Source organism: Methanoregula sp. UBA64 (genome assembly GCF_002502735.1).
Lineage (GTDB): Archaea > Halobacteriota > Methanomicrobia > Methanomicrobiales > Methanospirillaceae > Methanoregula.
Genome location: NZ_DAQC01000001.1, coordinates 449,157 through 506,827 on the forward strand (window position 1 = coordinate 449,157; position 57,671 = coordinate 506,827).

The 57,671-nt window shown below is 57.0% G+C and carries 49 protein-coding genes and 1 other RNA gene (1 of these 50 only partly in view); 23 read left to right on the plus strand and 27 right to left on the minus strand.

Annotated elements, in window-relative coordinates:
• The 3 genes in view from BP758_RS02240 to BP758_RS02250 are tightly spaced (at most 10 nt apart) and all read left to right on the plus strand, a layout consistent with a single transcriptional unit that may run on beyond the window.
• Positions 1-994: the 3' portion of a hypothetical protein gene (locus BP758_RS02240; RefSeq protein ID WP_292368295.1), read on the plus strand. The gene continues 380 nt to the left of window position 1, outside the view; 994 of the gene's 1,374 nt are visible here — the last part of the coding sequence; the start codon falls outside the window, past its left edge; the stop codon is at positions 992-994.
• A 10-nt stretch (positions 995-1,004) separates the two neighbouring features.
• On the plus strand, positions 1,005-1,688 hold the full coding sequence (locus tag BP758_RS02245; RefSeq protein WP_292368296.1) for an ABC transporter ATP-binding protein: 684 nt from the start codon (positions 1,005-1,007) through the stop codon (positions 1,686-1,688).
• Positions 1,685-2,908: an ABC transporter permease gene (locus tag BP758_RS02250; protein ID WP_292368298.1), complete on the plus strand. Its 1,224-nt coding sequence runs from the start codon at positions 1,685-1,687 to the stop codon at positions 2,906-2,908. Before BP758_RS02245 ends, BP758_RS02250 begins: the two co-directional genes overlap by 4 nt.
• Positions 2,909-3,227: 319 nt before the next feature.
• On the opposite strand, the gene BP758_RS02255 is transcribed toward BP758_RS02250, so the two are convergent.
• From BP758_RS02255 to BP758_RS02265, 3 genes are read right to left on the minus strand one after another with little or no spacing between them, the layout of a single operon-like run.
• Positions 3,228-4,031: an energy-coupling factor transporter transmembrane component T family protein gene (locus BP758_RS02255; protein WP_292368300.1), complete on the minus strand. Its 804-nt coding sequence runs from the start codon at positions 4,029-4,031 to the stop codon at positions 3,228-3,230.
• Position 4,032: 1 nt separating this feature from the next.
• Positions 4,033-5,466 carry an ABC transporter ATP-binding protein gene (locus BP758_RS02260; RefSeq protein ID WP_292368302.1) on the minus strand — a complete coding sequence of 478 codons (1,434 nt, stop codon included), beginning with the start codon at positions 5,464-5,466 and terminating at the stop codon, positions 4,033-4,035.
• The gene (locus tag BP758_RS02265; RefSeq protein WP_292368304.1) at positions 5,463-5,990 is read right to left on the minus strand and encodes a tryptophan transporter; all 528 of its coding nucleotides are present in this window, start codon (positions 5,988-5,990) and stop codon (positions 5,463-5,465) included. The genes BP758_RS02260 and BP758_RS02265 overlap by 4 nt, the downstream gene beginning before the upstream one ends.
• A gap of 193 nt (positions 5,991-6,183) precedes the next feature.
• Between BP758_RS02265 and BP758_RS02270 the strand changes: the two genes are divergently transcribed.
• The 9 genes from BP758_RS02270 (at position 6,184) to BP758_RS02310 (ending at position 16,654) form a co-directional block, all read left to right on the plus strand.
• Positions 6,184-7,380, plus strand: a complete 1,197-nt coding sequence (locus tag BP758_RS02270; RefSeq protein ID WP_292368306.1) for an NAD(P)-dependent malic enzyme — start codon at positions 6,184-6,186, stop codon at positions 7,378-7,380.
• Between the two features lie 208 nt (positions 7,381-7,588).
• Positions 7,589-7,852 (plus strand): 4Fe-4S binding protein, encoded by a 264-nt coding sequence (locus BP758_RS02275; protein WP_292368308.1) that lies wholly within the window; start codon positions 7,589-7,591, stop codon positions 7,850-7,852.
• Positions 7,853-7,865: 13 nt separating this feature from the next.
• Positions 7,866-8,276: a molybdopterin dinucleotide binding domain-containing protein gene (locus BP758_RS02280; protein ID WP_292368310.1), complete on the plus strand. Its 411-nt coding sequence runs from the start codon at positions 7,866-7,868 to the stop codon at positions 8,274-8,276.
• 3 nt (positions 8,277-8,279) lie between these two features.
• Positions 8,280-9,665 carry a formylmethanofuran dehydrogenase subunit B gene (locus tag BP758_RS02285; protein WP_292368313.1) on the plus strand — a complete coding sequence of 462 codons (1,386 nt, stop codon included), beginning with the start codon at positions 8,280-8,282 and terminating at the stop codon, positions 9,663-9,665.
• Positions 9,662-11,380, plus strand: coding sequence for a formylmethanofuran dehydrogenase subunit A (locus tag BP758_RS02290; protein WP_292368315.1), 1,719 nt, complete (start codon positions 9,662-9,664; stop codon positions 11,378-11,380). Before BP758_RS02285 ends, BP758_RS02290 begins: the two co-directional genes overlap by 4 nt.
• 18 nt (positions 11,381-11,398) lie before the next feature.
• On the plus strand, positions 11,399-12,199 hold the full coding sequence (locus BP758_RS02295; RefSeq protein WP_292368317.1) for a formylmethanofuran dehydrogenase subunit C: 801 nt from the start codon (positions 11,399-11,401) through the stop codon (positions 12,197-12,199).
• Positions 12,200-12,298: 99 nt separating this feature from the next.
• Complete coding sequence (locus BP758_RS02300; protein WP_292368319.1) at positions 12,299-13,048, plus strand: SagB/ThcOx family dehydrogenase; 750 nt, start codon at positions 12,299-12,301, stop codon at positions 13,046-13,048.
• Positions 13,049-13,224: 176 nt separating this feature from the next.
• Positions 13,225-15,123 carry a molybdopterin biosynthesis protein gene (locus BP758_RS02305; protein ID WP_292368321.1) on the plus strand — a complete coding sequence of 633 codons (1,899 nt, stop codon included), beginning with the start codon at positions 13,225-13,227 and terminating at the stop codon, positions 15,121-15,123.
• Positions 15,124-15,223: 100 nt separating this feature from the next.
• Entirely contained in the window at positions 15,224-16,654 is a 1,431-nt protein-coding gene (locus BP758_RS02310; RefSeq protein WP_292368323.1) for an aldehyde dehydrogenase family protein, read from the plus strand.
• Positions 16,655-17,074: 420 nt separating this feature from the next.
• Here the strand turns inward: BP758_RS02310 and BP758_RS02315 are convergent, their stop codons facing one another.
• The 3 genes from BP758_RS02315 to fdhF all read right to left on the minus strand — a co-directional run bounded on the left by BP758_RS02315 (position 17,075) and on the right by fdhF (position 21,561).
• Positions 17,075-18,139: a hypothetical protein gene (locus BP758_RS02315; protein ID WP_292368326.1), complete on the minus strand. Its 1,065-nt coding sequence runs from the start codon at positions 18,137-18,139 to the stop codon at positions 17,075-17,077.
• 101 nt (positions 18,140-18,240) lie between these two features.
• Complete coding sequence (locus BP758_RS02320) at positions 18,241-19,491, minus strand: Coenzyme F420 hydrogenase/dehydrogenase, beta subunit C-terminal domain (protein ID WP_292368328.1); 1,251 nt, start codon at positions 19,489-19,491, stop codon at positions 18,241-18,243.
• A 3-nt stretch (positions 19,492-19,494) separates the two neighbouring features.
• Positions 19,495-21,561: a formate dehydrogenase subunit alpha gene (gene fdhF, locus BP758_RS02325; protein ID WP_292368330.1), complete on the minus strand. Its 2,067-nt coding sequence runs from the start codon at positions 21,559-21,561 to the stop codon at positions 19,495-19,497.
• A gap of 385 nt (positions 21,562-21,946) precedes the next feature.
• Between fdhF and BP758_RS02330 the strand changes: the two genes are divergently transcribed.
• Positions 21,947-22,594 (plus strand): NAD(P)/FAD-dependent oxidoreductase, encoded by a 648-nt coding sequence (locus BP758_RS02330; RefSeq protein ID WP_292368332.1) that lies wholly within the window; start codon positions 21,947-21,949, stop codon positions 22,592-22,594.
• Between the two features lie 95 nt (positions 22,595-22,689).
• Entirely contained in the window at positions 22,690-23,328 is a 639-nt protein-coding gene (locus BP758_RS02335; RefSeq protein WP_292368334.1) for a formylmethanofuran dehydrogenase subunit E family protein, read from the plus strand.
• 91 nt (positions 23,329-23,419) lie between these two features.
• On the opposite strand, the gene BP758_RS02340 is transcribed toward BP758_RS02335, so the two are convergent.
• From BP758_RS02340 to ercA, 5 genes are all read right to left on the minus strand, one after another.
• The gene (locus BP758_RS02340) at positions 23,420-23,839 is read right to left on the minus strand and encodes a secondary thiamine-phosphate synthase enzyme YjbQ (RefSeq protein WP_292368336.1); all 420 of its coding nucleotides are present in this window, start codon (positions 23,837-23,839) and stop codon (positions 23,420-23,422) included.
• Positions 23,840-24,001: 162 nt separating this feature from the next.
• A complete protein-coding gene (gyrA, locus tag BP758_RS02345) occupies positions 24,002-26,512 on the minus strand; it encodes a DNA gyrase subunit A (protein ID WP_292368338.1) in 2,511 nt (836 codons plus the stop codon).
• Complete coding sequence (locus BP758_RS02350; RefSeq protein ID WP_292368340.1) at positions 26,502-28,565, minus strand: DNA topoisomerase subunit B; 2,064 nt, start codon at positions 28,563-28,565, stop codon at positions 26,502-26,504. The genes gyrA and BP758_RS02350 overlap by 11 nt, the downstream gene beginning before the upstream one ends.
• A 144-nt stretch (positions 28,566-28,709) precedes the next feature.
• Positions 28,710-29,837 (minus strand): PAS domain S-box protein, encoded by a 1,128-nt coding sequence (locus BP758_RS02355; RefSeq protein ID WP_292368342.1) that lies wholly within the window; start codon positions 29,835-29,837, stop codon positions 28,710-28,712.
• The gene (gene ercA, locus BP758_RS02360) at positions 29,821-30,978 is read right to left on the minus strand and encodes an alcohol dehydrogenase-like regulatory protein ErcA (RefSeq protein ID WP_292368344.1); all 1,158 of its coding nucleotides are present in this window, start codon (positions 30,976-30,978) and stop codon (positions 29,821-29,823) included. Before ercA ends, BP758_RS02355 begins: the two co-directional genes overlap by 17 nt.
• Before the next feature lie 445 nt (positions 30,979-31,423).
• On the opposite strand from ercA, the gene cbiM reads away from it, so the two are divergent.
• From cbiM to BP758_RS02380, 4 genes are all read left to right on the plus strand, one after another.
• Complete coding sequence (cbiM, locus tag BP758_RS02365) at positions 31,424-32,149, plus strand: cobalt transporter CbiM (protein WP_292368346.1); 726 nt, start codon at positions 31,424-31,426, stop codon at positions 32,147-32,149.
• 16 nt (positions 32,150-32,165) lie between these two features.
• Positions 32,166-32,489, plus strand: coding sequence for a PDGLE domain-containing protein (locus BP758_RS02370; RefSeq protein ID WP_292368348.1), 324 nt, complete (start codon positions 32,166-32,168; stop codon positions 32,487-32,489).
• 116 nt (positions 32,490-32,605) lie between these two features.
• The gene (locus tag BP758_RS02375) at positions 32,606-32,788 is read left to right on the plus strand and encodes a hypothetical protein (protein WP_292368350.1); all 183 of its coding nucleotides are present in this window, start codon (positions 32,606-32,608) and stop codon (positions 32,786-32,788) included.
• A 959-nt stretch (positions 32,789-33,747) separates the two neighbouring features.
• Complete coding sequence (locus tag BP758_RS02380) at positions 33,748-34,107, plus strand: hypothetical protein (RefSeq protein ID WP_292368352.1); 360 nt, start codon at positions 33,748-33,750, stop codon at positions 34,105-34,107.
• 735 nt (positions 34,108-34,842) lie between these two features.
• Here BP758_RS02380 and BP758_RS02385 read toward each other — a convergent pair.
• From BP758_RS02385 to BP758_RS02430, 10 genes are all read right to left on the minus strand, one after another.
• Positions 34,843-35,613, minus strand: coding sequence for an energy-coupling factor ABC transporter ATP-binding protein (locus tag BP758_RS02385; protein ID WP_292368354.1), 771 nt, complete (start codon positions 35,611-35,613; stop codon positions 34,843-34,845).
• Between the two features lie 94 nt (positions 35,614-35,707).
• Positions 35,708-36,649 carry a cobalt ECF transporter T component CbiQ gene (gene cbiQ, locus BP758_RS02390; RefSeq protein WP_292368357.1) on the minus strand — a complete coding sequence of 314 codons (942 nt, stop codon included), beginning with the start codon at positions 36,647-36,649 and terminating at the stop codon, positions 35,708-35,710.
• 304 nt (positions 36,650-36,953) lie between these two features.
• Complete coding sequence (locus tag BP758_RS02395; protein ID WP_292368359.1) at positions 36,954-38,813, minus strand: type II secretion system F family protein; 1,860 nt, start codon at positions 38,811-38,813, stop codon at positions 36,954-36,956.
• Between the two features lie 2 nt (positions 38,814-38,815).
• Positions 38,816-40,561: a type II/IV secretion system ATPase subunit gene (locus tag BP758_RS02400; protein WP_292368361.1), complete on the minus strand. Its 1,746-nt coding sequence runs from the start codon at positions 40,559-40,561 to the stop codon at positions 38,816-38,818.
• Positions 40,562-41,297: 736 nt separating this feature from the next.
• The gene (locus BP758_RS02405) at positions 41,298-42,683 is read right to left on the minus strand and encodes an NAD(P)(+) transhydrogenase (Re/Si-specific) subunit beta (RefSeq protein WP_292368363.1); all 1,386 of its coding nucleotides are present in this window, start codon (positions 42,681-42,683) and stop codon (positions 41,298-41,300) included.
• Complete coding sequence (locus tag BP758_RS02410; RefSeq protein WP_292368365.1) at positions 42,680-42,997, minus strand: NAD(P) transhydrogenase subunit alpha; 318 nt, start codon at positions 42,995-42,997, stop codon at positions 42,680-42,682. The genes BP758_RS02405 and BP758_RS02410 overlap by 4 nt, the downstream gene beginning before the upstream one ends.
• Entirely contained in the window at positions 42,994-44,172 is a 1,179-nt protein-coding gene (locus tag BP758_RS02415) for a Re/Si-specific NAD(P)(+) transhydrogenase subunit alpha (RefSeq protein ID WP_292368367.1), read from the minus strand. The genes BP758_RS02410 and BP758_RS02415 overlap by 4 nt, the downstream gene beginning before the upstream one ends.
• Before the next feature lie 85 nt (positions 44,173-44,257).
• Positions 44,258-45,895 carry an archaeosine synthase subunit alpha gene (gene arcS / locus BP758_RS02420; RefSeq protein ID WP_292368368.1) on the minus strand — a complete coding sequence of 546 codons (1,638 nt, stop codon included), beginning with the start codon at positions 45,893-45,895 and terminating at the stop codon, positions 44,258-44,260.
• Positions 45,892-47,343, minus strand: a complete 1,452-nt coding sequence (gene tgtA / locus BP758_RS02425; protein ID WP_292368370.1) for a tRNA guanosine(15) transglycosylase TgtA — start codon at positions 47,341-47,343, stop codon at positions 45,892-45,894. The genes arcS and tgtA overlap by 4 nt, the downstream gene beginning before the upstream one ends.
• A 58-nt stretch (positions 47,344-47,401) precedes the next feature.
• Positions 47,402-47,965, minus strand: a complete 564-nt coding sequence (locus BP758_RS02430; RefSeq protein ID WP_292368371.1) for a TIGR00296 family protein — start codon at positions 47,963-47,965, stop codon at positions 47,402-47,404.
• A gap of 111 nt (positions 47,966-48,076) precedes the next feature.
• Between BP758_RS02430 and rnpB the strand changes: the two genes are divergently transcribed.
• Positions 48,077-48,424: RNase P RNA component (gene rnpB / locus BP758_RS02435), an RNA gene on the plus strand.
• A 48-nt stretch (positions 48,425-48,472) separates the two neighbouring features.
• On the opposite strand, the gene BP758_RS02440 is transcribed toward rnpB, so the two are convergent.
• From BP758_RS02440 to BP758_RS02455, 4 genes are all read right to left on the minus strand, one after another.
• A complete protein-coding gene (locus BP758_RS02440) occupies positions 48,473-50,587 on the minus strand; it encodes a type B DNA-directed DNA polymerase (protein ID WP_292368373.1) in 2,115 nt (704 codons plus the stop codon).
• Complete coding sequence (locus BP758_RS02445; protein WP_292368375.1) at positions 50,574-50,813, minus strand: hypothetical protein; 240 nt, start codon at positions 50,811-50,813, stop codon at positions 50,574-50,576. Before BP758_RS02445 ends, BP758_RS02440 begins: the two co-directional genes overlap by 14 nt.
• 15 nt (positions 50,814-50,828) lie before the next feature.
• On the minus strand, positions 50,829-51,350 hold the full coding sequence (locus BP758_RS02450; protein WP_292368377.1) for a hypothetical protein: 522 nt from the start codon (positions 51,348-51,350) through the stop codon (positions 50,829-50,831).
• 79 nt (positions 51,351-51,429) lie between these two features.
• Entirely contained in the window at positions 51,430-52,053 is a 624-nt protein-coding gene (locus tag BP758_RS02455; protein WP_292368379.1) for a 2'-5' RNA ligase family protein, read from the minus strand.
• 195 nt (positions 52,054-52,248) lie between these two features.
• On the opposite strand from BP758_RS02455, the gene BP758_RS02460 reads away from it, so the two are divergent.
• Positions 52,249-52,767 carry a shikimate kinase gene (locus tag BP758_RS02460; protein ID WP_292368380.1) on the plus strand — a complete coding sequence of 173 codons (519 nt, stop codon included), beginning with the start codon at positions 52,249-52,251 and terminating at the stop codon, positions 52,765-52,767.
• A gap of 14 nt (positions 52,768-52,781) precedes the next feature.
• Here BP758_RS02460 and BP758_RS02465 read toward each other — a convergent pair whose 3' ends face one another.
• Complete coding sequence (locus BP758_RS02465; RefSeq protein WP_292368382.1) at positions 52,782-53,267, minus strand: hypothetical protein; 486 nt, start codon at positions 53,265-53,267, stop codon at positions 52,782-52,784.
• A 26-nt stretch (positions 53,268-53,293) separates the two neighbouring features.
• Complete coding sequence (locus BP758_RS02470; protein ID WP_292368384.1) at positions 53,294-55,138, minus strand: PAS domain S-box protein; 1,845 nt, start codon at positions 55,136-55,138, stop codon at positions 53,294-53,296.
• A gap of 297 nt (positions 55,139-55,435) precedes the next feature.
• On the opposite strand from BP758_RS02470, the gene BP758_RS02475 reads away from it, so the two are divergent.
• From BP758_RS02475 to BP758_RS02485, 3 genes are read left to right on the plus strand one after another with little or no spacing between them, the layout of a single operon-like run.
• A complete protein-coding gene (locus tag BP758_RS02475; RefSeq protein ID WP_292368386.1) occupies positions 55,436-55,564 on the plus strand; it encodes a hypothetical protein in 129 nt (42 codons plus the stop codon).
• A gap of 28 nt (positions 55,565-55,592) precedes the next feature.
• Positions 55,593-57,110, plus strand: coding sequence for a methyl-accepting chemotaxis protein (locus tag BP758_RS02480; RefSeq protein WP_292368388.1), 1,518 nt, complete (start codon positions 55,593-55,595; stop codon positions 57,108-57,110).
• A 27-nt stretch (positions 57,111-57,137) separates the two neighbouring features.
• Positions 57,138-57,668, plus strand: coding sequence for a chemotaxis protein CheW (locus BP758_RS02485; protein WP_292368389.1), 531 nt, complete (start codon positions 57,138-57,140; stop codon positions 57,666-57,668).
• Positions 57,669-57,671: the final 3 nt, after the last annotated feature.

The window sequence follows — 57,671 nt, forward strand, 5'->3', positions numbered from 1 at the left end:
AACGGTCGATCCACCGGACGGGACGGACTACGCCCTCTTTACGGTCGGCACCAAGACCGGGAGCGCCATCCACTACCCGCTGACGATCAAGGTGGACTCCGATCCCCTGCGGGCAGTCATCGCAGACAAGCCGGATACCTTTTCCCTGGACGGCACATCCAACGTAACGATGAGGCTTATCAACACCCGGGGCGGGATGGTAAAGAACATCGTGATCAGTACCGAAGGCAGCGGGATTGAAGTCACGCCGGTCCAGGCATACGTCCAGTCCCTGGATGCAGACAACTCTGTCGATATCCCCTTTACCCTCACCACCCACCAGGCATCGAACCTGACCTTCGATGTTTCCTACCAGAACGGCGACAACGATCATATGGTAACAGTTGTTCTCCCCATCGAACTGGGAAGCGACAAGACCATTGCCGTACCGGTTCTCAACAACGTTGAGCTGACCAGTAAAGGCGGCTACTACGATATCACGGGCGATATCACCAATGCCGGTATCTCGGATGCCAAAGGCGTGGTCGTAACTGTCGGCGACCCGGCAGTAGCGACCGGCACCTACCCGGAGTACGGCATCGGGAGCATTGCCTCCGATGACTCCGGGAGTTTCGAAGTAACATTCTCGGCCCGCAACCTCTCCGCGGTCCCGGTGATCATATCCTGGAAAGATTCCACCGGGAATAATTATAAGATCACAAAAACCGTCGACCTCTCGAATTCAGCCGGCGCCTCGATAGAATCCGATGGCAGCAGTTCCGCATCCGCGGTCCGGAGCGTTGCCGGGGCCCAGGGCCAGTACAGCAGTGCCTATCCCGGCGGCATGAGCCGTACCGGTTACAGCAGCCGGAGCTCGCCCTCGATCTTCTCCGGCAGCGGCCATGGCATCAGTTCGTTCTACCTCCCGATAGCGGTCGGGATCATCGCGGTGGCAGGTATCGTCCTGTACACCAAACGAAAATGGATCCTCGCAAAAGTAAAAAAACAGCAGTAAGGGGCACGGCATGACCGAGACCCCCCTGATCCGGCTGGCCGGCGTGACCAAGACCTATCACCTGGAGAGCGGGGATTTTACCGCGCTCAGAGATGTCTCGCTCGATATCCCCGAGAACGATTTCGTGGCGATCATGGGCCCGTCGGGATCCGGGAAATCCACGATGATGAACCAGCTCGGGCTCCTGGATGTCCCGACTACCGGGAAGCTCTGCATCTCCGGGAGAGACGTCTCTTTTATGTCGAACCTGGAGCGCACGCACATGCGCCGGGACCTGATCGGGTACATCTTCCAGAAATTCTACCTGATCCCGCTGCTCTCCGCCTACGAGAACGTGGAGTATCCGCTGATCCTCAGGTACAAACAACGGGACACCTCGGGAAAAGCCGCGGAGCTCCTTGCCCGGGTGGGGATCGATGCCGAAATGAGCTTGCACCGGCCCAGCCAGCTGTCCGGCGGCCAGCAGCAGCGGGTAGCCATTGCCCGGGCGCTCGTGAACGATCCGAAGATCCTGCTCTGCGACGAGCCGACCGGGAACCTCGACAAAAAGACCGGGCTCCAGATCATGGATATCCTCTGTACCCTCCATAACGAGGGAAGGACCGTGATCCTTGTTACCCACGACCCGAAGATTGCGGAATACGCTTCACGGATCATCCGTCTCGATGACGGGCAGATCGTGGAGGAATCATGAAGTTCGGCGATATCTTCTTCGAGCTCTCGCTGCGGAGCGTGCGGCTGAACTTTACCCGGTCCATGCTTGCCGCCATCGGGATCGTGATCGGCGTTGTCGCGATCTCGTCCATGGGAATGCTCGGCACCAACATGCAGCTCGAAGTAAAAGAGCAGCTCTCGTCCAGCGCCAATACGATCGTCCTTTCCCCGGATTCGGTCCGGATGGGCGCACCCGGGACGGCACCGTCATCATCGGCAAACTCCGCCATCACAAAGACGCAGCTGACCAAGATCACGACCGTTACCGGCCAGAACGGCACGGTTGTCCCGATCTATTCGACGTCCTCGCAGTTCACCATCAATTCCCTCCCGGGAAGGGGTATGGTCTATGGCCTGGATACGAGCGACATCCCGGCGTTTTTGACGTTAAACGACACCTATGGGAAAGGAACAACCAACCTCGGCGTGAACGAGGTGCTCGTAGGATCCTCAATCGCCTCGAATTTCGGGGTCACGGTCGGGGACCGGATCAAGATCGGGTCGGTCTCCTCCTCTGCCCGGCCCGAGCTCCGGATCGCCGGCGTCCTCAATGCCCGGGGAACGGTAGCCGATGGCGTATCCACCGATAACGCGATTGTGGTCAACAGCAAGTGGTACACCAGCCAGTACGGCGGGAAGGACGAGTACAACCAGGTCAATATCATTGTAAAAGATACCGACAATATTCCCGATATCGAAGCCGCGGTCGATGAAAAGATCAACACGAACCCAAAGAAGCCGGCCATCCGGATCCGGGATGCCTCGACCCTGCTTGCCACAACCACCTCGACGTTGAGTACGGTGACCACGTTTATTATGGCAATCGGCGGGATCTCTCTTGTGGTCGCAGCCGTGAGCATCTTCAACGTGATGATGATGTCGGTAAACGAGCGGATCCAGGAGATCGGGATTTTGCTCTCCATCGGGACGGAACGCGGCGAAGTCCGCCGGATGTTTTTGTACGAAGCCTTCATCCTCGGGCTGCTCGGTGCCACCATCGGGGGGATATGCAGCCTGCTCATCGGGTACTCCGTGGTGGATTCGATGATCGGGACAACGCAGTATTTCTTTATGTTCGACAGTATCGTGTACGTCCCGCTGGGGATGGCAATCGGGATCGTGGTCTGCATTATATCCGGGGTGTACCCGGCATGGAAGGCCTCCAACATGGACCCGATCGATGCCCTGCGGAGCGAGTGAGCGAAAAAAAACGTAATTTTTTTAATTTTCCGCGAGGACTTATCGCAAACGCTCCCCCTCCTTCTGATGCAGGTCTGGCAAAACGGGAACCCCTGCGTTTTTTAATAAAGACCGGCATGACCGGTAAAAAACAATTGCTCTGGAGAATTCATTTCCCCTGCACGGCCCTGCCACGGGGCGAGCCCCGACGAGGCGGCGAGCGCCCGTGGATCCCTCGCTATAAAGATCCGGATGATCCGTCACGTCAATAGAACTGCACAATTTTCCGTGGCATGGCATCCGGTGGTCTGTCGGGAAAAACAAAATAGAAAAAGTGTTTTTAAAAGACCAGCGCCGGCAGTGCAAAGGCAACGATGCCGAACAGGGCTGCCGTACCGCAGAGCCCGGAGATCATTGCATAGTCCCCGCCGGAGAACGTCCGCTCCCGGATCCGGGTCCGGACGCCCGTGCGGTAGCCCCGCATGTCGATAGTGAGGCCGAGCACGTTCGAGCGCAAAAGAGCGTTCGAGACGAGCGGGATCACGATGGGCGCAACGCTCTTTACTTTCCCGATCATGCCGGTCCCCGGGTTGTAGCCCCGGGCGAGCTGGGCCTCGTGGATCCGCTGCCCCTCGATCTGGAGAGTCGGGATGAACCGGAGCGCGATGATGAACATGAGGATGTAATCGATGGGCATGCGGAGTTTCTCCATTGCATGCACCAGGTCGCGGGGCTGGGTGGAGATCAAAAAGAGCTGGAATGCAAAGATCAGGACCATGAACCGGAGCGCGAGGACCAGGCCAACGCTGATGGCGCCGGTCGTGATGGGGATTGCCCCGCCGATCACCGGCACTGACTGCGGGATAAGGTACCCGATTGTGTCGCCGCCCGGCATCGTGAGCACCGTGATTACCACAAAGACAACGCTCATTACGAGCACGAGCTTGAGCTGCTGGATCACTTCGCGGTGGAGGTGGCCGATGAAGGCAAGGACGAGCATTGCCACGACCATCAAAAGAAGGACCGGGATGCTCGTGACAAGGATACAGATGATGCTTGCGACAATGATGAAGAGGATCTTCGAGAACGGGTGGAGCCGGTGGAAGAAGCCGTCCTTGTGCACGTACTGGAGGATCTCGGCCATATCAGTTCACCGCCCGCACATCCGACACGATCCGGCCCTGGTCCATGGCAATGATCCGGTCGGCGCACCGCTCTGCTATCTCCCGGTTGTGGGTGATCACGATCACCGTGTGGCCCTGCTGCTGGAGTTTCTTTAGTGTCGCCATCACGAGGCGCGCCTCGTCGCCGTCGAGCCCGGTAGTGGGCTCGTCGAGCACGATCACCTCCGGCTGCATGGCAACCACGCAGGCAATGGCAAGCCTCTGGCGCTCGCCCCGGGAGAGCCAGCGGGGATAGAGGTTTTTGGTGGCGAGAAGGCCGACCTCGCCGAGCGCCGCATCGATGACTTTCTCCGGATCCGCGATACCGAGATTTGCAAGGCCGAACGCCACTTCATCGTGGACGGTATCGGCAAAGAACATGTGGTCGGGGTTCTGGAAGACAAGCCCCACATCCTTTGCCAGTTGTGCAATGGTGCAGTTCTTCGTGTTCTTTGCGAGGATCTCGACATCTCCCGACGTGGGAGTGAGGAGCCCGTTGAACTGCTTGACAAGCGTAGTCTTGCCAGAACCGTTCTCCCCCACAATGGCGACAAACTCGCCGCGGTTAACCGTGAGGCTGACGCTATTGAGCGCACAGACCTCCTCGTAGGAGTACGAGAGGTTCGTAACGGTAATGGCCGGGCCGGCCTCTTTTGGCACGGGGGCCGGGCCATCCCGGATCCCGGTAAAGTCCGGGATTACGATCCGCTGTATCCGCTCGTCCCGGAGAACCTCTTCGGGCGTCCCGATGGCAGAGATCCGGCCGTGCTCCATGACAACGATCGTATCGGCAAGTTCCCGGAAGTGGGCGTACTTGTGCTCGACAATGAGGAGGGTCTTGCCCTGCTTTTTCAGGTTTGCAAGGATAGAGACGATCCGGCGGGTTGCGTGCTCGTCGAGTTCCGATGTCGGTTCATCGAGGATGACGATATCGTTCCCGAGCGCAAGCGTTGCGGCAAGGGCAACGCGCTGCTTCTGGCCCCCCGAGAGATGGTGGGGGGAGCGGTCTTTTAATGCGGAAAGGTAGGTCAGGTCCAGGATCGAGGCAAGCCGTTTTTCGATCTCTTCGGGGGAAAGGCCGCGGTATTCGAGCGCGGAGAGGATCTCCTCTTCCACGGTCGTAAAGATCATCTGGGCCTCGGGGTCGTCGAATACGATCCCGATATCCTTTGCAATCTCCGAGAGCCCCGTATATGCGGAGACATCCCGGCCGTTGATGGTGACGATGCCCGCCTTCTTTCCGCCGTATTCGTGGAAGAGGATCCCGCAGGCGGCAAGGCAGAGCGTGGTCTTGCCGGCCCCCGACGGACCGGTCACCATGATGCACCGGCCCGGTGCGAGCTCTAACGAGAGGTGGCTTAATGCCTCCTGCACCGTGCGGGGGTACGTATAACTGACGTCTGCGAGCTCGATCATTCCTGTCCCCGTACCAGTACCCTGCTTGAGGGAAGGTAGAGGATCTGGACGATGATTGCATTAAATACTGCCGTTATCACGACAATCGGGACAAAGACGATCACGAAGTCCCCGATATTACCGTTGTACTTGGAAAGGACGGTTGCGCCGACACAGAGGATGGCGATCGCGGCAAAGGAGAACCCGCTCACGAGCGTTGCAAGGAATGTCGTGACCGTGGGCGCAAGTTTTGTCCGGGATTTCAGGAGCGCATAGATGCCAAAGCAGGCAAGGGCGCCGAGCGGTTCGCTTACCAGGTTCGCCGGCGGGAACATGGAACTCGATATCAGCATCGAGAGAAGACCGGCAACGATACCGATCCCGAGCGCCTCGTACACCTTGGGCTGGATGAGGATGATCGCAAGGCAGTAGAATGCGATGATCATGTTGGGCGTAAGCGGCGTATGGAGCATGGCAAGGAAGTACCGCAGGATAGCGCCGACCGCAAGCAGGATTCCGACTATGGCAATGTCTTTACTTTTCATGAGGATATCACACCAGTAATCATTCGTGGGGTATTGCTAAGGGCACGGACCGGTGCCCGGATCCGGATTGGGGATCATACCTTGATGTATAATTCTGTTCATTGTTGTATTAAAATGTAACTTTATGCCGGGCCGGGCGTGCGGCAAGATTGATTATCCCCTGCTGTAATCTCCACAGTACAGGATTGGGACCATGATCCGCAGATCCGGCAGGGACGATATCTACCGGGAGTCGCTCGCGCTCCATGCACAGCACCGGGGAAAACTGGAGATCCGGCCCAAAGTCCCGTTCAGGACCCGGGCCGATCTCTCGAAAGCATATACCCCGGGCGTTGCCGAGGTCTGCCGGAGGATTGCAAAAGACCCGGCGCTTGCGTACCGCTACACGCTCAAGGCAAACACGGTCGCGATCGTAACGGACGGTTCGGCTGTGCTCGGTCTCGGGAATATCGGCGGCCATGCAGCGATCCCGGTGATGGAGGGGAAAGCCATCCTCTTTAAGGAATTCGCCGGGATCGATGCATTCCCCATCTGTTTTGAGAACTACGAGACCGATTTTACCGACCAGGTACGAAACATTGCGCCGGTCTTTGGGGGGATCAATCTCGAAGACATCGCTGCCCCGAAATGCTTTGAGGTGGAAGACGCCCTCCAGGACCTCGGGATCCCGGTCATGCACGACGACCAGCATGGCACCGCGGTCGTTGTACTTGCCGCGCTCTTAAATGCCTGCCGGGTAACGAAACGGAAGTACGAGGACCTCAACATCGTGGTCTGCGGGGCCGGGGCGGCCGGGTATTCGATCTCCCGGCTCCTCCGCTGCATAGGCTACGACCCGCAGGTCTGCACCATGGTGCACGAGATCACGGTCTGCGATACGGAGGGGATCATCCACCGCGGCCGGGATGGCCTGTACACCAACAAGTACAAGTTTATTTTGAGTGAAGAGACCAACCGCGCCGGAAGGACCGGGGCGCTTGCCGATGCGGTGAAAGGCGCAGACGTGGTGATCGGCGTCTCTGCGCCCGGCATCATCACAAAGGAGATGGTCCGGTCGATGAACCGCGACCCCATCGTCTTTGCCATGGCAAACCCGGTCCCGGAGATCTGGCCGGATGCCGCACGCGAAGCCGGGGCGGCCGTGGTCGGGACCGGCCGCAGCGATTTCCCGAACCAGATCAACAACGTGCTTGCCTTCCCGGGAATCTTCCGGGGAGCGCTCGATGCGAGAGCCACGCGTATCACGGACGGGATGAAGATCGCAGCGGCCCATGCAATTGCGGATTATGTAAAAAAGCCCGGCCGAAACCGGATCATGCCCAGCATCCTGGACAAAGGGGTGACCCGGGCGGTTGCAAAGGCCGTGGCTGCTGCGGCGTCTGCCGGCTAAAAAAAGGGCACTCTTTCCAAACGGGTCGATCGTTTTTCCTGCACTGAGTACTGCAGTCCACGTTCCCTATCTTCCGGGCCCTGCGAAAAACTCCGACGATAATTTAATACTTCACTATGCATTTTCACAAGGTTTATTAATTATGATAAACCACCGGATCCTTAGTTAAAAAGTAATTTAACAAACCCTCTGTGAGTGTGATGTGTGCATGGCGTTTTCAATGCATGTAAACCCGAACCGTTGCACCGGGTGCGGAAACTGCGTGGTTTCCTGCCCGGTGAATGCCCTCGAGCTTTACACGATAGATCCGATCACCAAGGAGAAGATCTACCGGGTAGTGAACGGGAAGTCGATCAGCCTGGATGTGAACATGGAGCTCTGCGCCGGGTGCGGCGTCTGCGTAAAGGCATGCCCCTACCATGTGATTACCCTGTCCGGCAGGGGAGAGATGGGTGCGCTTGCACCGGTCTGACGGGGTGGCGGAGATGACAAAGATCAACCTCAATATGATCACCCAGCGCTCCGTTGAGGAAGGCGCTGCAATGGAGAAGGGAAAGACCAATCCCGACTATTTTGAAGCGTGCTCCATTATCGAGATGAACCCCGAGGACATGAAGAAAGCCGGGATCTGGGTAAACTCGAATGTCAGGGTCACCAGCGAGTGCGGTACGGTTGTTGTCAAGTGCATCAACTCAACCCAGTACTGCCCCCCGGGCCTCGCCCACATCCGGCAGGGCGTCTGGGCAAACCAGGTTGTCCCGCCCCGGACCCAGTCCACCGGCACACCACAATACAGCGGTTTCCCGGTCACCATAGAACCGGCATTTGAGGAAAAACGCAAGACTGCGCTCCAGCTCGTGCAGGGTGCGGTCGGTCTCTGGAAAGGAGGGAACTAGATCATGCCCAAACTGATCACCCAGGTAGGGTGCCCGTACTGCGGGTCGTCCTGCGACGATATCGAAGTACTGGTCTCCGACGACAACAAGAAGATCCTCGAAGTCCACAATGCATGCATCATCGGAACGAACCTGTTCTTCCATGCAAACGACCCGACCCGTCCGAAGCTTCCGCGCCAGCGCCAGCCCGACGGTTCGATGAAGGAGATCACGTACCCCGAAGCCATCGACTGGATGGCAAAGACCCTGCTTGCCGCAAAAAAGCCGCTCATCTATGGCTTTGGCTCCACCAACTGCGAAGGCATGTCCGCGGTAGCCCGGATTGCGGAGAAGTCCGGGGCGGTCCTTGACAACTGCGCAACCATCTGCCACGGCCCGTCGTTTTTGGCCATGTTCGACAACGGCTACCCGAGCTGCACGCTCGGCGAGGCCAAGAACCGTGCCGATGTCGTGGTCTTCTGGGGCTGCAACCCGATGCACGCCCACCCGCGCCACACCTCCCGGTACTCGATCTTCCCCCGGGGCTACTTTACGAACAAGGGCCAGATGCAGCGGACGATCATCTCGGTCGACCCGCGCCAGACCGACACCGCAAAGCTTGCAGATGTCCACCTGATGCTCGACCAGGGCCACGACTACGAACTCTTCGATGCGTTCCGTACCGTGCTCAAAGGCTACGACATCCCCGATGTCGTTGCCGGTATCAAGAAGGAGACGATCGTAAAGTCTGTCGAGATCATGAAGAAGGCACGTTTCTGCATGATCTTCTTCGGCATGGGATGCACCCACACGGATGGCCGCAACCACAACATCGATGCGGCGATCAGCCTGACCCGCGATCTCAACAACCATACCAAGTGCTCGATCATGGCGATGAGAGGGCACTATAACATTGCCGGGCCCGGTCAGGTCTGGTCCTGGATCTTCGGGTTCCCGTACTGTATCGATCTCAGCAAGGGCACCCACGCCCACATGAACCCGGGCGAGACCAGTTCGGTCGACCTTGCGATGCGCGACGAAGTCGACTGCTTTGTCAATGTCGGGGCCGATGCAGGTGCACACTTCCCGATCCAGGCGGTCCAGCACTTAAAGAAACACCCGTTCATTACCATCGACCCCAACTTCAACATGGCAAGCGAGATCGCCGATCTCCATATCCCGGTCCGGATTGCCGGTGTCGACGAGCCGGGTGTTGTCTACCGTATGGACAATGTCCCGATCCAGTTCAAATCAGTCATTGACGGCCTGCCGGGTGTCCCGAGCGACGAGGAACTTTTCGATATGGTGTACGAGCGCATGTGCGAACTCACGAAGACCGAGCCGGTCTGGCTCACGGCAAAGGAAGATCGCAAGCACCCCACCAATATCTCGGCGGTGAATGAAGCATGAGCGAGATCCACGGTGAAATTTTAATCAAGGGCGGGTTTATTGTTGACCCGGCCCAGAAGATCGACGGGGATGTTGGCGATATTGCCATAAAAGACGGCAAGATTGTCGACAAGGTCAGCAATGCGGCAAAAGTGATCGATGCAAAAGGCAAGGTCGTCATGGCCGGCGGTGTGGATGTCCACTCCCACGTTGCCGGGCCCAAGGTCAATGTCGGCCGCCTCTTCCGCCCCGAAGACAAGCTCTTTAAGAGCGGCGTTGCCCACGCCCCCACCCGGATGGAGATGGGATTCTCCATCCCCAGTGTCCTCAAAACCGGATACGATTATGCCCGCATGGGATACGGCTTTGTCATGGAGGCAGCAATGCCCCCGATTCACGCCCCCCACGTGCACGAAGAGATCCACGACACCCCCATCATCGATGAGGCAGCACTCCCGGTATTCGGGAACAACTGGTTTGTCATGGAGTATCTCAAGAAGGGTGAGGTCGAGAATACCGCTGCCTACATTGCCTGGTTACTCAGAGTGACAAAAGGCTTCGGTGTCAAGGTTGTCAATCCCGGCGGCACTGCAGCATGGGCGTGGGGCATGAACTGCCTTGGCCTCGAAGACAATGTGCCGTACTTCGATATCACCCCCCACGAGATCATCACCGGTCTCATGGCGGCAAACGAGTACCTCGGCCTGCCCCATTCGATCCACCTCCACCAGAACGATCTCGGGAACCCCGGGAACTACCCGGTTACCCTTGCCTCGCTCAAGCTTGCCGAAGGTGTCAAGACGCACAACAAATTCGGCCGCGAACAGGTCATGCACTCGACCCACCTCCAGTTCCACTCCTATGGCGGGGACGGCTGGGCGACCTTCTGCTCGAAGGCAAAAGAGGTCATGGACTACGTCAACAAGCAAAAGAACATCACCATCGATCTCGGCTGCGTAACCCTTGACGAGACCACCACGATGACCGCCGACGGCCCGTTCGAACACCACCTCCATGCCTTAAACCACCTCAAGTGGGTGAATGTGGATGTCGAAATGGAGACCGCTGCCGGTGTCGTACCCTATATCTACGACAAGGATGTGGTCCCGAACGGTATCCAGTGGGCGACCGGTCTCGAACTCGCGCTCTATGCAAAGGATCCGATGCGGACCTTTATTACCACCGACCACCCGAACGCCGGCCCGTTCACCCGGTACCCGCGGGTCATCAAGTGGCTCATGAACAAGAAGTCGCGTGAAGCGGTCCTCGCCTCCATGAAGAAGATGGACAAGGTCATCGATGCAACGACCATCCACACCCTCGACCGCGAGCTCACGCTTTATGAGATTGCCGCCATGACCCGTACCGGCCCGGCAAAGTGCCTCGGTCTCTCCAGTTACTACGGCAGCCTCAAGCCCGGTATGATTGCCGATGTTGCGGTCTACGACCTCAACTACAAGAATATGCCCAGCGACCCCGAGAAGATCGAGTCTGCATTCTTACGTTCCGCGGCATTTGTCAAGTCCGGCGAGATTGTTGTCCGCGACGGGGAAGTCCTCAGCCACGGCCACAAGAAGACCGTCTGGGTCAACCCGAAGATGAAAGAGAACCCGCAGGTGAAACGCGATATTGCCGAGAGTTTCGCCAAAGACTACACCGTCGGGCTCACCAACTACCCGGTCCGCGAATACCTTGCTCCGCACCCGTTCGTGATCGATGTCGATGTGGAGGCCTGAAGGTCAGGTGCAGCAAAAATGGCAACCGTTACCTTAACCCCCACGAAAACCCCCGAGCTCATGCTCGAGGCAAACTCGATCACCCCGGATGCATTTGCCGGGAAGAACGCAGAGCAGATTGCAAAACTCGAATGCCGGGAAGGCAAGACCTACGTTACCATCGGTGACTTCTTTACCGTTGCCGGCAATGCCGGAGCAACCGCAGCAGAGACCGACATCGTCATTGCCGGCGACTGCACCCGGGTCAAGTACATCGGCAGCAAGATGACTGCCGGGACCGTGACCGTGAACGGCAATGCCGATATGTATGTCGGCGGCTGGATGAAAGGCGGCAAGATCCACATCACCGGCAACGTTGACTCCTTCTGTGGTATCGCCATGGAAGGCGGAGAGATCCTTGTCGACGGCAGGGCCCAGAACCATGTCGGCTGCGCATACCGCGGCGACTGGAGGGGCATGAGGGGCGGCACGATCCGTATTCGGGGCGATGCCGGCAACGATATCGGGACCTTCATGCTCGGCGGGACCATCATCATCGAGGGCAACGCCTTTATCCACGTCTCCACCCACGCAGAGGGCGGCACCGTTATCATCAAGGGCAATGTCGAAGGACGTGTCGGCGGCCAGATGGTCAAGGGCACGATCTATGTCTTTGGCGAGATCAAGTTCATGATGCCCGGCTTCAAGAAAGTCGACAGCATCGAGCTCGAAGTAGACGGCACGAAAGCGAACTTCGACCACTACATCGGGGATCTCGGGGAACGCCACCCCAAGAGCAAGGGCAAGCTCGTCTTTGCCGACCTCTATGTCAAGGCATAACCCGCACACATTTTTCCCGGTATTCCGGGACGGGCCGGCAGTATCTGTACCTGCGGTCCGTTCCGGGACAATCCCGGATCCTTTTTACGGAGCAGAACCATGACCGATATCGGCACTGAATTTATCAGGGGCACAAAGTATCCGGACTTCTCGACCGTGGACCTTGTCCTGCGCAAACCCGAACCTCCAAGCGAACTCCCGGTTCCCGAGGGGGCCACGGTCATCCCGCTCCCGGATCCAAAAAAGATCAAGGTACCCAAAAAGGCTGCTGCCGATATCATAAAAACCTGGGAACCGACCGCGTTTTTAGCCCGGTCCTCTGTTACGCTCGACGAGCTCTCCGCCCTTCTCTGGTATACGCAGGGGTTCCGTATGAGGGTCAACGAAACGCTCGTATTAAAGAATGTACCCTCCAGCGGCTCGCGGTTCCCGCTCGAAACCTACTTTGTTGCCGGGGAAGTAGAGGGGCTCGAATCCGGGCTGTACCGGTATATCCCGAGCACCCACAGCATCATTGCCCTCAAAGTCGATTCCGGGCTGCCCCTTGAAATGGCAACGGCCAGCATGAATTTCAAGATCGTTACCCGGGCTGCGGTCACCTTTATCTGGGTCGCGGTCCCGTACCGCTCGGTCTGGGCCCTCGGGAAACGCGGGTACCGGAGCGCTTTCTTCGAGGCCGGCCATACCTGCCAGGAGCTGATCATGATCGGCAGCTGTTTCGGGTACGATGTCCAGCCCATCGATACCTTCCATGATGATATGGTAGCCCAGATTACCGGCATCGACCCGGACACCCAGTGGGCGCTCTACCTGGCCGCGGTCGGTCAGCGCCAGCGCGAGATAGAATAAAAAATGTTATTGCTTTTATTTTAACGTACCCGGTGTTATAAGCGAATTCTTTATTGAGGATTACCGGGATAGGGTACCTGACAGATTTCCCCCCGGATAACACCGGGCCGTGCCGGTACAAAAGGTGGTTTGGGATGTAGTTCCCGCCAGGGCAGTCTTTTTGCGGTGATGGAGCCATGGTGAAACGCTATCTCTCGTTATGTTCGTTCGATGAAGCCCTGCGCCAGCTCCGCACATCGTTTCCCTCCCCGGGTCGGACCGAGACCGTGCATGTGGCCGCGGCGCTCGGCCGTGCCGTTGCCGCCCCGCTCTATGCCCGGTACTCGGTGCCCGAAGTCAACCTTGCCGCAATGGACGGCATTGCGGTAAAGAGCCGGGACACGTTCGGCGCCTCCGACCAGAACCCGGTCACCCTCCGCGATTATGCCCGGGTCAATACCGGCAATGTCATCCCGGACTCATTCGATGCCGTCATCATGATCGAGGACACCTGGGAGGATGGCGACGCCTTCCAGATCCGGAAAGCCGCCGCACCCTGGCAGCATGTGCGCCCGGCCGGGGAGGATATCCGGGAGGGCAGGCTCGTCCTCCCCCGGGGCCACGTGATACGGGCGTTCGATATCGGGGCGCTCGCAACCTACGGGATCGACCGGCTTGACGTGACCACGGCAAATGTCGGGATCATCCCCACGGGAAGCGAACTTGTCCCGCTGGGCGAGCGGCCCCGGCCCGGCCAGGTCGTGGAGAGCAACACGGTCATGGCGCAGGTCCTTTTAGGGTCCATGGGCGCCCACTGCACCCGCCTTCCCATAGTAAAAGACGAACCGGAGCTGGTGAAGAACGCCCTTGTACAGGCTGCCAGTGCAAACGATCTCGTGATAATCTCCGCCGGTTCCTCGGCAGGAACCCGGGATTATACGGCCGGCGCGATCGCGGCCGCGGGCGAGCTGCTCTTCCACGGTGTCGCGGTCAAGCCGGGAAAGCCCATGATGCTCGGGAAGATCGGCAGTACCCCGGTGATCGGCCTGCCGGGCTATCCTTTGGCTGCCCAGACCGTGCTCCGCGAGTTTGCCGTCCCCCTTCTTGAAACCTGGGGACTTGCCCCGGTCCCGAAATACCCGGTAAAAGCCCGGCTCGCCACCCCGCTCGCCTCCGATCTCGGCTTTGACGAGTTCGTGCCGGTCTCGGTCGGGAGGATCGGCGACCGGTACTGGGGCATGCCCCGGTCGCGGGGCGCGGTCGTGCAGATGGCAAGCGTCCGGTCAAACGGCTATACCCACATCCCCGCCTCAATAGAAGGATACGAGGCCGGCCACGAGCTCGAAGTCTTTCTGACCACCGACCCGGCAAATATCGAGCGGACGCTGATCTTCTCCGGCGCCATCGACCCGATCCTCGAAGAACTGGGAAACATTGCCCACGACCAGGGGCTCTTCATCCACACGGGAAGCGCCGGTAACACCGGGGCCATCCTCTCGCTCGAACGCAATGCCTGCCACGCAGCACCGATGAGCCTGCCGGCGTTTTCGCTCATAAAAGAGTGCCGGTTTATCCGTCCCGGCCTTGCCAGCCTCGATCTCGTCTTTGTCAATGTTGCATCGCAGGAGCAGGGGATTGCCTCGGTAAAAGAGGTCTCGTTAGACCATCTCGATGCTCTCTGCTGGATCAATGCGCGGAAGGATTCGCCGGCCCGGATCCTCTTTGATTCCCTGCTCTCGTCCCGCAATATCCCCCCATCCAGGATCCGGGGCTACGGGAACGAAGCTGCCACGCCCGGCGCGGTTGCAGCGGCCATCAAAGCGGGGCAGGCGGATGCCGGGATCTGTTCTAAAGCCCTTGCCGCCTCCCACAATCTCCGGTTCTACCCGGTGGCAAAAGAGCACTACGAGCTCGTGATGCGCCGGGAGATGCTTGCCGATCCCCGCATGGTCACCCTTATCTCCCTGATAAAAAGCCCTGAGTTTACGGCCCATCTCGAACGCTCGGGCGCTTATGATACGAGTCTTACCGGCCAGATCCGGGACGCATCCGCGAAAACGATCGAGATTGCCGGCGCCCGCCCCGTGACACCGTAGCCGCCAGCTCCGGTACCACCGCTGGCATTTTATAGTGCGCCTGCGGACAGTTCCACAACGGTCCACCGGACCACACGTAGTAATAACGGGAGTTTTTACCATGGACATGCTCATCAACGGTGCCGCCGCTCAGGCAGCTGAAAATTCCTGGATCGATGTCACCAATCCGGCAACCGGCGAAGTGATCGACCGGGTCCCGGACGGATCCCGGGAAGAGATAAACGCTGCCGTGGAAGCCGCGGATGCAGCGTTTGCGGGCTGGTCGGAGACCACGATGCGGGAACGGGGGCTCCTCCTGTACCGTGCCGCCGGCCTGATCCGGCGGGACTATAAGGATCTCGGCCGGCTCCTCACGAACGAGCAGGGAAAACCGCTCCGCGAAGCAACCGACGAGGTCCGGGGCTGCGCCAATATCCTTGAATATTATGCTGCAATTGCCGGCCAGCCCGCGGGTGAATCGGTCTCCTTAGGGAAAGCCGGGGACTGTCTTGTCAACCGGGTCCCGCTTGGAGTCTGTGGGGCGATCATCCCGTGGAACATGCCGGTGATCATCATGGGCTGGAAGGTGGGTCCTGCGCTTCTTGCAGGAAACACGCTTGTCCTCAAACCGGCGTCTGCCACGCCGCTCACGAACCTGAAGATCGCGGCACTCCTCCAGGAGGCGGGCCTGCCCGCAGGAGTACTCAACGTAGTTACCGGCCCGGGGGAGACCGCCGGCGCTGCGCTTGCCGGCCACACATTGGTAAAAAAGCTCTCCTTTACCGGCAACTACGTCACCGGAAAGAAGATCCGCGAACTGGCAGGCAGCCATCTCTCCTCGCTCACGCTCGAACTGGGAGGTTCCGACCCGATGATCGTCATGGCCGATGCTGATATCGACAAGGCGGTCGAAGGGGCGGTCCGGGGCCGGTTTTATAATGCCGGCCAGATCTGCACCGCGGTAAAACGGCTCTTCCTCCACGAGAAGATCGCCGGGGAGTTCATGCAAAAACTCACTGTAAAACTGGAGGGCATGAAGGTAGGAAACGGCCTCCTGCCGCATATCGACATGGGCCCGCTCAACAGCAGCGAGCAGCTCGCAAGAACGGTATCTGCTGTCGAGACCACGAAAGAACGGGAGGAAGGAACCGTCCGTTCGGGCGGGTGCAGGCTTGCCGGCCCCGGGTTCGATACCGGGTTCTTCTATTCCCCGACCCTCATTGCGGACGTTGCACCGGATGCCGCGATCCTGCAAGACGAGGTTTTCGGCCCGGTTCTTCCGGTCGTGACCGTTCCCGACCTTGCCTCCGCGATCCGGGAAGCGAACCGGTCGAAGTACGGTCTCGGGGCTTCGGTCTGGACTAAAGATCTCGGTACGGTCAAACAGGTGTACCGCGATATCCATGCGGGAATTGTCTGGGTCAACCGCCACCTTACGGTGCCGCCCGAGGTCCCGTTCGGGGGAACGGAAGAGAGCGGGGTCGGGCGCGAAAACGGGTACAAAGCCCTTGACAGTTACACCCAGTCAAAGACGCTCTACCTGGGCTGGTAGGTCTGCCGGCCCGTCCCGCACATTTTTTTAAGCCTGCCGGTCTTTTTGGCCGGACAAAAGATCCGGCAATTTTTTTTTTAGCGCGAAAAAAGGTTGTCAGTTGACCAGCCGATTATCGGATAATTATCCGATAATCGGATGTACAACTTACTATAATTTTTCAGCTTCGACGTGAATTTTTCGGCAGTCCCGGATTTTTCTATAAAATTTCCGGATCGCCCGGGCCGGCAAAAATTTTTCGGGCCAAAAAAGATCCGGGTTTTTTCTTTTCGCAAAAGAAAAAACCGGATCGGAACCGTAAGAAAAATTCCTGGATGAATCTCCAGTACTGCATTGCTCCTGCACGTGGAGCCTTCGCTTTTTCCGGGAGAATCTGTGAAAAGAAGAAGGTTTGTAAAAAGGGATTCTGGCAGGCAGGGCCTAGTCTTTCTTAAACAACGCTACTGCCAGTACGAGACCGGCTATGCCGATGACTGCCGGCAGGGAAGCCTTCTGCGTGGTTGCCGGGACCGTTGTCTGCGCCGGCTGGGCGGTAGTCACCGGTGCCATTGAGACCGTCTGGTTCGCGGTAACTGTCGCTGCCGTTGTAGTCGCGGGAGTAGTTATTACGGGCAGCCCGCAGGTGTCCCCGCTGCCGGCGCAAACTACATTGAACGTGGTCGATGCCGTTGCGGCCTGCTTCACGCCCGAGACCTTCACGATATACTCATCCGGGGTAAACGTGGAGGTATCGACATCGAACGACCAGGTGTTCTTTCCCCCGCTGCCGGCAACGACCTTGACCATGCCGCTCGCCCCGGAGAATCCGGAGGGCTGGTTCTTCGTGGTGGGCTGGTAGGAAGACGAGACGATCTCTACCTGGAGATTATCGCCCGGGGCAAGGCTCGTAGTCCCGTTGATGGTGAAGACATCACCGGTGTGCTTGTCGCCGATCGGGGCGATGACAACGGTCGGGTTGCTCACAAAGAACGAGACCGTGGCGAACGTGTCGTCGATATTCTGGTTTGCCACTGCCTGGATGAGTGCCGCAGCGGCATTCGTGCTCTGGAGGCTGCTGCTGCCGGTCATCTTAAAGAGCGTCTGGCCGGAGATCTGGTTTTTGACCGAGCCGGTGGCCGAATCGTAGGTAACATCGAACTGCCCGTTCATCATCGGGTGCTGGACAAGGACAAAGTACTGGCCCGTGGCAAGGTTTGCAGTGTCGGCTTTTGAAAGCTCGTACTCATAGGAATTATCCGAATTGACCTGCACGTTGGAGATCTTGACAAAATTGTACCCGATAAACCAGATCTGGAGGCCGGCCTGCGGGTGGCCGGTGGCGATGCCCCGGATATAGACCGGGTCGCCCTGCGAGATCGTGGTTGTTGTCGCAGAACTCCCCGGGGTAAGGGTGACCGCGGATACTGCGGGGACTGCGGCCAGAAAACCGATAAGCAGGAGGCAGAGCAGGGGGACGGTATGTCCCGTATGGGAAAGGCGAACCATGAAATTACACCTGGTATACAGGCATTTTTGCGTGCCCGCTAGAAAAGCATGCGGGTAAACCGGCTTTTGCCGGGTGTTCATCCACGGGGCCGGCAAAAAAGTTACCGGGGAAGCGGGTTGAACACGTTCTCGTAGATCATGTCGCTGCCGGTGTTTGCGAGCCGGGCACGTTCTGCCCGTTCTTCCACGAACGCATGGGGCGGGAGTTCCCGGTCAACTCCCGGCACATACCCGAACATCTTCTCAAGCTCCACATGCTGGGCATGCATAAAAAGGCTGTTTGGGATCTCCATGGGGCAGACATCCTCGCACTGCCCGCAGTTCACGCAGGAGTCCGCAATGTGGGCGAAACGGATGAGGTGGAACATGAAACTGACCGGAAGCTCGCCCGGCGGGACATAGACCGGGTTTTTCGTACTGCAGTCCACACAGTAGCAGATCGGGCACTGGCTGATGCACTGGTAGCACTTGATGCACCGCGAGGTCTCTTTCATGATAACCTGTAAACGGTCCCTTCCCTCGCCAAGACCCTCGAAGTCGCGCCTGCGCCACATCTGGCCAAGCCTGAGCATCGCATCCTCGATTTTCGCCCGGATCCCGATCCCTTTCGGGTCCGGGGCTTCGGTGGCAAGGATGCCGGTTTTTACCGCCCCGTCGAGAAGAGCTGCACCTTTTTCGGAACAGACTTCTACAAAGGTTGCTTTTCCTGCACGGGAACCGATAACACCCCAGTTTCCGCAGGCGAGATCGGCCTGGCGCGGGATCTTCATCGTACAGCGGCGGCAGTTTGGCCTGCGGCCGAATCCGGCCTCTTCGAGTTCGTCCACGGAGATGCCCTTGTGGCCCCCCGTATACCCGATGATGAACTGGCCCTTATCGATCTCTTCCCTGTACACTGTGTTCGGGTCAATCCCGTACTTTTCGGCGATCATGGTGCGGGCGGTCACCGGGTTAACCGATCCCCCGCAGTTGACGCCGATCATGATAATCCGGTCAAGGTCGAGCTGCCTGCGCTTGGCCAGCTCATAGAATGCCATTGCATCGCAGCCCTTGACCGTGACGCCGATCCTTGTGTGCTTTGAACCCCCCAGGTACTTTTTTATGAGTTTTGGCAGGAGGAGCGTACCGCAGTGGAGCGAGCCGGCAGTCTTTGCAAGATCGTCCGGGTCGGTGATGATGACCGGTTTTGCATCGTAGAGGTCCACGCCTTTGGTGACCGCAAGTACTGCATCGACCGTCTTTGACGCGAGCGCATATTTCCAGAGCGCCGTGACAGCTCCGCCGAGCTCGGCCTTCTCCCGGATTCCGGCGTCCGTGGTCCATGCATAGAGCAGGTCGCCTTTCTTTGTCACACTTCAGGCCTCCCGGATCTTCTCGACTGCAACCGCACAGTGCTTGAGCTCCGGCATCTTCGAGAGCGGGTCAAGGGCGGTGTTCGTCAGGTTGTTGGCACCCTCATTAAAGTGCATGGCCATGTACAGCACTTTTGGGGCAACCTCATCGGTAACGCGGGCTTTTGTAATGGTCTCGCCACGGCGGCTCTTCACCCGGATCTTCTCGCCGTTTTTGATGCCCAGCTCCTTTGCATCCTGCGGATTGATCTGGATATATGATTCAGGCACTTCGTAGTGCAGGACCTCGCAGCGGCCGGTCTGGGTCCGGGTGTGGTAGTGGAAGATGACACGGCCGGTCATGAGGGTGAACGGGTAGTCCCTGTCGGCCACTTCTGCCGGCGGGCGGTACTCGATCCCAAAAAAGTTCCCGAGACCGTCGGCACAGGCAAACTTCTCGCAGTGGAGGATGGGGGTTCCCGGGTGTTCCTCGGTCGGGCAGGGCCAGTGGACGGATTCCGGTTTTTCCATCTTTTCGTACGTCACGCCGCGCATGCTCGGGGTGCATGCCCGCATGTCGTCCCAGACGTCTTTACCGGTCTTCCAGTCAAATCCTGCAAGACCCATCTTCTTTGCCAGTTCGGTAAAGATCAGGTAGTCGATCTTTGCTTCACCCGGGGCTTCGACCGCCTTTCTGACGCGGTTGACCCGCCGTTCGCCGCTGGTGAACGTACCGTCTTTCTCGGCAAAACACGCGCCGGGCAGGACAACATCGGCATACTCGCAGGTCTCGGTCCAGAAGATATCCTGCACCACCAGGAAGTCGAGCCTGTCAAGGGACGCCCTGACATGGTTTGAGTCTGGATATGAGACCGCCGGGTTGAGGCCGAGGATATACATTGCCCTGATCGGATCGCCGCACTGGTCGATCTGCTCGGTCAGGGTCACGCCGTACCAGTCGGGCAGGCTCCCTGCGGGCATTCCCCAGGATTTTTCCATGCCTGCCCGGATATCGGCGGCTTCGCATTTCTGGTAGCCGGAGTATACATTCGGGTACGCGCCCATGTCGCAGGCACCCTGCACATTGTTCTGGCCGCGGAGCGGGTTGACACCGGTGCCCGGGCGGCCGATGTTACCCGTGAGCATCGCGAGGTTGCCCATGGAACGGACATTGTCGGTGCCGGTGGTCAGCTCGGTGATGCCGAGGCAGTAGATGATGACTGCACTCTTCGCGTTTGCATACTCGCGGGCAAACTCCCGGACCTTCCCGGTCGGGACGCCGGTAATGCTCTCTGCATCGGCGTATCTTTCCACGGTCTTTTTGAGATCTTCGAAGCCTTTCGTCCGATTCCTGATAAATTCCCGGTCCTCAAGGCCCTCTTTGATGATCCAGTACATTATGGAGTTTGCAAGGGCAATGTGGGTGGATGGAGTAAGACGGATCCACTCATCGGCAAGCCGGGCGGTCGGGCTGTACCGCGGGTCGAGGACAATGACCCGGGCTCCTTTCTTTTGTGCCTGGACAATGCGCCGTGCAGCAAGCGCGTGTGCCTCGACTGCGTTTGAGCCCCACAGGAGGATGAGATCGGAGTTGAGGACATCATCGAACGGGTTGGTGGCCGCACCGGACCCGAAACAGAGCGAGAGGCCGGCAACCGATGGCCCGTGGCAGATCCGGGCGCAGTTGTCGATGTTGTTGGTCTTAAACGCGACCCGAGCCCACTTCTGCATTGCATAGCAGTCTTCATTGACCGTACGGCAGGAGACCTGGAAGCCGAGAGCTTTTGGGCCGAACGCGTCGGAAGTCTCCACGAACTTCTTTACTATCAGGTCAAGCGCTTCGTCCCAGCTGGCCTTCTCGAATGTATCTCCTTTCCGGATCAGGGGTGTTGTCAGCCGGTCGGGGCTGTGTACCGGTTCCCAGCAGGTGGCGCCCTTGGGGCAGAGTTTTCCCTCGTTTACCGGGCTGCGCTTATACGGTTCGACACCTACGCATTTCCCATTCCGGACAACCAGGTTAAGCCCACAGCCCACACCGCAGTACGGGCATGTGGTTGCCACGTATTCTAAGTCTGTCTTTGCATCACGCATGCATGTTCACCGGATTTACCCCCGCGTTCAATCCTCCCGGGCTCATGCCATTACCGGAAACAGAGGATACCTGAAATGTTTTATTGACCTGCCGGGGGTTATAAAATGGTTATACCCCTTATTGGCAGCAAAGGATTTGTAATGATATCTTCCATAAAAAAAAATCCGGGAAAATTTCCCGGGAAGCACGCTCATATCCGTTTTCTCACTTATGCCGCCCCAACGAGAGATCCTGCTTACCGGCACTGAGGTATGGCCGGGAAAAACCCTGCCGGCAGGTGGATCCACAGGTTCGTGCAGATCGCGGACTGACCGTACCCCTGGGGATTACCCCTTCCCATAACCATTTGTTGGGGAAACGGGAAAACCTACTATCAGGATTATCATGACCGATACTACCTATGGTGCAAAACTCCAGAAAGACGGGAAGACCTATGCGATCCAGACCCGGATCCCGGCCGGTGCGGTCACTCCTGAAATCCTGGAAACCTTTGCCCGGGTTGCCCGGACCTACCATATTCCGCTTGTCAAGATCACCTCCGGCCAGCGGTTCCTGCTCGTGGGGGTAAAAGAAGAGGATATCCCGGCGGTCCGCCGGGAACTCGGGGATCTGGGCTCGGCATCGATCACCCCGGGCGTCCGCTATGTCCAGTCCTGCCCGGGCAGTGCGTTCTGCAAGAACGGGTTGCAGGACTCGCTCGGGCTCGCAAAAAAGATCTCCGATGAGTATGCAGGCCAGGAGTTCCCGGCAAAGATTAAGATCGGGATTTCGGGATGTCCCCGGTGCTGCGGTGAGAGCAAGGTCCGGGATATCGGGCTCATGGGCTCGGCAAAAGGCTGGACGGTCTTTTTTGGCGGGCACAGTGCCTTCCACGTCCGCGAGGGAGACGAGGTTGCGTCGGGCCTTTCTTCAGAAAAGGCACAGGCGCTCGTGAGCCGGCTGCTCGCCTATGTCCGGGCACATGCAAAGCCCAAAGAGCGGACCGCCCGGTTTATCGAACGCGTCGGCACCGGCTGGTTTAAGGAGATCTGATCCGGACCCCTGCCGATTTTTGTTTTTGTCGTTCTGTCCCGTCAGCATCTGGTTACAAACCAACATGTTTATTTCCGGGACGCCAACCGGTGCGTATGGATACGGGACATCGTCGCGCGGATGAACAGGGTTTTGGCGAACGGATAGCGGCTGCCGGGGTAAAGGAACCGGTAAAGACCTACCTTCTCCGGTGTGCGGAGTTCCATTCCTCACCGGCACCGGGCCTTTTGATCGGTGCGTTCATGGTGGACTATGCCCTCGATCTCCTGCATGCCACGCCCGATGAAAAACTCTTTGCGGTCTGCGAGACCCCGAAATGCCTTCCCGACGCCCCGCAGGTGATAGCCCATATCACGACCGGGAACGGCCGGCTCAAGGTGCTGCCCATCGGGCGGTTTGCCGTCACGGTCAACCGGGTCTCCGAGAACCCGACTGCCGAAGCGGTCCGGGTCTATGTGGACCTGGAAAAGATCAAGAATTTCCCGGTTATTGACAAATGGTTCTCCAACAGTCCCGAGTTTCACAAGCATACCATGGGCGTTGCACTCCAGGAGGCAATCTTTAAGGCCGGCCGGGGCTTCCTCTCGTACGAGCGGGTCCGGGTGCCGGTAAAAATAAAAGAGGCCTGGAAACCGGTGACCTGCCCCACCTGCGGCGAGACCGTTCCCGATTACATGGTGGTGGACGGGAAGTGCGGGGCCTGCGGTTCGATGAAGTATTATGAGAAGATCTAAACCCCGTATTTTTGCGGGTTTTTGATGTTTCTGCACCAACTTTCCGGGATTACCCCGCCACCACTAAATTTTAACGATACCTCCCTGTTTTTTATTTATCTCCCCATACCGTGCAGATCACGCTCCGTTCCCGGCCGGCATTGACGTCCAGTTCCAGAAGAACGATCTGCTGCCAGGTCCCGCAGCAGGGTTTTCCCCCGGCAACGGGAATCGTGAGGGAGGGGCCGACAAGCGCTGCTTTGACATGGGATCGCCCGTTGCCATCGCCCCATTTCGTGTTGTGGGCATATTCCTGATTGTCGGGCGCCAAAACCGAGAGCGCCCGGGCCAGATCCGCGAGCACGCCGGGTTCGTACTCGATTGTCGTGAGGGCCGCAGTGGAATGCTGCACGAAGAGATGAACAAGACCTTCCTGTACGGCGCTCTCCCGGATAACCCCGGCTACTGCTGGTGTCAGATCGATAATCTCCCCCTCATGGCTGGTGGATACGGGAATAACCTTCCGGAACATTGTGCTCACAGCATCCTGTTTGCCGCGTATGCCTCATAAGCATTTACCGGGGATAATGACGCAGCCGGTGCCGGTCTGTAATCAAATCCTGGGACGGGTGTAAAAAAAGAGACGACCTCCTCCCACTCCCGGGAGGGGCCAACGGGAAAAAAGAGCCGGGGGTTATGGCGCCGGCGGCGCTGTCGGGGTATCCGGTTCGGTGCCGGCTTCAGGTGCATCTTCAGCTTCAGGCTGGACGATTGCAACGCCGACTACCTTATCTTTTTCGTCGAGGCGCATGATCCGGACACCTTTGGTGCCCCTTCCTATGATCCGCACTTCGCTTACCCGGGTGCGTATGACAATGCCGGCCGCGGTCATCACCACGATCTCATCGGTATCCGAGACCGCACGGGACATAATAACCACGGCATCGCGTTCGAGCGAGATGTTCCGGACACCCCTCGTGCCCCGCCCGTGCCCGCGGAATTCGTCGAACTCGGTACGTTTCCCGAAACCGACATCGGAGATGGTAAGGAGGTGGTCCTTTTCAAGCAGGGTAACTGCCACAACGGTGTCCCCGCCTATCAGGTTCATCCCTTTGACACCCAGCGCACCGCGTCCTACCGTCCGCACCGTCTCTTCGTGGAACCGGAGGCTCTGGCCGAACCGGGAGGTCAGCACGAGCTCGTTGTTGCCGTTTGTTGAGATTACCTCGACCAGCTGGTCGCCTTCCCGGAGCCTGATGGCGTTTGTACCGATCGACCGGGGGTTGGAGAACTCGGTCTGCGGGATCTTTATAACCTGCCCGAGTTTTGTTGCAAAGAGGAGGAACCGGTCCTCGCGGAACTCGCGGATGGGGATTACGGCGGTTACGATCTCCTCTTTTAAGTTCAGGAGGTTTACGATCGGTTTGCCCTTTGCCACCCGGGAACTCTCGGGGATCTCGTACACCTTGAGCCAGTACACCCGGCCGAGGTTCGTGAAGCAGAGCAGGAAATCCTTCATGCCGGCGACAAAGACCGAATCGACAAAATCCTCTTCCTTTGTCGTCATGCCGGTGATGCCCCGTCCGCCCCGCCGCTGTTTGCGGTAGGTGTCGAGATCCATGCGCTTGATGTAATTTGCCGTTGTGATAGAGACGAGCACCGTCTTATCCTCGATCAGGTCCTCGGTGGAGATATCGCCGACGGCATTTGCAATCTTTGTCCTTCTCGCGTCGCCGAACTTTGCGGCAACCTCGGCAGTCTCCCGCCGGATCTCGTCCTTGATGTTAGATTCGTTCGAGAGGAGCGTTGTAAGCCGGTTGATCTCTGTGACCAGGCCCGCCTTCTCGTCATTGATCTTCTGCTGCTCAAGGGCCGCGAGACGACGCAGCTGCATCTGGAGGATCGCGTTTGCCTGCAGCTCGTCAAGCCCGAACCGGGAAATAAGCGTGAGCCGGGCATTGTCCACCGTGTCGGACCCCCGGATCGCAGCGATAACCTCATCGATCCGTGAGAGGGCTAGAAGCAGCCCTTCGAGGATGTGAACTTTCTCCCGCGCCTTTTTCAGATCGAACTCGGACCGGCGCCGGATCACTTCGATCCGGTGCTGGACAAAGTGGCCAAGGAGGCCGTGAAGGTTGAGGATCTTGGGCTGGCCATCGACAATCGCAAGGTTCGATGTCCAGAAACTGGATTCCAGTGCGGTGTTCTTGTACAGGTTGTTCAAGATAACCGGCGCCATCGTGCCTTTACGGAGCTCGAAGACAACCCGTATGCCTTCCTTGTCGGACTCATCGCGGATATCGGTGATGCCATCGATCCTCTTTTCCTTGACCATATCGGCGATGCCGCTGATCCACTGGGCCTTGTTCACCTGGTACGGGAGTTCGGTGACAATGATCCGGTCGCCCCGGTTGCCCCCCTCCGATTCCTCGATCTCCGCGACACCGCGGACAACGACCCGGCCCTGGCCGGTGGCGTAGATGTTCTTCACACCCTCGACGCCCATCATGATGCCGCCGGTCGGGAAGTCCGGGCCGGGCATGATCCGCAGGAGTTCCTCGACCGGAACGTCCGGGTTATCGAGATAGGCCGAAACCGCCGCGCAGACCTCCCGGAGGTTGTGCGGGGGCATCTTTGTAGCCATACCTACCGCAATACCGTCAGTTCCGTTGACAAGAAGGTTCGGGATCTTTGCCGGAAGGACGGTGGGCTCCTTGAGCGATTCATCGTAGTTTGGTACAAAATCCACGGTTTCCTTGTCCAGATCCTCAAGGAGGGCTTCCGCGTACGGGAAGAGCCGGACTTCGGTGTACCTGCTCGCTGCCGCAGAATCCCCGTCAATGGACCCGAAGTTGCCCTGTCCCTGCACAAGCATGTGGCGGTAACTGAATGGCTGGGCCATCTTGACGATGGTATCGTAGATGGAGGAATCGCCGTGCGGGTGGTACTTACCCATCACGTCACCGACCACCCTTGCGCTCTTTTTTGTAGGCTTGTCGGAGGTGTTCCCCATGTCCCACATGCCATAGAGCGAGCGGCGGTGGACCGGCTTAAGGCCGTCCCGGACATCAGGAATAGCCCGGCTGATGATGACCGACATCGCGTAGTTGATAAACGAGGTCTTCATCTCGTGCTCGATGCTGATCGGCTCGACACGGTGGGTCTGCGGGGCTTCGGCCGGGGGGTTCTTGTTATCAGATGTCAAGGTTTGTCACCTCCTTTGCATGGCGGATGATGAACTCTTTTCGTATCTCCACATCCTTCCCCATCAGGGTCTTAAAGATCTCGTTAGCATCCATCGCATCCTCGATGGTCACCTGCAGGAAAATGCGGTTTGCCGGAGACATGGTCGTATCCCAGAGCTGCTGGGCATTCATCTCACCCAGACCCTTGTACCGCTGGACGGAGACGCCCTTGTCACCCATGGCAGCAGAGACTTTCTTCATCTCCTCTTCCTTGTACAACCACTTCTCTTCTTTTCCTTTTGAGACACGGAACAGGGGAGGCTGGGCGATATACACATACCCGGCCTCGATAATTTTTGGCATGTACCGGTAGAAGAACGTCAAAAGCAGTGTCCTGATATGCGCACCATCCACATCGGCATCGGTCATGATCACGACATGGTGGTACCGGGCCCGCTCGATATCGAACTTGTCCCCGATGCCGGTCCCAATCGCTGATATCAGCGTCTGGATCTCGGCGTTCTTTAAGATCTGGTGTTCGCCTGCTTTTTCCACGTTCAGGATCTTGCCCCGCAGGGGGAGGATGGCCTGGAACTTGCGGTCCCGGCCCTGCTTGGCGCTGCCGCCTGCCGAATCCCCTTCCACGATATAGATCTCGCTCTTTGCCGGGTCGCGTTCCGAGCAGTCGGCAAGTTTCCCGGGAAGACCTGAGCTTTCGAGAGAGCTCTTGCGCCGTGCGAGTTCCCTCGCATTCCTCGCTGCCTCGCGTGCCTTTGCTGCCGAGAGGGATTTCTCGATAATGATGGCAAGCACTTTCGGGTTCTCGTCAAAGTACTGGTTGAGCGCTGCATATACAAGCGAATCCACAATGCCCTTGATGTTGCTGTTGCCAAGGCGCATCTTGGTCTGGCCCTCGAACTGGGGGTTTGCCATCTTAACCGAGATCACCGAGGTCAGGCCCTCGCGGACATCCTCGCCGCGGAGGGAGATGGTCGCATTCTCTTTTATAAGGTTGTTGCGTTTCCCGACCGTATTGATGGCCCGGGTAATGGCGCTCCGGAACCCTTCGAGATGGGTGCCGCCCTCGCGGGTATTGACGCTGTTGACGTACGAATACGTCTTCTCATCGTAGCCGGTGGTGTACTGGAGGGCGATCTCGATCTCCACCTTGTTCTCGGGATCTTTCTGGGTGATATCGATGGGAACCGCATGGAGGCACTCGGATCCCTCGTTTAAGTATCTCACGAACTCCGAGAGCCCGCCCGTACAGTACGAAGCACGGGTGCCGGTCCGCTCATCGGTGATCCGGATGGTGAGGCCGGCATTTAGGAAGGCAAGCTCGCGGAGCCGGGATGCCAGGATATCGTAGTCGAACGTGACCGTTTCAAAGATGGTCGGGTCCGGCTTGAAGGTGATTAATGTACCGGTGAGTTTTGTGCCGGTTTCCGCAAAGAACCGCACGCGATCCTCGGCCGTGCCCTGGGACGGATCGCCCGGTTCCGGGAGGCTCTGCTGGCCGCCGGAAGTTCCGGTGCTCCGTACGAAAGGTGCCGGCTCGCCGTACCACTGCTGGTACCGGATCACTGCTTCGGCAAGTGTCTCCTCCCGCTGCGTGAGCGGGCCGGCAGGGATGCCCCGGGCAAAGTGCATCTCGTAGATATTGCCGTCGCGGTACACCCGGGCGGAAAGGTTGGTGGAGAGGGCATTGACCACGGATACCCCGACCCCGTGGAGACCTCCCGAGACCTGGTAGGTGGCCTTGTCAAACTTGCCCCCGGCATGGAGAACGGTGAGCACCACTTCGAGCGCACTCTTATGGTTCTTCTCCATCGTATCGACCGGGATGCCCCGGCCATTATCCACAACGGACAGCGACCCGTCCCCGTTGATAACGACCGAGATTAAGGTGCAGAAGCCGGCAAGTGCCTCATCGATCGAGTTGTCCACGACTTCGTACACAAGGTGGTGGAGCCCCCGGGTATCGGTGCTCCCGATATACATGGCCGGGCGTTCACGAACCGGTGTGAGCCCTTCAAGTATCGTGATGTGGGATGCATCGTAGGAATCAGTCAAAGGTAACCTCCCTTAAAAAATCATTAAAAAAAATTCCTGAATTTATCACAATAAATATTGGATTTTGGGGAGAAAAACCCTTTTGATCTCAAGAGAACCAGACTGGCTGCCTGTTGGCAGTACGCCTCTTCAGGGCCCCCTATCTTATACTTGGAACCGGTACCCGTCTTTTGGGACCCGTATGATGAACCGGAGCATTCCGGCATCGCCGTTCTCGGCTATCGAAATCCCGGTCATATCGAGGATCTCTTTGGTGAAGAACAGGTTCGGCCCCGAGGTCTTTGCAGGCGCCCAGACAAACACCGATTCCCGCTGTTCGGGCGGGAGCCCGGTCCCGGTTTTGAGAAAGGTAAGGGTAAGTCCTTCGTCTACCTCTTCGTGGGAGAGCTGGACCGGCACCGTCATCCCGCCATGGGCATACATGAATTCCATTAAATGGGTGAGGCCCTTTTCGAGCAGGGGGTCCGAGAGGATCTCAAGCCGGTCCATATCCGTACACCGGGTGATGGGGATAGGGGGGAGGTGCGAGATCGCATAGAGCAGTACCCCGGAAAAGTTCTGCCACCGGGGATGATGGACACCGAGTTTCTGGTAGTTCTCTGCAAGTTCGATATGGTTCTGGATATCGAGGGTGGTCCCGGCCAGTTTTTCAAGGATGGTGATCTCTTCGGGATGTTTTGCTATCTGCCTGAGCACATCCAGGTATGCCCGGACAATAAAGATCTGGCTCTTGATATCGTTCCTTGTCAGGGAATTGATCAGGTTGAGCTTTTTCTGGGTAGCCACGAGCGCCCGCTCGTACCGGAGCCGCTCGCTGATATCGCGGGCAACGATAACCCCGTACTTCTGCTGATCGATGGTCACGAAATGAATGGAGAGTTCGGCAGGGATCATCCGTCCCTGCGCCGAACACAGGGTGGTCTCGATCTTTTCCTGCGCCCCGGATTCGGCAGCATGCAACAGGAGCACCTGGAACTGTTCGCGTTTTTCCGGGACAACGAGGGCTGCAATCTCCAGGTTCGCAAGCTGTTCCGGGGAGAATCCGAGCCGGGCACTTCCTGCATGGTTTACCTCAACGCAGGTGTTCTCCGGGGTTTTTATCACGAGGATCATATCGTGGGTCTCGTCAATGAGCGCCCGGAACCGCTCCAGTTCCGATAACCTCTGCTGGAGAAGCGGGTAATAGCTTTTATGAACGGACGACTCTCCCATCCCGATGATCCGTTCGCGGAGGGATTCCCGGTCCTCCGGCTGATCAGAGGAGGGATTCATACAGCGCCTCGATCTCTTCTGTTTTCGGGTCCCTGGGGTTGGTGGCCATGCAGACATCGTGCATGGCATGTCCGGCAAGTAACGGGATAACCTCTTTTTTCACGCCAAGGGATCCGAGCGTTGCCGTGATCCCAAGAGCCGTGCGGAGCCGGCAGATCTCAGCGCAGATCAGATCGCACCGCTCCTCCGGCAAGACGTTCCAGACCGGAAGTCCCATTGCCTCGCCAATAGCATTGTACCGGTCCGGTGCCGATGGATAGTTGTACCGTATGACCGTATCGAGCAGCAGGGCGTTGCATTTCCCGTGGGGAAGGTCGAGGTAGCCCCCGAGACTGTGTGCCATTGCATGGACTGCACCGAGGCTCGCATTCGAAAAGGCAAGGCCTGCATTGAGGCTTGCAAGCATCATCCCGCTGCGGAATGCAATGTCATGCGGGGACTCGACGGACGCTTCGAGGTTTTTTACCACAAGCATTATCGCTTCCCGGGCATGGAGATCGGTGAGCGGAGAACTGGCATTGGACACGTACGCTTCGATTGCATGGGTCAGTACGTCCAGCCCGGTATAGATAGTAAGATTCCGCGGGAGGGAGAGCAGGGTCTCGGGGTCGATGAGCGCAATATCGGGTACCAGGGTCTTTGATATGAGGGCGATCTTGACCATCCGGTCGGTATCGTTGATGATGGCAAACTGCGAGACATCGGCGCTCGATCCTGCGGTCGTGGGGATACAGATCAGGGGGGGCGGGGGAACGATCACCCGGTCGACGCCTTCGAACGCGGTGATGGGACGGCCATTGGACGAGACAATCCCGATGCCTTTTGCACAATCGATGACCGAGCCCCCGCCTACCGCCACCAGCGCAGAACAACCGGCAGTCTTAAAACAGGCCGCCCCTGCCATCACGTTTTCCGCACGCGGGTTCGGCATAACCTCGGAAAATATTTCGGCGCTTACTCCTGCCTGGAGGAGATCGTTCAGGATTTCATCGACAAGCCCGGTCTTTCTGACACCCGCGTCGGTGACCAGCAGCACCTTTGCAGCCCCGAAGTTCTTTGCATACCTGCCGGCCAGGTGCCGGGCTCCGGCGCCAAAGACAATCTCGGGTGCAAGGAACTTGCGTAACTCTGACGGATTCATGGTATCGGCTCGTGCCCCCGTATGATCACATGGCCCGATACGGGATTGGGGTAACCGTTTGGTGGTTCATCATGGTTAATAAACCATCTGAACATGCAGCATCTATAAAAATCCGGATATTATGTCACGGTATTGAATGTACAGGCTGGCGTGTTTGTATACCTGGTCTAGATTGGGCAGGATCTTCAGAATCCCGGAATCCGGGCACACCCGGTACCGGCTGCGGGACTTGTGTCTCGCCGGGAAAGATGCAAAAAAATGTTGATTGACCAGAGCCGGTAAGATCCAGATATATTACAACAATTACCTCCAGGGTTATCAATATTATAAATAACCACCATTTTGTCAAATCAATTCGAATCATTATTTCAATGGATCATAGTTGTTGCTACGAAATAGGCAGTTTTTTATAACAATAACAAAGTATCATTACTCCGGTGAAAAGATGCATATTCCTGATGGATATCTTGGACCAACAACATTTATCCTTCTGTATATTGTGATGATTCCGATCTGGCTGTACGCCGGATACTGGGTGCAGAAGCATCTCCGCTCGCGGCAGGTACCGTACCTTGCCCTGGCCGCTGCATTCTCGTTTGTCATCATGATGTTCAATGTCCCGGTCCCCGGGGGAAGCTCGGGACATGCCGTGGGCAGCGCCCTTGTGGCCATCATCCTTGGCCCCTGGGCAGCAGTCGTGACAACATCGGTCGCGCTTCTTATCCAGTGCCTCCTGTTCGGTGACGGCGGCGTCACCGCGTTCGGGGCGAACTGTTTCAACATGGGCGTTGTGATCCCGTTTGTCGGGTTCTATGCCTATAAACTGATCAGCGGGAACTCCCCGATCACCTCGAACCTCAGGATTGCCGCAGCAGCAGTAGCCGGCTATGTCGGCTTAACGGTTGCCGCTGGTGTTGCCGGCTTTGAGATGGGTATGCAGCCGGTTCTCGAACATACTGCCGCGGGCGTGCCTCTCTATATGCCTTACGGGCTGAACGTGACGATCCCGGCAATGCTGATCGAGCATATGGTATTCTTCAGCTTTGTCGAGGCGATTATCACCGCGCTGGCATTTGCGTACATAGCGCGGAACAGTCCGGAGATCATCTTTGACTACAAACCGGAAAACGACAAAAATGCAGATGCCGGAAAAGGAGCGCCTACTGCGTAAATGAGGGGTGAAAAAGATGGACAAGACCCTTAAGGTATTAATTATCGCGATGGCAGTACTCGTGGTCATCGTTCCAATCGGCCTGATTGCAACAGGAACGGCTTTTGGGGAGTGGGGCCCCGATGAGCTCCAGGAATCAATCGGGTACGTGCCGGCCGGGCTCCAGCAGCTCTCGACACTCTGGAGTCCGCTCCTGCCGGACTATGATTTTGCCGGTGGAGAGCATGACACCCTCCCGACACAGGCACCGGGCTATTATGTCTCCGCCATTATCGGCGTCCTTCTCTGTGCCGGTGTAGGATACGTGCTCGGAAAGGCAATTATCAAGCGGACCGATTAAGGTCTCTGAAAAATTTTCTTTTTTTATTATGCTCTTCCGGCAGCCGGGCGTTGACCGGGTTTTATCAGATCGAAATGTCCAGATGATCATGACAAAGTAAAAGGGGAGGCATCAGTATGGCAAAAAAACGATCCGTCCCGGTCACACAACCGTCCCATACAATACTCAATGGTATACAGCGGGTTATCGATCTCGTAAATGAGAACAAGAACTGGTTTTATATTGCTATTATCGGGTTCTGCCTTTCCATAACTCTCCTCTACAATCTCGGCCGGTTCTGGGGCTGGTGGACTGCCTGATCCCGGGTATCCCGGTCAGATAAAATGCAGATATCGGGATCCGATCAATTGAAAATATGAAAATATCCCGGGCAGGAACCGCAGAATTTTGCAGGTAGAAGAACATCCTCTTTTGAGAGACTGATGAGATATATACCACCATTCCGGGGGAAATGGACTGGATACTGCTAACCAGAACCATCAAAGTAATTTAAATACGAAGCTGTCGTTTTCCATGGATAAGGAAAACCATGTTTCAGAATTTCTGCACGAGGGGGGAACGGAAACTGAGGCGCCATGGTGTCGCACGAAAAGCTGCGGCCCGGTTCGCGAAGTTTTTCTCTGTCTCCGTGATCCCCCCATGCAGACTTTTCTGGCGGTTTTTTGGTATCCCACAGGAATTGTTTGAGTCGATCGCCATTGCCGGGAAGATACACGCGGACACCCGGCATGGTACTCTTCTGCCCGCTGTTTTTATCATACGTCGGTGACCGCCGGTCCGGGCGCTGAAGTATAATCCTACACGATACGGATGCATTAGCCTGCTGTCCGTTTCGTGACAAAAAAATTGTGGCTTGCACTACATCGCTCCCGGGCTGGCGTTAAACGGACAATTGCGGTACGGGGCAGCAGGTCCCGGGAGCCGGAAAAAAAGGATGGAGGTACGATCAAAAAAACCCATGAAATGGTGATGAATGAATGGAAGTACCAGCAACAAACAGGAAAACTGCGGCTGGTCCGGATGCAACAGCAACCGGTGCGGCCGGAACTGTGAGTGAGAACGAAGAACTGGAATGGGGGAAGCGCCATATCCCGAGAGGACCGCCGGTGTATCTGGCGGACCGGGTAACTGAACTTCACGATATTCCCCTGGCGCCGGGCCTCTCTGCACTGCCACGCCGGCGACCGCACCGGAAGATCGTACGGCCGCAACCGGCATGTTGTGCAGAACACGTGCCGGATGACAGGGATGATGTGGCATGACAAGGGGTCCGCTCCCCAAAAAAGCGATCGATGAGGCCCTGCCCGTTGCTCAGGCCCGGGGTATGGTTATTCTCTGCAAACCCGGCGCAGGGAGCGTGTGCGACTTTGCGATCGCGGGCTTGGCCCTGACTTCGCTTGTTCGGGTGAAACGGAGCCGGAGGATCCACTGCCCGTTGCCGGAGATAGAGTTGCAGTTTGCCGAACCGCTCGCACGGCTCCGGCTCGTGCCCGCCACAAGCGAACGGTGCCGGGAACTCTGGGTCTGCGGGCAGTACGGGACCATGCGGTTCTTCCGCGTAAATGATAACGGTCTTTGCGAGATCAACCGGGACGGCAGACCCCTGGCGGGTACCTGACAGGTGATGACCGGCGGGAGGAAGATTCGCTGCCCCCGAAGACCTCAGTATGACGGATCCTGTGGGAGTACCTCCCGGATCTCTTCATTTCAGGCCCCATTTACCTCTTTTTGGAACAAAAACAAGTCATTTTTTCAAAAAACCAAGTCTGTTTCCCGGGTTTTTCATCATTTTTCCCAGAATTTATACCGAAAAATTCCGAACGGACACCAAGCGTATTCAGGCTTGTTTGGAGGGAGGATCGAAGAGGGAGATGAAGGGCAGCACAGAGGAAAAACAGAGGGCATAAAACGGGCGCTATACTCCGACAAAAGGGAGTCGGGAACAAAAAAAGATCAATCCTGACAAGGGGTACTGCAGTACCCCGACCCACACCCTCATCCCGGATACATAGGTGTGTCGGGCCCTGAAGGGAGATACTATCAGATCTCATCATTTCAGGCCCCGTTTACCTCTTTTGGGGACAAAAACAAGTCAGTTTCTTTAAAAACCAAGTCAGTTTCCCGGATTTTTTACCATTTTTCCCGGAATTAACGCCGGAAGATCCTGAACCGGCACCAAGCGTATTTAGGCTCGTTTGGAGGGAGTGGCAAAGAGGGAGATGAAGGGCAGCACAGAGGAAAAACAGGGGGCATTTAACGGGCACTATGCCTCATGCAAGGGGCGTCATGGAAAAGTGCCCATTTTCAAATCGGGGCATCTCAAATAAAAATTGATCACAGGATCGGTACTGAATTATACAACACCGGGCCCGTGCATATGATCGTGTTCCTTTGAATGGGCATGCAGGTGCTCATGAAGAAGTTTTCCGTGACGGTGCATGTGCCGGTGGATGAGGTTTGCCTCCATCAGTAAATCCAGGTTGCCCATAACGCTGGCACAGTCCGAATCAACATGTATCGTATGATCTTCCCCGACAACAATTGCCCGGGTGCTGATCTGTTCGACAATATCGAGGTCATGGGTGGCAGTGATAATGGTTTTTCCGCACTTCGCGAGTTCCTGGATGAGCTCGATCAGCCAGATCTGGCTGCGCGGGTCAAGGCCCCCGGTAGGTTCGTCAAGGAGCAGGACATCGGGATTTGTCGACAGGATCGCGGCAATGCAGACCTTCTTTTTCTCGCCACCGCTCAACATGTGAGGCGCCCGGTCGCGGAGGTTCTCGATACCGAGCATGGCGATAACCTCTTCGGTGCGCTTCTGCACTTCCTCGGGGGGCAGGTCCAGCTGGAGCGGACCAAAGGCAATCTCGTCAAAGACCGTTGACGAGAAGAGCTGGATATCCGGGTTCTGGAACAAAAATCCTACTTTTTTCCGGAACGACCGGTTGAATTCATTGTCCTCAAGGGTGTCGAACATCTCTTCCTTTACCAGGTTCCCGAATGCGTAAAATTCTCCCGAGGTGGGGTACGTCAGTGCATTCAGGATCGAAAGAAGCGTAGATTTCCCGCTCCCGTTCGCCCCGAGGATAGCGACCTGCTCACCGGCTCGGACTGAAAGGGTCACTCCCTTCAGTGCTTTAAACCGTCTCAGGTACGTATAGGAAACGTCACGCAGATCGAAGATGGGTTCCATGAGAAGCCTCGTATTTTTTTTTTAGTTAAATCCGTATCAGGTTCTGGGACGCAAGCATCAGGAATATACTGAGCGCCACCACACTCACGCACGCCACATAGTCCCTTCGGTGTATCGAGTACCGGTGCATAATTTTGATGTCGCCGTTAAATCCCCGTGACATCATAGCCCCGTGTACCTTCTCGCTCATATTAAGTGATTTTATCAGCGTATAGCCGACACGGCCCCCCACCCATTTCTGTTCTTCTATCAGCGGCAGGGTCTTGATCGACCGGCTTTTTTTTGCCGTATAAAAGCCCCGGACCATATCGGTGAAGAGGAAGATGTACCGGTAGCACATGTCCAGCGTAAGGACATAGACCTTGGGGACTTTGAGCGAGCGGAGGGATTTGAAGAGAAGATCCCGGGGTGTGGTGAGGAACAGGAGGACGGCTGCCGATACGCAGGTTGCAACCCGCAGGACAAAAAGGATGGCGAGCATCACACCCTGGTACGTGATGGTGATGACCGGCGGCAGCGCAAACGGCCCGAAATGTGCATCCGGGCCTAACGTTGCAACCGTGATCAGCGTATCGCCGGGCATAAAGACGTTGAACATGATCGGGATCATGATGATTCCGGCAAAGATCGGGATGAAGACCCAGACCCGTTTCAGGAAAAAACCCAGTTCTATCCTGCTTGCCCAGGCAAAGAAGAGTGTCAGCACGTACACGATGGCAAGGAGCCGGATATCGCGCGTCATTGCGATGGCAAAAATGAGGACAACCATCGAGACCAGTTTTACCCGGGGGTCCAGGCTTTGCAGCAGGCCTTTGCGTTTGGCAATGCTGTCGTTAACCAGGCATTCCTCAAAGAAGGTGAAGATGTCAGAGATCGCCTTCTGGACAAAACTTTTCTTTTTGCCAAAACTTGCCGTGCAGCAGGGACAGGGGCCGGCTTCGATCTTCTGCATCCATTCCGGTATCATGGGATCTCTCATCCTGGAGCGCCCGGTGGTTTAAAAAAAGCAGGAACGGATTGCTTCCTGAGCGCCGGGCATTATTACGGTTACGATATATTGTGATATCCAGTAGTTAAAAAGTATTGGTATTTGCGATTCTGTCTGATCTGTTCAGCGGATTGCGATACAAGATATTCCGGAAACGAGCGGGAACGAATAATTACGGATATATTATTTATTGAATTTACTATCCCTGCCAGAAGAACGGCTGATTGTCCCGATTCAGTAAAAAATCACTCAAATGCAGAATCCCTGCACGTATTCAGGCCGCTCACGTAATAAAAAAGACAAACATAACCACGGTAGCAATCAGGAGAATGATACTGTGCTTGAAGCCGGAAAGGATACTGTTAGATGAGAACTGGCCGGCCATGACCCCGGAGAATGCCCCGAGGATGATCCCGATCCGGAACATCTCCGTGGTGTTGCCGGCAATATCCATGGTCACGTTCTGGCCCTTGAAACTGGCAAGGAACGGGACATTGAGCTGGTATGCAGTATAAAGGTAGATCCCGAACGAAAGGTAGATGATCATCACGTACACGATGGTGGTGTTCTCCCGTTCGCTCTTGAGCTTGAGATAATGCTCGAAATCGGTGATGGCTATCATGAATATCTGGCGCAGGTTCGTGGTGATCTCGCTGGCCCGGACCAAGAGGGAGATCGCACGTTTGACCGAGACCAGGCCGATACGCTCTTCCATGCGCACCAGTGCCGAGTTCACGTTGGTCCCGGCCCGGATATCCCGGGACGCGCTGGACAGTTCGGAACTGAGCAGCCCCAGTTTTGCTCCTGAGATCCGGTGAATGGCGTCCTGGATGGTAAGACCGATATCCTTCATATCCGAAAGTTCGCGCAGGAATTCCGGCAGGTGGGCTTCAACGTTTCGTACATACCAGCGCCGGCCTTCGTAGGCAACGGCCACGGGCGCCATGAAACCGATGATGAGCAGGCAGATCACCGATTCAAAGACATTATGCGGGAAGATACCGTCAAATATTCCCATTATCCAGAAAAGGACAAGGATGCAGTCGATAATCCCCCCCGCAATGATACTGTAATCATAGGTTTTAATGTAGGCCTGCAGAGGATGGCGGATAATATTGTAAATGCGGTTCCGTTCCTTCTGTGCCTTGATCCGTTTAAAAAAGGTCTCATCGTCACGAGTTTTTTCCGGGGAATCTGCAACAGATTTTTCAGGAATGGAAGAGCCGAAATCGTATTCGGCGATCTCCTTGTGGCTGACTTCCAGGTTCTCCGGGGGGAGCATGATGGAAAGAAGCCAGATCATCACGATTGCACCGGCCGGGATCATGATATACATCAGGGGAAGGATCCAGTCCATGCCGCTCTGGTTGGTCATGCCCTGCGCAACGATCATGATGATGAGCGCTATGGGCCCGGCCACGAAGGCAGAGACATAGACCTCCGCCATGATCTCGATGGTCTTTAACACAAGCTCCAGTTCCCGTTTTGCCTGCTCCCGGTAAAACTCGGTCTTTGCCGCAAGATAGGATGATACATCGCCCCCGCTGTCAAAGACAATCCCCAGATCGTTTAAGAAATCCCGGAGATTATTCGAAGGCGTGACATGCTGGAGATCCCGCATGGCCGAGATCAGGTCGTCGCCAAATACCTCGACATTTCGGACAATCACCCCGAACTCCTTGGATACTTCCCCGAACATGTCCTGTTCCTCGTACACCTTGCGGATCATCTCGAACGGGGGCATGGTCGTGGAGAGGGCCTGCATAAACGAGATCGCGTACGGCAGATCCAGTTCGATCTTGCTCTTGCGTCCCTGGGCAACAATTGCCGGGTGATAGATCTGGATCACGTAGATTCCCGGGACCAGTATGCAGAAGAGCAGCAGCCAGAAGATGAGGTCGCTGGTAGTAAACGGCCCGAGATTGAGAGTAAATCCCGAGACCGAGAAAAATACCAGAAGTACCCCGTAGACTGCAAGCGATGCAACAAGATTGATATGAATGGAATGAAGGTAGGTTTCCAGGGTTACCGGCATATGGGCGGCACGCAGGGACTTTCGCAGGTCCGCGCCAAACGAGATCGTTTCGTACGAGGAGATCCGCTCTTCGAGCCGGGCGAGCGGGGGAAAAGAGAGACCCCTCATGGTCAGTCACTCATGTTGTGAATCGCGTTTGCAAGATCCTGGATATCCGGCGGCCGGACTTCGATGGCCCAGGTAAAGAACTCCTGACGTTTCTGGAGCTGCCGGGATACTTCCTCGTCAGACCATCCGCGATGGGCTGCGATATCGGCAAGCACCCGGGATTTTTCGGTTTTCTTAAGGAAGGTATCGCTCTCCATATCCCATTCATAGAGAGGATACGACTGGATCTCCCCGTTTTTGTCCACTTCGATCTCGTTAATAGAAACACAGCGCCGTATACGTGTGTTCCCGAACGAGTAGAGCGACTGGATGACAATCAGGTTGAGCGCCGTAAACATGACCGGCGATACGTTGATCGGATCGTGGGTAAGCCGGTTGACCGCTTCCTGGACACTGCCGGCATGGATGGTCGAGAGCGTGGCATGGCCGGTATTCATGGCCTGGAAGAGTGTCTGGGCTTCGCGCCCCCGCACTTCTCCCACTATGATGTACTCCGGCCGCTGCCGCATGCAGGCTTTCAGTAATGAGAAAAGGTCGATATCGTCCCCTTTGACTCCGCTTGAAGTGAGTTCGCGGGTCTGGGTAGGCAGCCAGTTCTTGTGAGGAAGCTGGATCTCACGGGTATCTTCCAGCGACACAATCTTTGCATTCTGCGGGATGAAGATCGAGACCGCGTTCATGGTCGAGGTCTTGCCGCTCGCAGTGCCTCCTGCAATGATCATGCTCTTGTGATGCTCGATCGCAAGCCAGAGGAAAGCAAGGATCTCGGAGTTATATGTTTTGAGACTGAGCAGATCGAGCGGGGTCATGGGCTCTTCGCGGAACTTGCGGATGGTAAACGAGCTCCCCTTGGTGGAGACTACCTCGCTGTAGGTGAGCTGGATACGTGCCCCATCGGGAAGCGTGGCATCGACCATCGGGTTCGAGAGAGAGACCTGCTTGTTTGCTTTCTGTGCAAGTTTTAACACGAACTGGTTGAGTTCCCCTTCAGAGAATACCACGCTTGTCGGGAGGCTGCCGTAAACCCGATGGAAGATAAAGACCGGAAGCTCCTGGCCGTTGCAGCTCATATCTTCAATCGCAGAATCGTGCATCAGGACATCGAGCGGGCCATACCCGGAAAGATCGCGCCTGAGGTAATAGTAAAGGATGCCCAGCCGCTCGTCAGTCAGTGCCGGGTCGAACTGGCGAAAGATGGGATAGATGGTATCGGGATTGATGTGCTTGTCCACCGTATTTTCCGGATCGTCATAGATGATCACGTCACGGAGCCTGCCATAGGTCTCCTGGAGGATGATCTTTTCCCGGGCGGTGATGGCAGGTTCGATGATCACATACGTGAATCCGGCATTCCCCTGCCGTACGATCTTAACCGATGAAAAGGGGGGCGTCACCGGGTATTTCGTGAGCAGGCCATGCTCGGGTTTCTCCGAAGCGTCCGGATCGGCAGAAGCCACCGTCATATCCGGCTGTACCGGTTCCGGTCTTTCTGTCGGGGGAACATATTCAGGTTCCGGAAAGACCGGGGATGGGGATTCAGCAGCCGGAACAACCGACCGGGGGAAAAATCGTGTTTTTGCCGCTGCAATCCCGGTTATTAAGGTGGCAAGCGAAACCACCGAAAGGACGATTACCAAAAAAAGCGGCATATCCACCAAAAGAACCAGGGTGCCGGTTACAAGGGCGATACAAAAGACGCCATAAAAGAGAGCCTCACCGGTCTGTCCGGGCCGGGTAAGTGCAGACATCAGTTTCCGGAACGGCACCTGATACTTCTCCGGTACAATGCCGGATACGGTGAATTTTGCGGTAGCGCGGGGCGGATTCTCCCGGGGTGCTGATTCATCATGGGGGACACTTCCGGTATCACTATGGAAGACCCGGGACAGGCGCGATGAAATGCTGCCCTGAAACAGGACCAATACCCCGATAATTCCCCAGATAAGTGTCAGTGATCTTCCCCCTGCTTGTCAATAACGATCGAACGGGTGCCAGGTTGTTTAAGGTGGCGCACATGGGTGAAAAGTGCGTATATACAACAGATATACACATTTCACGTAACCGATAAAATAGTATTCGATCCTACCCCCCGAATTTGTTCATTTTTTTTAATTTACATAATCAATTAGTCAAAATTTTATAATTAATAGATCCCGGTATTTTTTATACTCTTTGTTAAAATTCGTATTACATTATCTTACACAAATTTGATGATATATCCTTTGTTAATCAATTCAAACTGAATTCAGGTACCAATTGTCGTAAACAACTAAAAAAGTTCTTTCTCATGAAACCCCGGTTTTACTAAAAAAATACCGTTGTTCTGCAAACAATCAAAAAAGGAAAACCGGCAGATCAATTCCTGCCTCTCTGTTTGTAAGGCGGGTGAACGATGGCCCCAGGAGAGGTGTCGATGGTCTTTGTAAAAAAGGGCTGACATCCCCCAAAATTAAAAAAAATGTTGTTTCCCGAATTGGAAAATCCTTACAGCTTCTTTAACGCCTGCACTAACTTCCCGACGGTTTCCTGTGCATCGCCGTAGAGCATTCTCGTGTTGTCCCGGTAGAACAGGTCGTTTTCTATACCGGCAAAACCCCTGCCCTGCCCGCGTTTTAAGACAACCACGTTCTTTGCCTGCTCCACATCGAGAATCGGCATCCCAAAGAGCGGGCTGCCCTCGCGGTGCGCTGCGGGGTTCACCGTATCGTTTGCGCCGATCACAAGGACAACGTCCGTGCTCTCGAACTCCGGGTTGATCTCGTCCCGATCAAAGAGGTGATCGTAGCTGACACCGGCTTCTGCAAGGAGCACGTTCATGTGCCCGGGCATGCGTCCGGCAACCGGGTGGATGGCGTATTTCACGGTGATGTTCTTTGCTTCGAGGAGGTCTGCAAGTTCTTTTACCTTCTGCTGGGCCTGGGCAACGGCCATGCCGTAGCCCGGCGCAATAATGACCTTGTCGGCATAGGCGAGCATGACCGCGACATCGTCGGCTTCGATCGCCTTCATGCTGCCCTGGATCTTCACGTCCGATTCCTCGGTTGCGCCAAAGGCGCCAAAGAAGACGTTTGTGATCGAGCGGTTCATCGCCTTTGCCATGTTAAGCGTCAGGAGCGAACCCGCCGCCCCGACAATGATACCGGCAACGACCATCGCGTAGTTGGGGGTTGCAAAGGAGAACCCGTCAAGGGCGACTGCAAGGCCGGTAAAGGCATTGTACATTGATATGACGACCGGCATGTCCGCGCCGCCTATGGGGAGCGTCATCAGGAGGCCAAAGCCAAGGGCGAGCACAAAGAAGAGCGGGAGGAAAACCGCAACGCTGACCGGTACCCAGGCCGGCTGGAGGATGATGCAGATCCCTGAGAAGACCGCGAACACGAGGACTGCCATGTTGACGATCTGCTGGCCGGGGAAGGTGATCGGCCGGGGCCGGAGCCATCCCTGGAGCTTCATGAACGCGATAATACTCCCCGAGAAGGAGATGGCGCCGATGAGCCCGCCGATGATGGCAACGGAGCCTTCCGCTGCACTGGCAGAACCGAGAAGCGCGATTGCAGAGATTGCTGCTGCCGCGCCGCCACCCATTCCGTTAAAGAGGGCGACCATCTGGGGCATCCCGGTCATCTCGACGCGCTTTGCCGCAAAGTAGCCAAACCCGCCGCCAATCACAATGGCGATTGCCATTAAGGCAAAATTTGTCAGGTTCGGGGTGAGGAAGGTCACGAGCGTTGCAATGAGCATCGCTGCGCCGGCCCAGACAATGCCGCTCCGTGCGGTAAGCGGGTGGCTCATCCGGTGCATGCCAATGATAAAGAAGAAGACCGTCACGATGTAGATCGGGTCGATAAGCCACGAGAGGTCGATCATTTCTTCGCCTCCGCTTTTTGCTTCTTGTTCGAACGGTCAAACATCTGGAGGATCCTTTCTGTGACCACGTACCCGCCGGTCACGTTGGCAGCGCCGAGGACAACCGCGATAAAACCGATGAGCTGTTCAAGCGGGGTCGTGGCAAGGCCGAGCGCAACCATGGCGCCGACCAGCACAATCCCGTGGATGAAGTTCGAGCCGCTCATGAGCGGCGTGTGGAGCAGTGTCGGGACGCGGCTGATGATCACATAGCCGGTAAAGGCGGCAAGCATCACGATGTAGACCGCAGTCCAGAACGTAGTAGAGTCGATCATGCCTTTCCTCCCTTTAAGAGATCAGCCGCGGGCTGGTAGGTGACCGTGCCGGCATGGACAAGCATGCTTGCCTTGAGGATCTCGTCTGCATATTCGGTGACAAGTGCACCCTCCTTGGTAAAGAGCAGGCCGAGAAATGCCTGGAGGTTCTTTGCGAGCATCTGGCTTGCATGGAACGGGACCCGGGCCGGCAGATTCGACGGCCCGATGATGGTGACGCCATGGATGTGAACCGTCTTTCCTGCCTCGGTAAGTTCGCAGTTGCCGCCGGTCTCTGCTGCCATGTCGATGATGACTGCGCCCGGCTTCATCTTTGCGACCGTCTCCTTTGTCACGAGCACCGGGGCTTTCCGTCCCGGGATTGCGGCCGTGGTGATGACAATATCGGCACGGGCAACGGCAGCGGAGACCATCTCCTGCTCCATGACCTTCTCTTCGGCCGTGAGCTCGCGGGCGTACCCGCCCTGTCCCTCGGCGTTAATTTCGAGCTCGATGAACTTTGCCCCAAGGCTCCGCACCTGTTCGCCGGCTGCGCGCCGGACATCGTAGGCCTCAACAAGGGCGCCGAGCCTCTTTGCCGTTGCAATCGCCATGAGACCTGCAACACCGGCACCGAGGATGAGCACGGTTGCCGGCCGGATCGTGCCGGCTGCGGTCGTGAGCATCGGTAAAAACTTCGGGCAGTTGTTGGCGCCGAGCACGGCTGCCACGTACCCGCCGGCAGTTGCCTGCGAGCTGAGCGCGTCCATGCTCTGGGCACGGGTGATCCTTGGGACGAGTTCGAGCGCAAATGCGGTGATTTTCCGGTCCCGCATCCGCGAGATCGCGTCGAGGTTCCGGGTCGGGTTCATGAATCCGACAGCTATTGTTCCCTCGGGAAGCTCTGCGACAACATCAACGGTGGGGGGCTGGACAAAGAGCACGATATCTGCACCGTAAAAAAGCTCGTGCCTGCCCGCTACAACCGTTGCCCCGGCGGCAGTATAGAGCGCATCGGGATAAAATGCAGCGGTTCCTGCATCGTGTTCGATCCGGACCGCATGGCCGGCCTTTACGAGTTTCTGGACAACCTCAGGAACGGTTGCCACGCGCTGTTCCCCGACAATAGTTTCCTTTGGGACGGCAATGACGACCGGGTTTTTCTCCGGTACGCCGGTGCCTGCGGGAGCAGTCATGTTATGCCCACGCTCCCGTTTGGGCGCAAATGCAATACGACAACGTCTTCACTCCATCAATAAAACTGCACGTGTATCGTATACATTAGACTGCTGACTTCTTTACTTTACGCACCCGCACCGCAACCCCGCGCTTTGATCGTTTCATCTCTGCCGCGGTCATTGCGGCCCGGCCGGTGGCAACGGCCATCTTTCCTACCACGAGCACCTCGTCACCCTCGCGGATCTCAGGGTCTGCGTCCACAATGCCCGGGACGAGCACGTCGCCCTCGGGAACAAAGTCGCTGATCTGTACCCGGTAGCCCTCCGGGATAAGGTCCCAGCCCTCGAACGTCGGCCGGAGGAGACCGTAGCCGGTGTCAATGGAGAAGAGCTGCTGGTTGTTTCTCGTGTAGAAGATCTCCGGGAAGTGGCCACGGAAGAGCATGCCCCGGGTATCCACATCGCAGCCGAACTGGTACGAAAGCATCCCGTGGAGCCGGTCGTCTTTTACCTTCCGCTCGCAGTCAAGGGCGTGACTCAGCTGCGAAAGCGCTGCCTCACCGGTCGGGTGCTCGCGGCAGGTATACTCAAGCGTGATCCCGCAGGCTTCTGCTGCCATCTCTGCCACTTTGAGCGCCCCGCCTTCGAGATGGGCGATCACCCGGTCGTACTTGTTTTTCGTGAGGTACTTTGCAAGGATGTCTGCAATGTACGCGCACTCCTCAGCATCCCAGTAGCCGGTGACCGGGACATCGTAGTGCATGGCCGGGTACACGCATTCGAGCTCCCGGGGGACAAGGCCGAGAGGGGAGGTGACGATCAGCTCGTGGGCCCGGCCGGCAATTGCCATCTGGAAACGCCGGTGGCTCTGGGAGAGCGAGTAGGGTTTTTTCGCCGAGCAGGGCAGGAGCACGGCAACCGTGGCCTTCGGGGGAATGTAGCGAGAGATGAGCCGTTCGGCAAAACGCCGGACCTCGACCCGCTGCATGGACTCTCCCGAGTTTGCCCGCATCACGCCGCTCCTGGCTATGGGTGCATACGGCTCGGACCAGGCATAGTCATGGTCGATGTGGCGCATGATGGCCACATGGTTCGCATTCATCCGGCACCGGGCCTCGACCAGTTCGCGGAGTTTTGCCTGGCCGATGAAATACCGGACAAGCCCGGTCTCTCCTTCGAGCGCGAGCCGGTTGTGGAGCCGTAGGTCGCCGGACTTACAGCCCTCGCAGGCACAGATCCCGGCCTTCTGCGCATCCGCCGGGAACTCTCCCTCGGGCGTGCAGAAGAAACCCTGCGCGGATTTGAGATCAACGGCTATGTAATCGAAGAGACCAAAGCCGGAGTAGCAGAGGATATGCACGTTTGAAGGAAGGGCAGCGCCGGGCGCGTACCAGAGCGTGTCGGCCGGTGTCCTGTTTTTGAGATTTTTGAGCCACGTTACATACTGCCGGGGATTGGCAGGCGCCGTGTGCCATCCCATCGGCATCACCACGTCGCCGCTTTCTGCCCGGTTTTCGGCATTCGGGTGGATCGTGACCGGTGCTTCCCGGCCATCGGGGAGGTATGCCTTCACGAACTCCGCAGGGGCGCCGAGCGGGACGTTCGTGCCGGCCCGGGCGGCAAGCGAGGGAAAGACTGTTCCCGTTTCGAGCACGGCAGGGAACGGGACCGCTTTGTCATCGACAGAGAGGATCCCGGCCCGGGCAAGACCGTCGTGTTTCCGGATATCGATCTTTATCATGATTCCAGCTCCGCGGTATCCCTGATCTCCTCGGAAAAGATCGTCTCCCATTCGGGATGAAGACCGGTAACCCGGATCGTGCTCTCCTTATGGGTGTCGGCAAGCCGGCGGACCCCCTTGAGACCCTGCCGGACCATGGCGGCGTCCCACTCGGGGATCTCGCTCTGGCCGATCGGGAAGGTCTCTTTGAGTTCCGGGGGATAGGGCCCGAACGGCGGCTTGAAGTACAGCACCGTGTCGTACCCCTCCCTCATGCCGTTATCGCAGGCAACAAGAACGTTTTTCCCGAGCCGGAGCCGGGCAAGCTGGCGCTGGTACCGGAGCACCTCGGTCCGGGCACAGCTCTCGTCGCCCCGGTAGAAGAACCGGCGCTTGGAGGCCCGGTCGAAAACTTCGAGCTCCGCATTGTGCGTGAGCAGGCGCCGGTACCCCGAGAGGAGCTGCGGGTGGTTCCGGCACCGCTCGTCCACGAGCTCCCAGAGCGTGCCGTCCGTGATCGCCTGCCGAATCCGCGCAATCTCGGCCAAGGTGACGGCAAGGTTGTGGAGGGCGAGGAGTCTTGTCCGGTCCTTTGCGGTCCGCAGCTCTTCGGCCGTGTGGCTCCGGCAGACTGCACACGAACAGGGGAGATCGGCAAGCTCATCGATCTTGAAACTCCCGTGCGTGGTGAGGTACCGCCCCTCTTTTGCATAGAGCGCATAGGCAGCGGAATCGAAAAGGTCGCAGCCCATTGCCGCGGCAAGCGCAAACATGGCCGGGTGGCCGGCGCCAAAGAGGTGGACGCAGGATGAGCGGGGCAGCGTGCGCTTTGCGGCCATCACGACATCCACGAGGTCCCGGTACCGGTAGGACTCCATGAGCGGGACAACCGCCCCTATCGGGCAGAAAGAGAAACCGAGATCGCCGACCTCACGGGCTGCCTTCTCGCGGAGGTCCTGATACAGGCTTCCCTGCACCGGCCCGGCAAGCGGCGCGTCGTTCCCGAAGAGTTCCTTTGCCTCGCGGAGCCGCTCCATGGTGATCGCAAGTTCCCGTTCCGCGGTCTCCCGGTCGGCATCCGGGGAGGTGGGGATATCGAGCGGCACCCAGATATCGCTCCCGATTGCTTTCTGGTACGAGAGCGTCTGTTCGTTGGTGATCGAGACCTGCCCGTACACCGAGAGCTGGAACGAGCCGGAGTCGGTCATGATCACGCCGTCATAGTCCAGCAGCTTGTGGAGGCCTTCCTCTTTGACCCGCTCGGAGTATTGCTTGCTCTGCGAAAAGATGTAGGCGTTGGTAATAAGCGCCTCGACGCCCATTGCCCTGAGTTCCTTTGGCGAGACCAGCTGGAGGTGGGGGTTGATAACCGGGAGCAGTGCCGGTGTCTTTACCACTTTCTTATTCACGACCAGTTTACCGGTCCGTCCTGCAATATCGTTGTCCAGGCTCTCGAATGCTATTGCCATGCCGCGGGTGCACCCTCCTGCCTTATGGTATGCACCGCACGGGTGTTAAACCGATCCCTTAAAATGAGCCGGTAAAGATCTGGCCCTCGAACGTGAGGATCTCGGCATTTGCCTGGTGCCAGCACCGGGCGGGAAGCCCGGCTTTCTCGCAGGTGTGGTCAAGGAAGGTCTTCGCATCCCAGCCGTACTCGGTTGCAACCTGCGGGAGCAACAGCCCGCTCGTGCCAAAGCCCCGGGCAATGAGCCCGTGCCGGCCGACTTCTATGTGATTTGGCCGGTCTTCGGGATCGCATTCGAGCGGCACCGGGACGGTGAGGATCGTCACCTCAAAGTCAAGGGATGCGAGCTCGTCCTTTCGTACGCCCGGGAACCGGGGGTCTTCAAGCGCTGCGGCAACCGCGGCATTTTCAATCGCGCCTGCAAGCGGCATCACCGGGTAGGGAAAGCCGATGCAGCCCCGGAGCCGGCCGGCTTTATTAAGCGTTACAAAGACCCCGCGTTTTTCGCCAAAGACCGGGGTGAGAGTCAGGTCCGGTTTTGGCTCTTTATCGATCGCGTACCCGATGGCCCCGCGGGCAAGCCGGGTTGCAAGCACGCCTTCGTCTGCGGTCAGCAGCTGCATGACAGGACACCTCTGTTGTGCAAGATTCTGCACGGCCCGTTTAATTAGTTATTCCTGGATGCGGGATCATCCGCCCCCTTCTTAAAGTCCGTTCGCGCATATGTAGTAGTTGAGAGGGAGAGAGCGGCTGACGGTAGCCCTTAAGAGGCTGCTGAGGAAAGTCCCCCCACCCACCGGGCACGCAGCCGTACGCAAGTACGGGTGGCGAGAGTCACGGCAATGGCACAGAAACGACACGGCCTGTCCCCAGTCATGAAGCGGCTGAGCCCTTCGGGGCGAGAAGTGCAGAAAAACCCTGCACGAGTAACCCGCTGAGCGCTTTAACGGGACAGGATACGGTGAAACGGCGAAACCCTGCGGGTGCAAGCCAGAACAGGGCAATGGATCGTCCGGTATCCGCCCGGGTTTGGCGCAGAGCTGAATGCCGCACAAACAAAAGGAGGCTTACTCCTCCCACTCACTTCTTCTGACAGTATTTCCAACAGGAACATCAGGAAGATACTGTTTTCAGGGATCCCCCTGCACGGGAAACCGGCAAATCATGTCCGGTACTTCGTTGCCAACGCAGACCGTGGTACGATTCGTTTCACCAGAAGAGTTCCCTGTTCTTCTGCACCGGTCTCTTCCCGGTACATCCCGCCGCAGGGCCGGTGTCAGCCCATTCCCTGATTCAGGGGAGTATGCTGCAAGGATCTCGTCACGGGCCCGTTCAAGCAGTGTCCGGTAAAACGCCATATCAAAGGTCATTGCATCCCGGGCAGGTATCGCACGGTAGCGCCGGGCGTCCTCCACCACGTACCGGATCCGCATCCCCGCCGCCACTTCAGCCCCCCGTTCCCGGTATGCCTGCACCGCGGCACCTTCAAGGCAGCGGTAACGGTACACCGTACGGCCGATCTGGCGGCCGATCGCCATCTGGTCCGGGGATGCAGAAGGAAGACCCGCTATTGCATCCCGGAAGGTCTCCCGGACCTTCTCCTTTGTCGTTTCCAGCTCCGCAATCGTCCGTGCCTGCTTTAGCACGTCAAACATCCGGCACTGCATCTCCTGTACGTACGGCGGCGTGTCATGCCGGCGCACCGCAATTCCCCGTACCCGTATGCTCCCGTTCGAGAGCCGGCCGTAGTAGCGGGTGTAGGCGCCAAAGCCGTCTGCGAGCGGCAGGAAAACGATCCAGTCGAAGTGTTCGGCGGTAAGGGGATAGCCCAGCTCACGCTCGACCCGGTCCTTGAGCTTTTTGACCGGCGCTCCCTGCACCCAGAGGCTGTCCACGATCCCGTGGAGGACTGAGTATCCCATCTCTTCTGCAATCTCTTTTGTCCGGATCAGGATCTCCCGGGCCGCGGCCGTGATCGCTTCATGCACCCCGATCCGTCCGAACTTCGCGTTCCGGTACCCTGTGTACCCAAAGCAGGTAACAAGCATCCACTTGAGGATCGCATCGGGACCGGCAAACCGGGGATCGGCCTTTTTCTCCCGTTTGGTCAGTATGCGCAGATCGAGCACCGGTTTAAGTACCGCGGGCAGGAACCCCGGCCGATCGGTATGGCCGAACGTCTCGGGCGAGAGGTTTTCGTGAACGATAATTGAAGGATACAGGGAAGTAAAATCGATCTCCCCGACATTTTCATACGTTCCCGGAACCGGCTGGAACATCATCCCTCCACGGTCGGCGGCCTGGAGTGCAGCGAGCGTGCGCGACTGTTCGGGCTCGCTCTTGCGAAACGGTACTACAATCCCCTTAATCAGGGCCTCGCGGATCTCGTAACTGCTTATAAGCGTCCCGGGCGTGAACCGGGCCGCAAGGTTGGGGGAGAGGCCCGAAAGCCGGGCAGCCATAAGCACCCCGTCAAGCCCGCCTTCACGATACACAAACGACTGTTCCGTGTCGATCAGGATGCGCCCATCGGGGATGAGCGCCGATCCCTTGTGCTCCATCCGCCCGTAACTCCAGTACGAGCGGGCAGACTGTCTGCGGTACTTCCAGTTCCGGGAAAAGGGAAGCGCAATCCCGTGCTGCCCTGCCAGAGCATGGAGCCGGGGCACCAGCGTATCGCTGTCCGGCATGAGGATCACATCCGGGTCACAGAGGGTAAGATATCCCGAGAGATCTTCCAGCACATTTTCAACAGGCCCCGCAAACCGGCGGGTTGCCCCGCCATATTCTGTAGCGATCGCAAGATCCTGCGCAGAGGGCCCCGGGTCACCCCCCACGCGCACTTCCATAAGGGAAAGGTCGTGATCTGCCAGCGGAGAAAAACGCTCTTCCCCGCTACCGGCACACGGGACAAGGGCCTGTTCTGCCATGAACCGCTGGTCCCTGCGGACGTCCACATTGAAGAGATCGACGCCGTACTGTGCCTGCTGTTCGATTGCTTCTGCCACATCACGGCCGGCGTACACGGCATACCCGGGGGTCTCCCCAAAGATCGTGCGGACGGTAGACTCCTTTGCCCCGTACCGCTCTGTAAGCGCTTCGATCATCTCATGGCAGGCAGCCGGATCGTGAAACCGGGCAAAAAACGGCGGATTGTAGGGAGAATGGACCCGGCGTACCCTTCCCCCGCCCTTTATCCAAAGATCGACACCGCCGTCACGGTATGCGGAGTCAAGGATCCACACGGGGCTCTTCCTCTCGATCTGCCTGATTCTGGCGTTTTACGATCTCGACCAGCACCGAGAAGACCACCCCTTCGAGTGCATCGTCGCAACCCGCAAATGCCTCGCTTGAGTGCATCTTTGCCAGCCGGACGAGCGCTTCGCCATAAGGCCGGTCCTCTTTTTTGAGCGCCCGGGCAGACCGGGCCCAGCGCTCGGCAATGCTGTTTACCCCCTGTCGGACGCTCACGACACTTCTTCCCGTTTATACCACCTCCAGCGTCCGCTGCCCGGCCTGCCGCATACCGCTCTCCCGGGCACTGCGGGGGATGTGGTACTGCTGATACGGTTTTGCATCTGTACAGATCTCGACAAACCGCCCGGCCCTCCGGGCAAGCGCAAAGAAGGTGCGGTCGGGGACCGGAGTGTAGAGGATTACGAGCGCTTCGCGGCCGGCATCGGCAAGCGCTCCTGCCACCGGATCGATCATTGCTGCCGCCCCGTCGAAAAGTTCGGGATCGTGCTCGACAAAGATCACCGTGTGGCCGGCCTCCCTTATGACTGTGAGGAGCTGGTGGGCGGTAAAGGCCCGGCGGACTTCCAGGTTTTTCGAGGTCCGGTCCAGGCTAGATAGTATCCGTGAGTAGTTCCCGCTTACATAGAGAACGAGGAACCGTTTGAGATCCGCGGTACTGTTGAGTGCGGCAGCCATCGCTTTTTCCGGCACGACAATGGCGGCGAACGTTCCCGGTTGAAGATACAGCCCTTTCCGGATCTCGATCTGCATGGCACCGGATCACTGCTCACCTGAGGGGGATAAGGATCCAGCCAAGCGGGGGGTGAAAGTGAAAGCGGGTACGGTCGGATCATTCCCCTTCCCGGTCCCCCCAGGCCCGAAGCACCTTGTTGTCCCGGACCCGGGTTGCCCGGCTCTCTGCCTGAGCGCGGGTGAGCATCCGGCGTTGTGAAAAGTCATATTCGCAGATGATCCGCGAGTTTTTCAAAAGGGTTACCCGTATCGGGTGGTACCGGGGACTGACCGGCTCCTGGTTCCGGAAATGCCATTTGATCCGCAGGAACGTGAGCAGATCCAGTTTCATTGCAAGCGTGGAATGGAACCGGAACTCCTCTGCGGAAACCAGGTCATACTCCCGCAGCGTGCAGTACGGGGCAATCGCCTGCATAAGCCGGTACCGGAACTGACGGAGCGCCTCGTCCGGTGTGATCTCCACAAAGACAACCCGCGTTTTCTCAAAAAAACCATATCCGCCGACTTCGTAGTGCGGTGCCGCTTCCTGTCGGCTGCAGATCTCTGCAAAATCCCGGACAAGCCTCTCCCCGTCATCGGTGGAGAAGGGGCCGGCCAGGGTGATATGCGGGACAACGAGCATGGTTCCCAGGCAAAAGGTATCCTGGAGCTCCCGGCTTAAGGTACTGATCTGGCGTTTTGTAGCGCCCATCTGGCGGATATCGATCAGGTAACGGGTCATGGATCAAACCTTGTCCGGCAAGGGCCTGTCGGGCATTAAGCCAGGCTGCACCAAGGGGTTGTTTTCCGGTTTGCCCCGGCACTAAAAGAAAGTCTGGGTCTGTGCATGCGGGCCGGGTATTCCCGTCCATGAGAATATATTCGGGGGAGTACAAAAAAAGAAATAGTGTCAGCGCAGGGCAGCAGGTACACAACTATGCGAAAGGATCCCCAGAGAAATATCGTCCTTACCGGGATGCCGGGTGCAGGCAAGAGCACGGTCGGCGTCATCCTTGCAAAAGTACTCATGATGGGTTTTATCGACACCGATCTCGTGATCCAGGAGCGGACCGGCCTACACCTTCAGGATATCATCGACCGTGACGGCCCCCTGGAGTTCATGAGGATCGAAGAAGCGGCCGTCCTTTCCCTTATGTGCCGGAACACGGTGATCGCAACCGGGGGGAGTGTTGTCTTAAGTCCCCCTGCCATGGAACATCTGAAAGCAAACGGGACGGTTGTCTATCTCAAAGTACCCTGTGAGGAGATAGAAAAGAGACTGGGCAATAGTGCGGGCCGGGGGATTGTCCTTCTCTCCGACCAGACGCTCTGCTCGATGTACAATGATCGCGTTTTGCTGTACGAAAGGTATGCCGATCTCACGATCGATTGCGCCGGCCAGGACTTCGAAAACGTAGTTCAGACACTCCTCTGCCACATGGATCTGCCTGGCTAAAAAGAGGGATGCCGTTATCCCAGGACGCCGTCCGGGAAAGGATAGTACCGGTCAATGACCGTGTACTGGTCTCCTGAGGTCATCGTGAGGGTGACAATGACCCGGTCGTTTCCGGTGGTCCCCATCAGGGTAATGCTCCTTCCCGCGGTCGGGTTATTCGCATGGCCGGACTCGGTGATCCCATCCGATCGGATAACGGTCATGTCCATGCGCTCGACCATCCCGTTACCCATCCCCCCGTTGAACGTTGCGATGATGGTCGGGTTCTCCGTGATCGTGTTGCGCTGGACCGTTACCGATACGGACTCATACGCGGGTACTGTCTGGGTCGGGCCGGGTGTGGAGGAGTACGCCGGTGTGGACGGGGCAGCCGGCAGGGGCGTGCCGGGAAGGGTGACCGGGGTTGTTGGTACCGTAGTATGGTTTGCAATGCATCCTGCAGCAGCAAGAACCGAGATGAAGCAAAGAAAAACAAGGGCGGGTAAGAAGAGCCGGTGCATGGCTGTACTGTGGAAGATCTCCTGATTTAAGTCTTCTTTTTTTTCCGATCGCCGGTTACGGTTTTCCTTTTCTGTACCGGTTTTCTTCTTCTGGCATCGGACACAGGTTCACCATCCGGCAGGACAAGGTCGATGCCGCGATACCCGGTAAAAGAGCCCTGCGGGCTGAACACGGGGATACCGGTGGTCTCGACCGGCAGGCTCTGCCCGTCTTTTGCGATGAGCCGGTTGCGGAAGGACCGGAAGGGTTTGCGGGACGCAAAATGCCGTTCTGCCGCAGCCCGGAGTGCGGCCCTCTCCTGTTCCGGGAACAGGTCATAATAATGCATCCTGTCAATGACTTCACCGGGGGTATACCCAAGAATACCCTCAATTGCCGGGCTGCAGTTCCGGTACATGCCATTTTCATCGGTCTCCCAGAGAATGCCCCCAACTGATTCAGATAATGTTCTGTTCCAGTCTGCCCGGGACTTAAGTTCATGTTCGATTTTTTTCCGTTCCGTTATATCCCGGGCAGATGCATAGATCATGGTAACCCCATTAATGAGGAAACGGGTAGCACAAACTTCAACCTCCTTGATGATCCCTTCTTTGGTGCAATGGCAGGTTTCAAAACGGATCTCTTCACCTAATGTGTGGGACAGTATTCTCCTGCGGAGCCCATTGCCCAGACTGCATACATCCCAGTCTCTTGCATTTAAGGATGCAGCTTCAGCTGCTGAATATCCAAGATGTTTCAGGAATGCAGCGTTCCATTCCTTTAAGTTTCCCTCGTTATCCACAACATGGATTGCATCAGTGGAGGTCTGGAGCAGCAGTTCATAGTGCTGCTTTTTTTTTTCTAGATCCTGTTCAACCATTTTTAATGCGGAAATATCGGTAATCATTGCGAGCGTACTGCTGATGAAGCCTTCAGCGCTGATAACCGGGCTCGTTGATATGAGTGTCCAGCAGGCGCTACCGTCTTTTCGGCGCAGCCGGCGTTCATATCTGTCGCAAATACCCCGTGAACGGTCGGACATTTTCAGGATATGGTCAGGAAGATCCTCCGGGAAGATGAAACTGCTATAATTCCGGCCGATAAGATCTTCCGGCTGCGTATACCCCAGCATCTCGGCCGCTTTCTGGTTGCAGGAAACGATCGTAAACGAAGAATCCCCCACCCAGATCCCTTCATTTGCAGCCTCGAAGATACGGCGGAACCGTGCTTCGCTCTCCCGGAGTGCGGACAGTGTCTGATTGTGCTCTTCGATCTTCCTTAAAAGCCGGGTGTTTGTTGCCGCAAGTGCATCGGTCCGCTCAACGGCATCTTTTTCCAGAGCGGACCGGATAAGCTTTGCTTCCGTGATATCTTCAAAAATGATCGCGGCACCCGGTTTTCCTTCCCCAAAAACCAGCGGGATAAACCGGGCCCTGAATGAATGGAGTGTGCCCCGCCGTTCAAACGCTGTTTCGCAGATGCTTCCCGTCCCGGCAAATGCTCCCTGAACTGCCTCATAGAACGGTCCGGACAGGCGACTGTTGAGCGGAGTCTGGTCAAGACGTTTCCGGAACAGGTCTTCGGAGGGAATCCCGAACCATTCCTGCAGGGCACAATTTGCCTCAAGGATCTCCAGATCCCGGTCGAGAACAAGGATTGGATTGGAGATGAGGTCGAGGATACGGGTAAGGGGGACCCTCTGGCATAAGGTGAACACTTTTGCCCGTCCGATAGTGCGGAGCTCGGCCTGGCCCGAATTGACCAGGGCATTGAGATATTTTGCCGAGGTTGTCCGGTTCAGGGCCAGATGGCGGGAGACCTCTTCGATGGAGAGTCCTTTGGGATTCTGCTGTAACAGGGAACAGATACGTTCCGGGGGGGTCTCATCCATCGGCGGTCTCACCTGATTTCATCCTTTAAAAAAAAGACTATAAAAACAAGACAGTAATGCCAAGCATATACGCTGATTACTAATAATGAGCATAAAACAGAACACATATATACTTGTTCAATAAAGAGGGGATACTGTCCATATTTAATTTAACTTAAAACTTTGCTTGAAGCAGGTGATGAGAATAACCCGATGTCAGTACCAGTGGATGAACACGGTCATCCGGTCGGTTGATCTCTTCCGCAAACCGTTAACAGCGGGAGTTTTCCGGCAAACCCTTTTACCAGGGTGTTCCTGATGGACGAACAACGCTTCGGTAACAGTGAAGATATGTCCTGGCTGAAGTATGCCGAGATCCTTGTTGAGACCGGCATCATTGACGACTGGATTATGTATCGCAGAGATGAATCATCGAAAAAAGAGTAATTTCTTAGTATTCCTATGAGGTTTTTTCATGAGTGAAGATATTGCACAGATAAAACGACTTGAAACAGCGCTCTTTGAGCAGAACCCGTATCCGTCGACTTTGTGGACAAAAAATTTAAAAATTGCCGACTGTAACGCGGCATTCGTTGAACTCACCGGCTTTCCCCGGGACCGGTTATTGTCAATGACCGCCAAGGATGTCAAGGTTATCTCCGCATCCGGCGAGGGATTCGAGGAAGCCGAGCGGTTTAAGCGGGCAGTGAAAGGCGAGTGCGTCTTTGACTTCCCGAGCGGCCAGAAGACCGTTGTCCGCAACACCATCCCGATCTTCGATGAATCGGGAAATATCGAGAATATCCTCACGATCTACCGCGATGTGACCGGGGAACGCGCCGCAGAAAGAGAGGTCGAAGCACGCCAGGTACGGTCTGCAAAGGCCATGGACTACATGAGAAACGAGGTCAACACGATGAGTGCCCTCTACCAGAAGATGGCAGAGGGGGACCTTACCGTCCGGTATAAGATAACCAATCCTGACGAGGATACCAAAGAGGTCCACGACCAGATTGTCAGGCTCCGCGACGCAGTCCGGGGAATTGTTGTCAGCCTTGAGACAAATATCCGCGATGTCAACGGGAAGATGACCGACCTTACCTCCTCTGCAGACACTGCGACAAGCAGCATTGAGGATGGATCCAAAGGCGTCCAGCAGATCGCGCAGAACGCAACAAAGGTCAGTACCAATGCAGAGAAGGCTGCACAGGGCATCGATCAGATCGCAAAGGCCATGCAGGACATGAGCGCGGCAGTCGAAGAGATTACCTCGAACATGGAGTCTGTTTCAAACCTTGCCAAGCAGGCAAACGATCTCTCCCGCAGCGGTGCAACCCTTGCCGGCAATGCAGAGAAGAGTATGCAGAGCATCTCAACTTCGACCGGCCATGTCTATGATATCGTCTCCGAGGTCGAGAAACAGATGGGAGAGATCACAAAGATTGTCGTGATCATCCGCGAACTCGCAAACCAGACCAACCTGCTTGCCCTCAACGCAGCTATCGAGGCTGCCCGGGCCGGCGATGCAGGCCGTGGCTTTGCAGTCGTTGCAACCGAGGTCAAGTCCCTTGCCCAGGAGTCGCGCAACTCGGCAGAACGCATCGAGGAGATGATCTCCGTTCTTACCAAGAGCACCCAGCAGGCCTCGCAGGCAATGGACGAGGCACGGAGCACGGTCGAACAGGGCTCGGGCATGGTAACCGAGACCCTGCATTCGTTCAACAAGATCGCCGATGCTGTCGAGAAAGTGACGGCAAGCACGAGCGAGGTTGCAGCAGCCACCCAGGAGCAGGCGGCAACAACCGAGGAAGTAACCGCGAGCGTGAGCGAGGTCTCTGCCATTGTCGAACAGACCGCAAAAGAAGCCGGCGATGCTGCCGCAGCAACCGAGGAATCCTCAGCAGCCCTTGACGAGATCACCCGCATGATCCAGAATGTCGACAAGATCGCAAAAGAAGCCATGGAAGCCAACCGCAAATTCAAGGTTGACTAACCCCCTGTCGGAATGGAGGTAAAAAACATGGCAGCGGGAAGCACGACCCCCTCACCGTCCGCAAAGGAGCGTTCGCAGGGGGAGAGGAAAGGGAGTATCCAGGTAGTCGAGTTCGCCTTGGGTAAGGAGTACTTTGCCATCGATCTCTTCGATGTCAAGGAAGTGGTCGAGTACACTACGATCACCCGGCTCCCCAATGTCCCCGGTTATGTCCGGGGGATCATCGATCTCCGGGGAGAGATCACCACCATCATCGATCTCAAGCACCGGCTCCATATCACGGATGCCAGCACGGTGGCAGCAGAATCCTCCCGGATTATCGTCCTTGACGAAACCGTCACCAACACCAAGATCGGGATCCTCGTTGACGACGTAACATCCGTTTCAACCTTTGAAGGGGACCAGGTGGATTATACCTCGGTCTCGATAAGCAACGAGGATACTGCGATTATCGGGATCATCAAACGCAAGATCAAGGTAAAAGACAAGGAGAAGAACGAACTGATCATCTGGATCGATATCCGGCGGCTGCTCGCCGATATCGAAACAACTGCCTGAAGA

Coding starts and splice junctions, on each gene's coding strand:
- BP758_RS02305 (WP_292368321.1), top strand. CDS start 13,225: ATGGTGAAACGCTATCTCTCGTTATGTTCGTTCGATGAAGCCCTGCGC.
- BP758_RS02265 (WP_292368304.1), bottom strand. CDS start 5,990: ATGAAAAGTAAAGACATTGCCATAGTCGGAATCCTGCTTGCGGTCGGC.
- cbiQ (WP_292368357.1), bottom strand. CDS start 36,649: ATGATACCGGAATGGATGCAGAAGATCGAAGCCGGCCCCTGTCCCTGC.
- BP758_RS02280 (WP_292368310.1), top strand. CDS start 7,866: ATGACAAAGATCAACCTCAATATGATCACCCAGCGCTCCGTTGAGGAA.
- BP758_RS02375 (WP_292368350.1), top strand. CDS start 32,606: ATGGCAAAAAAACGATCCGTCCCGGTCACACAACCGTCCCATACAATA.
- BP758_RS02400 (WP_292368361.1), bottom strand. CDS start 40,561: ATGTCTGCACTTACCCGGCCCGGACAGACCGGTGAGGCTCTCTTTTAT.
- tgtA (WP_292368370.1), bottom strand. CDS start 47,343: ATGGCAATAGCATTCGAGAGCCTGGACAACGATATTGCAGGACGGACC.
- arcS (WP_292368368.1), bottom strand. CDS start 45,895: ATGATAAAGATCGATATCCGGAAACACGACGGTCTTGCCCGGGCCGGG.
- BP758_RS02335 (WP_292368334.1), top strand. CDS start 22,690: ATGGATACGGGACATCGTCGCGCGGATGAACAGGGTTTTGGCGAACGG.
- BP758_RS02245 (WP_292368296.1), top strand. CDS start 1,005: ATGACCGAGACCCCCCTGATCCGGCTGGCCGGCGTGACCAAGACCTAT.
- BP758_RS02285 (WP_292368313.1), top strand. CDS start 8,280: ATGCCCAAACTGATCACCCAGGTAGGGTGCCCGTACTGCGGGTCGTCC.
- BP758_RS02340 (WP_292368336.1), bottom strand. CDS start 23,839: ATGTTCCGGAAGGTTATTCCCGTATCCACCAGCCATGAGGGGGAGATT.
- BP758_RS02310 (WP_292368323.1), top strand. CDS start 15,224: ATGGACATGCTCATCAACGGTGCCGCCGCTCAGGCAGCTGAAAATTCC.
- ercA (WP_292368344.1), bottom strand. CDS start 30,978: ATGAATCCGTCAGAGTTACGCAAGTTCCTTGCACCCGAGATTGTCTTT.
- BP758_RS02300 (WP_292368319.1), top strand. CDS start 12,299: ATGACCGATATCGGCACTGAATTTATCAGGGGCACAAAGTATCCGGAC.
- BP758_RS02250 (WP_292368298.1), top strand. CDS start 1,685: ATGAAGTTCGGCGATATCTTCTTCGAGCTCTCGCTGCGGAGCGTGCGG.
- BP758_RS02355 (WP_292368342.1), bottom strand. CDS start 29,837: ATGAATCCCTCCTCTGATCAGCCGGAGGACCGGGAATCCCTCCGCGAA.
- BP758_RS02270 (WP_292368306.1), top strand. CDS start 6,184: ATGATCCGCAGATCCGGCAGGGACGATATCTACCGGGAGTCGCTCGCG.
- BP758_RS02380 (WP_292368352.1), top strand. CDS start 33,748: ATGACAAGGGGTCCGCTCCCCAAAAAAGCGATCGATGAGGCCCTGCCC.
- BP758_RS02370 (WP_292368348.1), top strand. CDS start 32,166: ATGGACAAGACCCTTAAGGTATTAATTATCGCGATGGCAGTACTCGTG.
- BP758_RS02485 (WP_292368389.1), top strand. CDS start 57,138: ATGGCAGCGGGAAGCACGACCCCCTCACCGTCCGCAAAGGAGCGTTCG.
- cbiM (WP_292368346.1), top strand. CDS start 31,424: ATGCATATTCCTGATGGATATCTTGGACCAACAACATTTATCCTTCTG.
- fdhF (WP_292368330.1), bottom strand. CDS start 21,561: ATGCGTGATGCAAAGACAGACTTAGAATACGTGGCAACCACATGCCCG.
- BP758_RS02275 (WP_292368308.1), top strand. CDS start 7,589: ATGGCGTTTTCAATGCATGTAAACCCGAACCGTTGCACCGGGTGCGGA.
- BP758_RS02480 (WP_292368388.1), top strand. CDS start 55,593: ATGAGTGAAGATATTGCACAGATAAAACGACTTGAAACAGCGCTCTTT.
- BP758_RS02295 (WP_292368317.1), top strand. CDS start 11,399: ATGGCAACCGTTACCTTAACCCCCACGAAAACCCCCGAGCTCATGCTC.
- BP758_RS02455 (WP_292368379.1), bottom strand. CDS start 52,053: ATGACCCGTTACCTGATCGATATCCGCCAGATGGGCGCTACAAAACGC.
- BP758_RS02465 (WP_292368382.1), bottom strand. CDS start 53,267: ATGCACCGGCTCTTCTTACCCGCCCTTGTTTTTCTTTGCTTCATCTCG.
- BP758_RS02330 (WP_292368332.1), top strand. CDS start 21,947: ATGACCGATACTACCTATGGTGCAAAACTCCAGAAAGACGGGAAGACC.
- BP758_RS02260 (WP_292368302.1), bottom strand. CDS start 5,466: ATGATCGAGCTCGCAGACGTCAGTTATACGTACCCCCGCACGGTGCAG.
- BP758_RS02255 (WP_292368300.1), bottom strand. CDS start 4,031: ATGGCCGAGATCCTCCAGTACGTGCACAAGGACGGCTTCTTCCACCGG.
- BP758_RS02460 (WP_292368380.1), top strand. CDS start 52,249: ATGCGAAAGGATCCCCAGAGAAATATCGTCCTTACCGGGATGCCGGGT.
- BP758_RS02395 (WP_292368359.1), bottom strand. CDS start 38,813: ATGAGGGGTCTCTCTTTTCCCCCGCTCGCCCGGCTCGAAGAGCGGATC.
- BP758_RS02450 (WP_292368377.1), bottom strand. CDS start 51,350: ATGCAGATCGAGATCCGGAAAGGGCTGTATCTTCAACCGGGAACGTTC.
- BP758_RS02410 (WP_292368365.1), bottom strand. CDS start 42,997: ATGATCGACTCTACTACGTTCTGGACTGCGGTCTACATCGTGATGCTT.
- BP758_RS02290 (WP_292368315.1), top strand. CDS start 9,662: ATGAGCGAGATCCACGGTGAAATTTTAATCAAGGGCGGGTTTATTGTT.
- BP758_RS02475 (WP_292368386.1), top strand. CDS start 55,436: ATGGACGAACAACGCTTCGGTAACAGTGAAGATATGTCCTGGCTGAAG.
- BP758_RS02415 (WP_292368367.1), bottom strand. CDS start 44,172: ATGACTGCTCCCGCAGGCACCGGCGTACCGGAGAAAAACCCGGTCGTC.
- BP758_RS02430 (WP_292368371.1), bottom strand. CDS start 47,965: ATGCAGCTGCTGACCGCAGACGAAGGCGTGCTTGCAACCCGGCTTGCC.
- BP758_RS02470 (WP_292368384.1), bottom strand. CDS start 55,138: ATGGATGAGACCCCCCCGGAACGTATCTGTTCCCTGTTACAGCAGAAT.
- BP758_RS02405 (WP_292368363.1), bottom strand. CDS start 42,683: ATGATCGACCTCTCGTGGCTTATCGACCCGATCTACATCGTGACGGTC.
- BP758_RS02315 (WP_292368326.1), bottom strand. CDS start 18,139: ATGGTTCGCCTTTCCCATACGGGACATACCGTCCCCCTGCTCTGCCTC.